Source organism: Polymorphospora sp. A560 (assembly GCF_045781765.1).
Lineage (GTDB): Bacteria > Actinomycetota > Actinomycetes > Mycobacteriales > Micromonosporaceae > Polymorphospora > Polymorphospora lycopeni.
Genome location: NZ_CP122282.1, coordinates 6585018 through 6642496 on the forward strand (window position 1 = coordinate 6585018; position 57479 = coordinate 6642496).

A 57479-nucleotide genomic window follows, 5' to 3' on the forward strand; every position below is an offset into this window, starting at 1 on the left:
GGCGTGACCCCGCTGGTGCTGGCCGGCCACACCCACAAACGTGCCGAGAGCATGCTGGGCCAGGTCCCCGACCAGCAGGCGACCCGCCTGCTGGTGCAGGGGTCGACCGGCGGCGCCGGGCTACGCGGCCTCGAAGGCGAGGAGCCGCTGCCACTGGCCATGTCGGTGCTCTACTTCGACGCCGAGAAGGCTCTCCAGGCGTACGACGACATCCAGGTCGGCGGCACCGGGCAGTCGCAGGTGGCACTGGAGCGGCACGTGATCAAACCCGAGGTGCCGGAGGAACCGCTCAACGGTTCGCCGTCACCGACGGCACCGACCCCGTCCCCGACCCGCTGAACGATTCGGCCGGCGCCCGCGTGGCGCCGGCCGAATCGGCGAATTCAGCCCTCGACGCCGAGCCGGGACAGGACGAGGTCGCGTACGGTCTTGGCGTCGGCCTGGCCCCGGGTGGCCTTCATGACCGCACCGACCAGGGCACCGGCGGCGGCGACCTTGCCGTCCCGGATCTTGTCGGCGATGGCCGGGTTGGCGGCGATCGCCTCGTCCACGGCGGCGGTCAGCGCGCCGGTGTCGGAGACGACCTCCAGGCCACGGGCGGTCATGATCTCCGACGGGGTGCCCTCCCCGGCGACGACGCCTTCGAGCACCCCACGGGCCAGCTTGTCGTTGAGCTTGCCCTCGTCGACCAGCCGCTGCAGCTCGGCCACGTGCTCCGGGGTGGCGCCCACGGCGGCCAGCTCGATGCCCTGCTCGTTGGCGCGCCGGGACAGCTCGCCCAGCCACCACTTGCGGGCACCGGCCGGCGTCGCACCGGCGGCGATGGTCTGCTCGATCAGCTCGACCGCGCCGGCGTTCAGTACCGACTGCATGTCGAGGTCGGACAGGCCCCACTGCTCCTGGAGCCGCTTGCGGTGCACCCGCGGCAGCTCGGGCAGGGCCGTCCGCAGCTCCTCCACCCAGGCGGCGTCCGGCGCGAGCGGCACCAGGTCGGGCTCGGGGAAGTAGCGGTAGTCGGTCGCCGTCTCCTTCGAGCGGCCCGGGGTGGTGTCGCCGGTGTCCTCGTGGAAGTGCCGGGTCTCCTGCACGATCTTTCCGCCGCCGTCCAGCACCGCCGCCTGGCGCAGCATCTCCGACCGGACGGCCCGCTCGACCGAGCGCAGCGAGTTGACGTTCTTGGTCTCGGTGCGGGTGCCCCACGGGCCGCCGGGAACGTTCAGCGACGTGTTGACGTCGCAGCGCAGCGAGCCCTCCTCCATGCGTACGTCGGAGACGCCCAGGGAACGGAGCACATCGCGCAGTTCGGTGACGTAGGCCCGGGCCACCTCAGGCGCCTTGGCGCCCGTGCCCGGGATCGGCTTGGTGACGATCTCGACCAGCGGGATACCGGCCCGGTTGTAGTCGACCAGCGATTCGGTCGCACCGTGGATCCGCCCGGTCGCGCCGCCGATGTGCAGCGTCTTGCCGGTGTCCTCCTCGAGGTGCACCCGCTCGATGCCGATCCGGACCATCTCACCGTCGACCTCGACGTCCAGCCAGCCGTCGACGCACAGCGGCTCGTCGTACTGGCTGATCTGGAAGTTCTTCGGCATGTCCGGGTAGAAGTAGTTCTTCCGGGCGAAGCGGCACCACGACGCGATCGAGCAGTTGAGCGCCAGCCCGATCCGGATCGTCGCCTCGATCGCCGCCCGGTTTGCGACCGGCAGCGAGCCGGGCAGCCCGAGACAGACCGGGCAGACCCGGGTGTTGGGCTCGCCACCGAAGTCGGTCGGGCAGCCACAGAACATCTTCGTGTTCGTGCCCAGCTCGACGTGCGTCTCCAGGCCGATCACCGGCTCGTAGCGCGCGACGACGTCGTCGTACGGCGGCAGGACGATCGTGCTCATCAACACTCCAGCTCACGACGGCATCCGGACAGAACGTGCACCAGCCTAGTGCAGCACCGCGCCGCCCTGTCGGGGTGTGGCCACCCGATCGCCGACCCGGGCCACACCGCTCGTCGATTGGGCGTCAGCGACCTCATCCAGCGTGGCCCAGTTGCGCGAAATGGTCGGCGGAGGTCAGGTAGCGCATCAGCGGTCCAACGCGGCCATGACCTCGAACTCGGCGATCTCGGCCCGACTGACTACCGAGCCGATGTCCATGACCTCGTCGATGGCGAGCTGGTTGCCGCCGACCCACCGGGGCCGGGTCACTCGGCTACGCGGTTCCCCACGACGGGCTCGGGTCACGACATCCAGGAACACCGCGTTGCCGTGGCGCCCGGCATCCCCTTCGGCAAGCGCCCGCAGGATGGCGGGCGAGTGGCTGCTGAGAACCAACTGGGTCAGTGCTGTTCCACGCTGGGGGGCCGTATCGATGGCCCGGGTGACCAGGTTTCGCAGGTACCTGACGAACTGGGCAAGGTGCTGCGGGTAGATGCCGTTCTCCGGCTCCTCGAAGCAGATCAGTCCCGCGCCGCGGGGATCGTAGAGCGCGGCGAGCAACGCGATCGCCCGCAGCGTGCCATCGGACACGACCTCGGCGGAGAACGGTGCCTCGTCGCGTTGTACGACCTCAACCTGCCGTCGGCGGCGGGCTTCGTCCTCGTTCAGCCGGACCCGCACGACCCCGGGAATGACGGCAGCGAGATCCGCGGACAGGTCGTTGAGCGCCCCTTCGGGGCGATCCTGCCGGTCTCGTCCGCGAACCGACGCAGCGTGTTGGCCAGGTGCGCGCCGCTCTCCGAAAGCGTGTCCGGATCGTCGTACGAGTCCGGCGCGCGTAGGGCGCTCGGATCGAGGTGCAACAACCGCCAGGACTACGGCTCCCGTTTCAGTGCGTACAGCAGCGGGAAGTCGGTCGCGGTCGTCAGGCTCGACAGGACGGTAGCGGTGGCAGCAGTGGCCGGCAATCGGCGCTTGCGGCCCTGGTTACCCTGCTGCCGGATGCTGAACACGGGCCGCCCCTGGTCGTCGGTCTCCGTCTCCAACGGGTCGGCGCCGTTGCGGTAGACCACCGACTGATCTCGATGCGGGCCGACGAACTGTTCTACCCACTGGTCGGCGGCCCGTCGTATCCGGCGGACCGACTCACGGGCCACGTACGGCCGCTTGGTTCCACCAGGTCCACCCGGGCGTAGCTCGATCGTCAGCTCGTAGCGCAACCGCGTGTGGTTGACCTCGGCGGTGTCGCCGAACGCGTCGGTGACCGAGCGGTCGAGCAGAACCTCCACGGCGAAGGACATCTGGTCGACGGCAGCGCCGTCGGTGCGTCGGTGAAACAGGTCGACCAGGTCGCCACGCATGTGCTGGGCGGCTTCCAGAACCGGTTCCCCGGCCAGTCGGCCGAGGAACCGGATCGCGTCGAACAGGTTGGACTTACCGGCCGCGTTGCGGCCGATGATGACGAGGAACGGTGGTACGTCGAGTTCGAAGTCGCGGAACGACTTGAACCCGTCGATCTCGATCCTGGTCAGCATCGCCCGCCATCGTCAGAGGGCGGGTGGGGTCAGGGTGCCGACGGCGGATTCGAGGGCGGCGGCGACCCGGTACATCCGGTCGTCGGCCATCGTCGGGGCCATCACCTGGAGCCCGACCGGCAGCCCCTCCGACAGTCCACAGGGGACGGAGATGGCCGGGCCGCCGTACAGGTTGCTGGGGATCGTGAACAGGTCGGCCAGGTACATCTGGTAGGGGTCGGCCGTACGCGATCCGAGCGGGAACGCCACGAACGGGGTGGTCGGCGAGATCAGCGCGTCGACCTGCTCGAACGCGGCGGTGAAGTCGCGGCTGATCAGGGTACGGACCTTCTGCGCCTGCCCGTAGTAGGCGTCGTAGTAGCCCGAGGAGAGGGCGTAGGTGCCGAGCATGATGCGCCGCTTCACCTCGGCGCCGAAGCCCACGTCGCGGGTCAGCGACATGACCTCCTCCAGCGACCGCACCCCGTCGTCGCCGGTCCGCAGGCCGAAGCGCACGCCGTCGAAGCGGGCCAGGTTGGACGAGCACTCGCTCGGCGCGATCAGGTAGTAGGCCGGCAGGGCGTACTCGAAGTGGGGGCAGGACACCTCGACCACCTCGGCGCCGAGCTTGGTCAGCGCGTCGACGGCGTCGCGGAACGCGGCGGTCACACCCGGCTCGCCGCCCGCCTCGGCGGCGAACTCGCGGACCAGGCCGAGCCGCATGCCGGTCAGGTCGCCGGCCGCCCCGGCCCGGGCGGCGGCGACGACGTCGGGCACCGGCTGCGGAACCGATGTCGAGTCGCGCGGGTCGTGGCCGCCGATGACCGAGTGCAGTAGCGCGGCGTCGAGCACCGTACGGGCGCACGGGCCCGGGGTGTCCAGAGAGGACGAGAAGGCGATGAGGCCGTAGCGGGAGGTGCCGCCGTACGTCGGCTTCGCCCCGACGGTGCCGGTGACCGCACCCGGCTGCCGGATCGAACCGCCGGTGTCGGTGCCGATCGCGAGCGGCGCCTCGTAGGCGGCCAGCGCGGCGGCGCTGCCACCACCCGATCCGCCCGGGATACGGCCGAGATCCCAGGGGTTGAACGTCGGCCCGTACGCGGAGTATTCGGTCGACGAGCCCATCGCGAACTCGTCCATGTTGGTCTTGCCGAGCATGACGGTGCCGGCGGCCCGCAACCGCTCGACGATCGTCGAGTCGTACGGCGGACGCCAGCCTTCGAGGATGCGCGACGCGGCCGTGGTCGGCACGCCGCGGGTGGTCAGCACGTCCTTGACGGCGATCGGCACCCCGGCCAGCGGGCCCAGTTCCTCGCCGGCGGCCCGGCGGGTGTCGACGGCGCGGGCCGCGTCGAGCGCGCCCTCGGCGTCGACGTGCAGGAAGGCGTGCACCCGCTCGTCGACGGCGGCGATCCGGTCGAGGTGGGCCTCGGTCACCTCGACGGCGGAGACCTCGCCGGACGCGATGCGCGCGGCGATCTCGGTCGCGGTCAGTCTGGTCAGGTCGGCCATGGTCACGCCTCCTCGTCGAGGATCCGCGGTACGCGGAACCGGTTGCCCTCGGCGTCCGGTGCACCGGACAGCGCCTCGGCGGGGGTGAGGCCCGGCACCACCACGTCGTCGCGCAGGACGTTGGTCAGCGGCACGGAGTGCGACGTCGGCGGGATGTCGGCGGCGGCGACCTCACCGACCCGGGCGACCGCCTGGAGGATGACGTCGAGTTGGCCGGCGAAGGTGTCGAGCTCGGTGTCGGTGACTGCGAGCCGCGACAGGCGCGCCAGATGCGCGACCTCTTCGCGGGAGATGGCGGCCATCTGCGCCCCCTTCGTGGGTAAACGTGACCGGCCGAGTCTATTTCTCGCCCCGGCAGCGCCTCCCCCCGCCCCGCCAACTCCCCCATGATCCCCGTGATCAGGGACTGTTATTGGCGTGTCGCCGGCGCGCCGCCCGCCAAACTCCCTGATCACGCGGATCTTGCGGCGGGCGGCGCCGGGCCGGCGCGGCCGGGCCGGGCGGGGCCCGGACCGGCCGGTGGGCAGCGGCGGCTCAGGTGGTCAGGTGGGGGCGTAGGGGGTGGTAGCGGGCCAGCCAGGCGGCCAGCTCGTCGGCGGGCATCGGGCGGGCGTAGAACCAGCCCTGGGCGACGTGGCAGCCCGCCTCGTGCAGCATCCGCCAGGTCCGCTCGTCCTCGACCCCTTCGGCCACGACCCGCAGCCCGAGCGCGCCGGCCAGTTCGATGATCGACCGGACGATCGCGGCGTCGTCGGCGTCGCCGGTCATGCCGAGTACGAACGACCGGTCGACCTTGACCTCGGACAGCGGCAGCCGGCGCAGGTGCTGCATGGACGAGTAGCCGGTGCCGAAATCGTCGAGCGCGATCGCGACGCCGATCCGGTCGAGCCGGGCGATGGTGGCCAGGACCCGGCGCGGGTCGGCCATCAGCGCCCCCTCGGTGATCTCCAGTTGGAGCCGGTCCGGCGGTACGCCGTAGCGGGTGAGCCGGTCGTCGATCTGGTCGGCGATCTCACCGGTGTGCAGGTCGCGGACGCTGACGTTGAGTGCCGCCCGCAGCGGCAGGCCGGCCGCCGCCCACTTGGCGACCTGTTCGACCACGTCGTCGACGACCCGCCGGGTGAGCAGCCGCATCACCGCGCTCTGCTCGGCGACCCGGATCAGTTCCTCGGGGTCGACCATCCCGCGCCGGGGGTGCCGCCAGCGCAGCAGTGCCTCGACGCCCACCACCTCGCCGGTCGCGATCTCGACCTGCGGCTGGTAGTACATGGTGATCTCGCCCGCGCCGCCGGCCTCGCGGCCGGCGGTGGCACCGGCCCGACCGGCGGTGGCGGCTTCCCGGCCGGCCGCCGGGCCGCCACCGGAGTGCTGCGGGCCGGTCGTCTCCAGGACCCGGCGCAGGTCGGCGAGAAGGCTGAGCCGCTCCGGCGAACTGTGGTCGGAGTCCGGTGCATAGACGGCGACGGCGTCGCCGCGGTGCTTCGCGTCGTACATGGCGACGTCGGCGTGCCGCATCAGGGTCTCGAAGTCCTCGCCGTGCTCGGGGTAGACGGCGACGCCGATCGAGCCGCCGACGTCGAGCGGGAGGCCGTCGATCGGTACCGGTTCGGCGAGCACCTCGACGATCCGGGCGGCGAGGTCGGTGGCCTCGGCCGGGTCGGCGAGGTGCCCGCTGAGGATGGCGAACTCGTCGCCGCCGAGCCGGGCCACCACGTCCTGCGGGCGTACGGCCGCCGTCAGCCGGCCGGCGACCTCGACGAGGAGGCGGTCGCCGACGGCGTGCCCGAGCGCGTCGTTGACGTGCTTGAAGCGGTCGAGGTCGAGTACGAGCAGGGCGAGGTGCCGTTCGGCGGCGTGCCGGGCGGCGCGCTCGGCGTGGGCGGGCAGCCGGTCGGCGACCTCGCCGAGCAGCGCCTTGCGGTTGGCCAGGCCGGTGAGCGGGTCGAGCCGGCCGACCTGTTCGTGCTCGGTCGACAGCCGGGCCATCCGGTAGACGGCGTAGAGCGGTACGACGACCAGCGGGATCAGTGCGGCGTTGGTCCGCGCGGCGCTGGCCAGGATCGGGCCGAGCAGCAGCAGCGAACCGGTCGAGAGCAGTTCGAAGGCGAGCCCGTGGCTGACCGAGCGCCACCAGTGGCCGCCGGTCAGCAGCCGGATGGCGACGGTGACGGTGCCGTACTTGACGGCGAACCAGGTCGCCGCCGCGGCGACGACCGTCACCACGTACGGCAGGCCGGGTGCCAGGCGAATGACCGTGTAGGCGGCGGTGAGGGCGAGGGCGTACTGGGCGATGTTGAACACGGTCCGCCACACGGTGTGCCGCATCCGCCAGGAGGCGACGACGACGGCCGCCGCCTGTACGGCGATCGCCGGTGCCTCGCCCCACAGCAGCATGATGGCGAAGGTGAAACAGATCGACGGGAACACCGCCGAACTCTGGCGGCGGCCGGGCGGGGTGAAGGGGCGGGCGTCGCAGACGACGGCGAGGCCGGCCATCAGCCAGAACCCGACCGGCAGGGCCGGGATCTCGCTGGGGAGCGCGACCAGTGACACGGCGGTGACGGCGCCGGCCAGGGTCACGATCGCGGTGACGAAGGTGAAGAACGGCAACGCCCGCTCGGGGGGAACGGAGTTCCGCTGCGCTGCGGCCTCCATCGGACCTCCCGCCGTCTCTCGCCGGGGCACGACCTGATGCCGCGCTGGTGATGCTCCATCAAACTCCCCGACCGGCCAGGGCTGCGACCTCGGGGGACAAAGGGAGTGTGTCGTGACTAATTTGGAATACGTAATCAGTTGCCGAAAATACTCACGTTCCGCGATTGACTGCAGAATACCCGCGATTTACTACCCAAAGCTCATGATTCACTACTTTGGGCAACGCTAGCGGCCGCCTCCGGCCCCTGCATCAGCAGAACGTCGAATCCTGCCTCATCCAAAATGGGTAGTTTCAGGGAAATTGCCTTGTCCGCCTTCGAGCCGGGATTGTCACCGACCACCACGAAGCTGGTCTTCTTCGACACCGAGCCACTAACCCGCCCACCACGCGCCCGCACCGCCTCCGCGGCCCCGTCCCGCGAGTAGTTCGACAACGTGCCGGTCACCACGACGGTGACCCCCTCCAGCGGACGCGGCCCCTCGGCGGCCCGCTCCTCGGTCATCCGTACGCCCGCGGCGGCCCACTTGCGCACCACCTCACGGTGCCAGTCGACGCCGAACCACTCCTTCACGCTGGCCGCGATCGTCGGGCCGACCCCCTCCACCGACGCCAACTCCTCCTCCGACGCCGCCTCGATCGCCGCGATCGAGCCGAAGTGCCGGGCCAGCGCCTGGGTGGCGGTCGGGCCGCAGTGCCGGATCGACAGGGCCACCAGCACCCGCCACAGCGGGCGGCCGCGGGCGGCGCCCAGGCTGGCCAGCAGCTTGCCGGCGTTGCCGCCCAGCGAGCCGTCGGCGTTGACGAAGAACGGCACGCCCGCCAGCTTTCCGGCGTCGAGATCGAACAGGTCGCCCTCGTCGACGATCGCCCCGGCCTCCAGCAACGCGCCGGCCGCCTTGTAGCCGAGCACCTCGATGTCGAGCGCGCCGCGCCCGGCCAGCGCGAAGACCCGCTCGCGCAACTGCGCCGGGCAGGTCCGCGCGTTCGGGCAGCGGATGTCGACGTCGCTCTCCCGGGCCGGTGCCAGCGCCGTACCGCACGCCGGGCAGCGGTCCGGCATCACGAACGGTCGGGCGTCGGGCGGGCGTACGTCGACGACCGGGCCGAGGATCTCGGGGATCACGTCACCGGCCTTGCGCACCACGACCGTGTCGCCGATCAGCACGCCCTTGCGGGCCACCTCGCGGGCGTTGTGCAGGGTCGCCAGGGCGACGGTGGAGCCGGCGACCCGGACCGGTTCGAGTACGGCGAACGGCGTCACCCGGCCGGTCCGCCCCACGTTCACGTCGATGTCGAGCAGCCTCGTGGTGACCTCCTCCGGCGGGTACTTGAAGGCGATCGCCCAGCGCGGTGCCCGGCTGGTCGAGCCGAGCCGGCCCTGGATCGGCACCGGGTCGACCTTGACGACCACCCCGTCGATCTCGTACCCGACGTCGTGCCGGTGCTCGGCGTAGTGGGCGACGAACTCGCGTACCCCGGCCAGGTCCGGCACCACCCGGACGTGCTCGCCGGTCGGCAGGCCGAAGCCCTTCAGCGTCGCGTACGCCCCGGACTGGGTGGCCGGATCGAACCCGCGCCGGGCCCCGATGCCGTGCACGACCAGCCGCAACGGCCGGCCGGCGGTGACCCGCGGGTCCTTCTGCCGCAGGCTGCCGGCGGCGGCGTTGCGCGGGTTGGCGAACGGCGGCCGGCCCTGCTCGACCAGGCCCGCGTTGAGGTCGGCGAACGCCTCGACCGGAAAGTAGATCTCGCCCCGCACCTCGATCAGCTCCGGTACGCCGGCACCGGACAGCCGCCGCGGCACGCCCCGGATCGCGCGGACGTTGCCGGTCACGTCCTCCCCCGTCCGGCCGTCGCCACGGGTCGCCGCCCGCACCAGCCGGCCGCCCTCGTACGTCAGGTTGATCGCGACCCCGTCGACCTTCAGCTCGCACAGCAACGGCACCGGTCCGCCGGCGTCCCGGCGCACCCGCTCGGCCCAGGCGGTCAGCTCGGCATCGTCGAAGACGTTGTCGAGCGACATCATCCGCTCGGCGTGCTCGACCGGGGTGAACAGCGTCGAGAAGGTGCCACCGACCCGCTGCGTCGGCGAGTCCGGGGTCCGCAGCGCCGGATAGCGCTCCTCCAGCTCCGCCAGTTCACGCAGCAGCCGGTCGAACTCGCCGTCGCTGATCGTCGGCGCGTCGAGCACGTAATAGCGGTACTGGTGGTCGGTGACCTCCACGCTCAGCGTGGCGTGCCGGTCGCGTACGTCCGGCGGCGGCTCGACCCCCGCCCCGGCCTCCTGCTCGGGCGTGGGCAGTTCGCCGGTCAGTTCCTCGGACACCGGCCACCTCCTCACTCACCAGCACGGTAAGACCGCCCGGACCGGTGCGGCACGCGGCTCGCCGGCCGGGCGGGGCGGGCTCGCCGGCCGGGCGGGGCGGAGGTGAGCGGTGGTGGGCGGGCCGGGCGGCGGCTACCGCCCGATCGAGAGCCGGAAGGCGGCGACCCCGGCCATCCAGAGCACACAGACCAGCGCCGCGGCCGCGATGGCCAGCAACACCACCCGTAACCCGCCACGTCGGCGGGGACTCCTGCTCACCCCGCCGACGCTAGCGACGTGGGACGCGTACCGGGCCGGTTCAGTCCCAGCCGGCGCCGAGGGTGGCCAACTGGTCGGCGTACTCGATCCGCTCGGCCCACCCGTCGGGCCAGGCGGCCATCCCGTACGCGGCACCGAGCACCGCCCCGGCAAGGCAGGCGATCGAGTCGGAGTCGCCGGCGGTGGTGGCGCCCCGGGCCAGCGCCGAGACCGGGTCGTCCGGGTGCCGCAGTACGCAGAGCAGCGCACTGGCCAGCGCCTCCTCGGCGATCCAGCCCTCCCCGGTGTCGCGGCAGACGTCGCCGCCGTCGTCGCGCCGCGAAAGCGCCGCGTCGAGCCGGTCCAGCACGGCCAGGCACTCGTCCCAGCCGGCGGCGACGAAGTCCTCCGGCGAGCCGGCGCCGCCCTGCCGCCACAGGTCGCCGAGCCAGTCACCCCGGTAGACCCGACGCTGCCCGGCGGCCCGGTCCCGCAGCAGTCGCGGCAAATCGGCCAGGTCGGCGCCGTCGCGCACGACCCGGACCGCGTACGCGGTCAGCTCGCTCGCCGCGAGCCCGGTCGGGTGGCCGTGGGTGAGGCCGGCCTGCAACTGCGCGACACCGGCGAGCGTGTCCAGGTCGTATCCGGGGACCAGGCCGACCGGGGTGACCCGCATGTTGGCGCCGCAGCCCTTCGAGTCGGCGACCGTCGCCTCCTGCCACCGGCGACCGGTGGACAACCCGGCACAGGCACGCAGGCAGGTGTTGCCCGGCGCCCGGTTGTTGTCCGGGCTGATCGCCCAGTCGAGGAACCGTCGACGCAGGAGCGGCTCCAGCACGGCGGGCGTCGCCGCGGGTGCCTCGCGCAGCGCCCACGCCACGGCCAGGCCCATCTGGGTGTCGTCGGTGACCAGCGCGGGATCCCCGGCCAGTTCGCGCGGGCCGTCGGGGCCGTACCGGTCGGTGATCGCCGCGACGGTCATGAACTCGGTCGGCTTGCCGAGCGCGTCACCGTACGCGAGACCGAACAGCGAACCGGAGGCGCGACGGGGGGCGGAGTCGGATCGGGACATGCCGACCATGATCGCCCATCCGGGCCAGCGTCCGGCCCGCCCGCCCTGGCCGGCCCCGCGTTGGCCGGCCCGCGTTGGCTGGCCCGCGTTGGCTGGCCCGCGCTGGCCCGCTCGCGCTTCCCGGCCCGCTCGCGCTTCCCCCGCCGGTGATCGTCTGCGGTTGCGGCAGTCGACACGCCGGGCCGGGCACTGCTGAACAGCAGACGATCACCCCACCCGGTCCGTGGGCCGGATACTTCAGTCCTCGTGCAGGCGACGGCCGGCGTCCCGGCAGGCGGTGAGGATCGCGCGGGCGTAAGCCGGCGTGGCCCCGGCCAGCCCGCAGGCGGGCGTCACCACGACCTGCTCGGCCAGCCGGCGGGCCGGGAACCCCAACTCGTCCCACACCCGGCGGACCCGCTGGGCGACCCCGGCCGACGTCGGCGGGCGGGCGCCGGGCGGCGCCACCGCCGACGCCGCACCGGCGAAAAGTCCGAGCCCGGCGTCGATGGCCTCCCCCAACGGGTCGAGCTGCCCGATCAGCGCCAGGTCCAGGGCCACGGCGGTCGCCCCGGCCGCCCGCACCAGGTCCAGCGGTACGTCGGGCGCGCAGCAGTGCACGACCACCGGCGTGTCCACCGCCTCGACCACCTCGCGCAGCAACGTCGTCGCGGTGCCCGTCTCCACCGCCCGGTAGGCGCTGAAGCCGCTCTCGGTCGGCACCCGTCCGGCCAGCACCGCGGGCAGCGAGGGTTCGTCGAGTTGCAGCAACACGGTGGCCCGGGGCAGCCGCCGCCGTACGTCCGCGACGTGGTTCCGCAACCCCTCGGCGAGCGAACCGGCCAGGTCGCGTACCGCCCCATGGTCACGCAGCATCCGGCCACCGATCGGCAGGTCGATGCCGGCCGCGAGGGTCAGCGGCCCGACCGCCTGGATCTTGACCGGCCCGGCCAGCCCGTCGCCCTGCTCGGTCAACTGGTCCAGGTCGCGTTCCAGCAGATCATGCGTACGACGCAGGTCACGGCCCGGATGTCCAGCGATGCGCCAGCGGCCGGCATACAACTCCACCGGCAGGTCGACGAGCAGCCCGGCACCCCGGCCGATCATGTCGGCGCCCGGTCCGCGCTCCGGCAGCTCGGGCAGGTGGGGCAGGGTGGGCAGCTCGCCGAAGATGATCCGTTGCGCCTCCGCGACATCGGTCCCGGGCATCGAGCCGATCCCGGACGCCGAACCCACCGGCCACGGCCACGTAGCGTCAGTCACGCCCGCTCACTCTACGCACCCACTCACCACCACCCGCCGGACCGGGCTCGCACCACGCCCGCCCCACGGCCGGGCGAACGCCCGGCGAAGGCCGGCCACAGCCGGGCTCCCAGCCGCGCGAAGGCCCGCCACAGCCCGCGCTCGCCACAGCCGCGCCGATCAAGGGGATGTAAAGGACAAACGAAGTGGGAAAACCGTCAACAAGACCTTGATCAGCGTGACGAGGCGAGACCAGGCGGGCGCAGCAGGCGCGGCGGGGCCAAACGTTATCGGGCGAAGCCGAGCGGGTGAGGCGAAGCCGAGCGGGTGAGGCGAAGCCGAGCGGGTGGAGCGAAGTGCAGTGGGGCCAAGCGCGGTGGGCGGGCCAGGCCGGGCGGCGGGGCCGGGCCGGGCCGGGCGGCGGGGCCGGGCCGGGCCGGGCGGCGGGGCCGGGCCGGGCCGGGCGGCGGGGCCGGGCCGGGCCGGGCGGCGGGGCCTTGTGCAGGTAAGAGCGGGCGGGGGCGGTCGGGTGCGTGATCGTCTGCTGTTCCGCCGTCACGACACGGCGAGTCGAACGGCTGGACAGCAGACGATCACCACGAGCCTGAAAGCAGGCGGCAAACCGGGGTTGCTGTCCCGGTCCACAGCAAACTCGCTGTGGATACGCGGACTTTGATGTGGACCGGAACGGCGATACCCCCGCCCCGCCAGCCCACCCGACCAGCCGCTCCGACCGTCCGACACCCGACCGCCCCGACATCCGGCCCGCACCCGACACCCGACCGCCGGCACCCGGCCTCGATCGTCTGCGGCACAGGCGTTCGACACGCCGTAACCGAGGTGTCTGAACCGCAGACGATCACGAACGGTCGCCGTCGACCCGGCCCCCGCCGGCCCGCCAGCCGTGGGCGGCCTGCGCCGTCAGCGGATGGTCGCCGATCCCAGGACGATGTCGCCGGCCGGGTCCGGGCGGTACGCGACGATCGCCTGACCGGCCGCCACCCCGCGTACCGGCCGGCGCAACTCCGCCCGCAGCACACCGTCGTCGACGGTGACCGTCGCCGGCACGACCGAGCCGTGGGCGCGCAGCTGCACCTCGCACTCGACGGGCGCCACGGGAGCCGGCCCGGCGGTCCATACCGGACGGTCGGCGGTCACGCTGGACACCTCCAGCGCCGCGGCCGGTCCGACCGTCACCGTGTTGGTCTTCGGGGTGATCGACAGCACGTAGCGCGGCTGGCCGTCCGGCGCCGGTACGCCGAGCGCCAGCCCGCGTCGCTGGCCCACCGTGTAGGCGTATGCCCCGGTGTGCGCGCCGACCACCGCGCCGCTGGCGCCGTCGACGATGTCGCCCGGCGTCTCGCCGAGCCGCTCGGCGAGGAACCGCCGGGTGTCGCCGTCGGCGATGAAGCAGATGTCGTGCGAGTCGGGCTTGTCGGCGACGGCGAGCCCGAGCCGGGTGGCCTCCTCGCGGACCTGCGCCTTGGTGGAGTCGCCGAGCGGGAAGATCGAACGGTCGAGCTGGTCGCGGCGCAGCACCGCGAGCACGTACGACTGGTCCTTGGCGGTGTCGACGCTGCGCCGCAGCAGCCCGTCGGGGCCGAGCCGGGCGTGGTGACCGGTCACGACGGCGTCGAAGCCCAGCGCCACCGCCCGGTCGAGCACCGCCTCGAACTTGATCTTCTCGTTGCAGCGCAGGCACGGGTTCGGGGTACGGCCGGCGGCGTACTCGGCCACGAAGTCGTCGACGACGTCCTCGTGGAACCGGTCGGCCATGTCCCAGACGTAGAACGGGATGCCGATGACGTCGGCGGCCCGGCGGGCGTCGCGGGAGTCCTCGAGCGTGCAGCAGCCGCGTGCGCCCGACCGGTAGGTCTGCGGGTTCCGGGCCAGCGCGAGGTGCACTCCGGTGACGTCATGTCCGGTCGCCACCGCCCGCGCGGCGGCGACCGCCGAGTCGACCCCGCCGGACATGGCTGCCAAGACCTTCACCGCACCGCTCCTTTCGCTCCGTCGAGGGTAGCCGCCCGCACCGCCCGCCCGGCACGCCGGCGCCGCGGCCCCGCACCACCCCCGGTCAGGTACGGCTGGACCGGACCGCCCCGGCCCGGCGGGCCCGTTCGACGGCGCCCGGCAGCACGTTCAGTAACGCGTCGACGTCGGCGCCGGTGGAGGTGTGGCCGAGGGTGAAGCGCAGCGAGGACCGGGCCCGGTCGTCGTCGGCGCCCATGGCCAGCAGCACGTGGGACGGCTGGGCCACGCCGGCCGAGCACGCCGACCCGGTCGAGCAGGCGATGCCGCCGGCGTCGAGCAGGAGCAGCAGCGCGTCGCCCTCGCAGCCCGGGAACGAGAAGTGTGCGTTGCCGGGCAGCCGGTCGGCCGGATCACCGTTGTAGACCGCGTCGGGTACGGCGGCCCGTACCCGCCGGACGAGTTCGTCGCGTAGCGCGCCGACCTGCTCGGCGTACCGGCGCTGGTCGCGTACGGCCATCTCGACGGCGACGGCGAACGCCACGATGCCGGCGGTGTCCAGGGTTCCGGAGCGTACGTCGCGTTCCTGCCCGCCGCCGTGCAGCAGCGGTGTGCAGGCCACCTCGCGGGCCAGCAGCAGCGCCCCCACCCCGGCCGGCCCGCCGAGCTTGTGGCCGGTGACGGTGAGGGCGGCGGCCCCGCTGGCGGCGAAGTCGACCGGCACCTGGCCGACGGCCTGGATCGCGTCGGTGTGGAACGGGACGTCCCGCTCGGCGGCGACCGCCGCGAGCTTCTCGACCGGTTGCAGGGTGCCGACCTCGTTGTTGGCCCACATCGCGGTGACCAGGGCGACCTGCCCGTCCTGGGCGGCGAGCACGGCGCGCAGCCCGTCGGGGTCGAGCCGGCCGGCGGCGTCGACCGGCAGCCAGGTCACGCCGGCGCCCTCGTGCCGTTCCAGCCATTCGACGGTGTCGAGCACGGCGTGGTGTTCGACCGCGCTGGCGACGACGTGCGTACGGCCCGGGTCGGCGGCCCGGCGGGCCCAGAAGATGCCCTTGACCGCGAGGTTGTCGCTCTCGGTGCCGCCGCCGGTGAAGATGACCTCGGACGGGCGGGCGCCGAGGGCCGCCGCGACGCGTTCGCGCGACTCCTCGATCCGGCGGCGGGCGGACCGGCCGGCGGCATGCAGCGACGACGCGTTGCCCACCTCGCGGGCGGTGGCGACGTATGCCTCGATCACCTCGTCGAGCATCGGCGTGGTGGCGGCGTGATCCAGATAGGCCATCGCTCTCCAGCCTATCCGTCGGGGCCGGGCACACCCGCGGCCAGCGTCGACAATGCGGCGGCCCGGTGACCTGGCGGTCACCGGGCCGCTCGTTTCACTTGCGCTTGCGGATCTCCTCGATGGCCTGTGGTACGACCTCCTCGAGCTTGCCGACGACGCCGAAGTCGGCCAGTTCCCAGATGGGGGCGTCGTCGGCCTTGTTGACCGCGACGATCGTCTTCGAGGTCTGCATGCCGGCCCGGTGCTGGATCGCGCCGGAGATGCCGAGCGCGATGTAGAGCTGCGGGGTGACGGTCTTGCCGGTCTGCCCGACCTGGAACTGGTGCGGGTAGTAGCCGGCGTCGACGGCCGCGCGGGAGGCGCCGACGGCGCCACCGAGCGCGTCGGCGAGATCCTCGACGAGCTTGAAGCCGTCGGCGCTGCCGACGCCGCGACCGCCGGAGACGACCACGGACGCCTCGGTCAGCTCGGGCCGGGCACCCTTCTGCTCGGCGACCCGCTCGACCACGCGGGTGAGCTTGTCGGCGGCACCGAGCTGCACCTCGACCTGCTCGACGGCCGGGGTGGCCGGGGCGGGCGCCGGGGCGAGCGAGTTGGGTCGCAGGGTAGCCAGCGGCAGGCCGCGGGTCACCTTGGACTTGACGATCGTCGAGCCGGCGAACGCGACCTGGGTGGCGGTGCCGTCGGCGGCGAGGTCGACGATGTCGGACAGGACGCCGTTGTCGAGCTTGACGGCGAGCCGGCCGGCGATCTCCTTGCCCTCCTGGCTGGCGGCGAGCAGGACGGCGGCGGGCTGGACCCGCTTGACGAGTTCGGCGACGACGGTGGCCTTGGGCGCCACCAGGTAGCCGTCGATCTCCTCGCTCTCGGCCGCGTAGATCTTCTCGGCGCCGTACTCGGCGAGCTTGTCGGACAACCGCTCCACGGCGCCCGGTCCGCCGAGTACGACGGCGGAGGGGCTGCCGAGCTGACGGGCGAGGGTGAGCAGTTCGAGCGTTACCTTCTTGACGCCGAATTCCCGGGTGGCTTCGACGACGACGAGTACCTCAGCCATGACCGCTACCTCTCACACGAACTTCTCGGAAGCGAGGAACTCGACCAGCTTGACGCCGCCCTCGCCCTCGTTGGTGATTCGGGTGCCGCCGGTGCGCGGCGGCCGCTTGGCGTGTTCGACGACCGCGCTGGTGGCTCCGTCGAAGCCGACGTCGCCGGCGGCGACCCCGAGGTCGGCCAGCGACAGGGTCTGCACCGGCTTCTTCTTGGCGGCCATGATGCCCTTGAAGGAGGGGTAGCCGGGCTCGTTGATGGTGTCCCAGACCGAGACGACCGCCGGGGTGCTGGCCGTGATGACCTCGTATCCCTCTTCGGTCTGCCGCTCGACGGTGAGGGTGCCGCCGTCGATGGTGAGCTTCCGCGCGCCGGTGAGGGCGGCGATGCCGAGCCGCTCGGCGAGCATGTGCGGGAGCACCTGGACCCGGCCGTCGGTGGACTCCGCGCCGCACAGGACCAGGTCGGCGTTGAGGGTGCCGAGTGCGGCGGCGAGCACCTTGGAGGTGGCGACGGCGCAGGACCCGTGCAGGGCGGGGTCGACGACGTGTACGGCCCGGTCGATGAAGACGCTGCCGCGGCTCATCGACAGCGCCTTACGGATGGTGTCGGTGGCCTTGTCGGGGCCCATGGTCAGGATGGTGATGTCGCCGCCGGACGCTTCCTTGATCTTCAGCGCCTCTTCGATGGCGTATTCGTCCATCTCGTTGATGACGTTGTTTGCCGACTCCCGGTCGACGGTGTTGTCGTCTGTGCGCAGGCTCCGTTCCGAGCCGGAGTCTGGCACCTGCTTGACGAGTACGACGATGTTCATCGTGTTTCGACGACCCTCCTGTAGGTGTTACAAACGCTCACCCGGTCCCGGGCGCAGCCTCTCGCCTACCTGAACGTTCGGTCAACAAGGGGCGGCTGTGGAGTTTCCCACGACCGATGTTACCCACAAGTAGCTTAGGTCGACCCGACACCCGACGTGACACAACTCACCACAGACGCCGAGGGCGTGTCGCGGAAGGATCAGCCGATCACGCCGAGTGCGGCCCGGATCCGGTCCAGCATCTCCGCCTCGGCGGGGCTGACCCCGGACACCGCGGCGGCGGCCTGCTCGGCCGTCTTGATGACCGCCGTACGGAAGTTCGCCAACTCGTCCGGCGCCCGGTCGGCCAGCAGCGCCACCGACTCCTCCAGCGCCGGCAACACGGCCGTCGCGAGTTCGGTGGGTGACTCGCCCCGCAGATCGGGCAGGCCGCCGGTGGTCAGCGCCTCACGCACCAGCCCGCCGGTCTCGACGATCACCCCGGACGCGGCGTAACTCTCCCTGACCAGGGCACGCAGCCCCGGGTCGGCGTTGGAAACCAGGAAGACCGCCCCGAACGCGGCGGTCTTCAAGGTCATCTTCTCGTCCGCGCTCAGTGCCTCACCCACGGTCAGGGAGTGTAGACGTACGGGGTGGTGGTGGTGACCGCCACGAACCCGAGCCGCTCCAGGATCGGCCGGCTGTCGTCGGAGGCGTCGACCTGCAACATCGTGTGGCCACGGACGCCCGCCAGCCGGGCCCGGTAGGTGACCAACGCCCGGTAGATCCCCCGCCGCCGCCAGCTCTCCAGCGTCGAACCGCCCCACAGCGTGGCGAACGGCGTACCGGTCACGTAGCGCACCCAGCCCGCGCTGACCACCTCACCGTCGGCCTCCGCGACCACGACCGTCACCGAGTGCGGGTCGGCGGCGATCTCCCGTTCCAGCCCGTCGGCCAGCCAGCCCCGCGAATCGTTCCAGACCTGCTCCTCCATCCGCGCGATCCGGTCCAGGTCGGCCCGGGCGGTCACCTCACGCAGCTCGACCCCCTCCGGCGGCACCGGCAGCATCGCCGCCAGCGGGGCGAGCGGGCCGATCACCACCGTCTCCTGCTCCTGCGGTTCGAAGCCCGCGGCCCGCAGCCGGTCGCCGAGGTCCGCTGGTTCGTCGTGGCCGTGCAGCTTCCACTCGACCTCCCGGCCGAGCGTCTTGAACAGGTCCCGCTGCCTGGCGATCAGGTCGTCGAGCCCGGCGTCGGTGAGCCCGCCCAGGTCGCGGTAGGTGACAAAGCCGCCCTCGCCGGCGTAGAGCATCCGGACCAGCGGGCCGTCGTGCTCGACCACCGTCCCCTCCGGCAGCGGATCGGGCACCCGGGCCCGGAGCTGGTTGTCGTACGTCCGGCGCAGCGCGTCAATGTCAAGATCGGTCACTTGACCAGCCTATGGGTCCAGTCCACCGGATAATCCGTTTCATGCTCCGACAGTGGTTCGACCCCGAGGAAACCAGACGGGTCGGCAACACGCCGGACTACCGGTTCTCGCTGGCCAACGAACGGACGTTCCTGGCCTGGATCCGCACCGGCCTCGCGCTGGTCGCCGGTGGGCTGGCCGCCGCCCAGTTCCTGCCGCCGCTGCCGCTGCCGTACCTGCGGGAGGTGATCGCCGTGGGACTGCTCGCGCTGGGCGCGGCCGTGGCGGTACGGGCGGTCGCGCACTGGACCCGTACCGAGCGGGCCATGCGGCTCGGCACCGACCTGCCGACCTCACGCTTCCCGCTCGTGCTCGCCGCCGTCATCGGTGCCGGCGCCACGCTGCTGATCGTGGCCGTCCTGATCCAGGCCGCCCGGGGCGAGCCGGCACCGTGAGCGAGCGAAGCGCGGGCACGCCGTGAGCGAGCGCAGCGAGCGAACCAGACAGCTCAGGGCCACTCACGACGGGCCGGAGCGAAGCGCAGGCCCGTCGTGAGTGATCCGGGGCTGCAGCCCGAGCGGACCACTCTCGCCTGGCGGCGTACCTCGATCGGGGCGCTCGCGGTCGCCGTACTCGCCGCCCGGGCCGTGCTCACCGCGCCGGGGGTCGGCCCGGTCCCGGGTGCGCTGCTCGCCACGGCGGCACTGCTCGGCTGGGTCGGGCTGCTCGTCCTGGGCCGGCGCCGGGCCGCCGCGCTGCGGGCCGGTCGGCCGCCCGTTGCCGGCCGTACCCTGCCGCTGGCCGCCCTGATCATCGTGGGCTATGCCGTACTCGGGACCGTACTTGTTCTGGTCTGCCTGGGCTGAGCCGTTCCGGCGGGGCATCATTGCGGGATGGCCCGCCTGTTCCTATTCCTTTTCGTGGCACACGTCGCACTCGCGGCGGCCGCGCTGATCAGTTGCCTGACGCCGGAGAAGACCGAGATCCGCGCCCTGCCCCGCGCCGTGTGGATCCTTCTCATCCTTTTCGTTCCGCTGCTCGGCCCGGCCGCGTACTTCTGGGCCGGCCGGCCGGCCCGCCCGGATGCCCGGCCGGTCGTCGAGCGGCCGCGCCCGCTCGCGCCCGAGGACGATCCGGAGTTCCTGCGGTCGCTGGAGGCCGAGCAGGCCCGGCAGGACCGCGAGATGTTCCAGCGCTGGGAGGAGGACCTGCGTCGCCGCGAGGGTGACCTGCGCCGGCAGGCCGGTGAACAGGAGAGCGACGTACGCCGGCCGGCCGGCGAGCAGCCGCGCGGGGACGCCACGCCGGAAAACTAGCGACGCCACGCCGGAACTGAACTCGGCGGGGCGGTGCCGTTTCCGACAAGCCGTAGAATCGGGCGTCCACCAAGCCCGCGACCGTCCCCGACCGGTGCGCGACCCGAGAAACGGCTTCCATGAACGACGGCACGCCACCGAACGTCGCCGGAACCGCAGTCGCCACCGGCCGCCGGCCCAGCCCCGCGGCGGGTCTCCGGGTGCCCGGTCCGGTTCTGGTCACGTACGCCCTCACCCAGCTCGTGCTGCTCTTCTGGTGGGCGGTCCATCATCCCGGGCTGTTCAGTCCCGACTCGCTGGTCTACATCACCCAGTCGACGACCGGCACCTGGAACACCCACCATCCGGTCACGTACACGGGCCTGGTCTGGCTGTCGTTGCAGGTCTTCGGCGGGCTCGGTGCGCTCACCTTCCTGCAGACCGTGGCCATGGCGGTCGGGCTGGCGTACGCCGTCGGCGGGCTGCGCCGGCTCGGCGTACCCGGCTGGTTGGCGGCCGGCGCCGCGGTCGTCGTGGTGGCCCTGCCGCCGGTCGGCGGATTCGTCATCGCCGTCTGGAAAGACGTTCCGTTCGTCATCTGCCACGTCTTCCTGCTCGGCACCCTGGCCCGGGCGGTGGCCCGGCGCCGGGACGGGTTACGGCCGGTACTGCCGGCCGGGCTGCTCGTCGCCGCCGCCGTGGAGATGACGCTGATCTGCCTCTTCCGGCAGAACGGCTTCATCGTCGTGGGTATCGTCGCGGTCGCCGGCGTGCTACTGCTGCGGCCCGCCGGGCGGCTGCTGCTCGCGGCGGTCGCCGCCGTGACGGCCGCACTGCTGACCAACTGGGCGCTGCTGCCGGCACTCGGGGTACGGGACAGCGAATCGATCGTCGCGTACGAGGCGATGTTCGCCGACATCTCGGTCGCGTACGCCGCCAACCCGGCCGCCTTCCCGACCGAGCACACCGAGGTGATGGCCCGGGTCGCTCCCCTGTCGCACTGGCGCGACTCCGCCGACTGCTACCACGCCGACACCCTCACCTACGCCCGGCCGTTCGACCGGCGGGCGGCCTCGGTCCACGGTGACGCCCTCGTCGACGTCTGGGTCGCCGCGCTGCGGCGGGCGCCCGGCACGATCGTGGACGCCCGGATCTGCCGTAGCTCGATCGGTTGGAACCCGCTGCCGGCCGGCACCATCAGCCGCAATCCCTCGGCGTGGGGTCTGCCGATCTTCATCGAGCGGGACCCCGCCTTCCAGCAGAGCCCGTTCAGCCACACCGTACGGACGCGGCCGCTGAGCGAACGGGCGCACCGGATCGGCATGGAACTCACCCGGCTGGCCAACGAACCGGGCGTGGAGTGGCTGCTGTGGCGGGGAGCCACGTGGACGTACGTGGCCTACGCGGTGATCGGGTTCGCCGCCTGGCGGCGGCGGGAGCCGGCGCTGCTCGCCCTCGCCGCGCTGTCGGCCGGCAACCAGATCTCGGTGATGATCGTCAACAACGTGCAGGCGGCACGCTACATGGCGGCGCCGTACGTGCTCGGCGTCCTGCTGCTGCCGTTGCTGGCGGTCCGCCGGAACACCCCGGCCACCGCCCCGGCCCAGCGCTCGGGTGTCGACGGCGCGGCGAGCCCGGTCGGATCGACCGGCACCGACAAGGCGACCGTCCCCGCCGCCGAGCAGGCGCTGGTCGGACCCGGCGGCGACGATGCCGGCCCCGCGCTGCCGCTGCAGCGCGGGGACCACGACGGACCGACGGCTCAGGCCAGAGTGGACGAACGCGGGTAGGCGTCGGCGGGGTCGGTGAGGACGTTCACCAGGTACGGCACTCCGGCGTCGAACGCGCGGTTGAGTGCCGGGCCGAGGTCGGCGGCCTTCGCCACCGTCTCCCCGGCGCCGCCCAGCGCCCGGACCACCTCGTCGTAGCGCAGCTCCGGCTGCAGGTCGGCGGCGACGTCGTAGCCGTACATGGCGCGCATCGGGTGCTTCTCCAGCCCCCAGATGCCGTTGTTGCCGACCACGATCACGACCGGCAGCTTCTGCCGTACCAGCGACTCGACGTCCATCAGCGAGAACCCGGCGGCACCGTCGCCCATCAGGACGCAGATCTGCCGGTCGGGGTACGTCACCCGGGCGCCCATCGCGTAGCCCATGCCGGTGCCGAGGCAGCCGTACGGCCCCGGGTCGAGCCAGGTGCCGGGCACCGACGGTTCGAGGTAGCGGCCGGCGTACGACACGAAGTCGCCACCGTCGCCGATGGTGACCGCGTCGGCGGCGAGGACGCGGCGCAGTTCGCCGTAGATCCGGGCGGGCCGGATCGGGTCGGTCTCGGCGGCCATCTCCTCGGCGTCGCGGGCCCGGGCGGCGTCCTCGGCGGCCCGCAGGTCGGCGACCCATCCACTGTGGTCCTCGCGGTCGCCCCGGTGGTCGGCCAGGGCGGACAGGATCAGCCGCAGGTCGCCGGCGGGCGAGACGGTCGCCTCGACGTGCGTGGCCCGCTGTCCCGGCGCGTCGACGATGTGCACCGCCTGGGCGCCGTCGAAGTCGCCGAAGCTGAGCCGGAAGTCCAGCGGGGTGCCGATGACCACAATCACGTCGGCGCCGCGCAGCGCCGTACGGCGGGCCTTGGCGAAGGCGAGCGGGTGCTGCGGCGGCAGTGCCCCCCGGCCCATGCCGTTGGTGAAGACCGGCACCTGCAACGCCTCGGCCGCCTCGCGCAGCGCGGCGACCGCGTCGGCGGCGTAGACGTCGGAGCCGGCGATGATGACCGGGCGGACGGCACCGGCGATCAGGGTCGCGGCCCGCGCCACCTCCTCGGGGTCGTACTCGACGACCGGGACGTCAGGGGCGGCCGGGGCGTCGGCCTCACCGGTGGAGAAGAACACCTCCAGCGGCAGGTCGAGGAAGACCGGGCCGCGGTGCGGGGTGAGGGCGGTGGTGAGCGCGTCGCGTACGGCGGCCGGGATCTCGTCGGTGGCGAAGACGGTCGCCGCCTTCTTGGTGACCGGGCTGACCAGCGGCAGGTGGTCGATCTCCTGGAGGCTGCCGGAGCCCCACCGGAAGGCCGGCGCCCGGCCGCCGATGACCAGCACCGGCGAGGCGTTGAAGTGGGCGCTCGTCAGGCCGGAGATCCCGTTGGTGACACCGGGGCCGGCGGTGAGTACGGCGAGGCCGGGGCGACGCTGGAGCTTGGCGACCGCCTCGGCGGCGAAGACCGCGGACTGCTCGTGGCGTACGTCGTAGATCGGGAATTCGGTCTTGTGCGCCGCGTCGTAGAGCGGGAAGACGTGGCCGCCGGAGAGGGTGAACATCTCGTTGACCCCGGCCGCCCGCAGGGCCGCGAGGGCCAGTTCCCCGCCGTGTCCCTCGATCTGCTCCGTCATGCGCCATCCACTCCCATCGTGTCGTCGATCCACGGTGCAGGTTACCGGCCAGTTTCACAGAACATGAACAGGACTCACCTAAGGCTGATGCCGATCCTGCCGAGCAGGTCGGTCACCACCTCGCCGAAGGACTCCCCCTCGCCGACCCGGAAGGCGATCACGCCGGCCAGCACCGGGGTACCCACCAGCACCGTGAGCACGAACAGGGTGCGCAGGGTCCGGCGGACCGGTCCCGGCCGCCGGCGGGCCGGCGCCGGCGGGTACGCCGGAGGCGGCGCGGGTGGCGACACCGGCCGGGGTACGGAGACCTGGCGCGGGGACGGCGACACCGGGCGGGGTACGGGGACCTGGCGCGGGGACGGCGACACCGGGCGGGGTACGGGGACCTGGCGCGGGGGCGGCGACACCGGCCGGAGCGGGACGCCCGCCGGGCGGGGCGGCTCGGCGGCGAACCGGGGCGGGTCGGGGTCGAGGCGGGTGGGCGCGGTCCTGGATGCCGGCCGCGGAGGCGACGGGAGCGGCCCGGCGGGGGCGGCACCGGCTCGATCCGGGTCGGGTCGATCCGGCCCGGCCCGGCCGATGGCGGGGCGACCGGCGGCTGACCGGGGACCCGGGGCAGTTGCCGGGTGGGTGCCACCGGCGGGCCGGCCGGACCGGTGGCTGGCCGGCCGGGCGGCGGTACGGCGTCGGGCACGATGACCCGCCCGACGGTGCGTGGCGGCTGGCCGGCGACCGGTGAGACCGGTACGGGCGGCCCGGAGACGGGCGCACCCGACACCGGTGCCCCGGAGACGGGCGCGCCGGACGTCGGCGCCGGATGTCCGGCCGGTGGCCCGAAGACGGGTGGCGCGGGAACCGGCGGCCCGGAGACCGGTGGCGCGGGAACCGGCGGCCCGGAGACCGGTGGCGCGGGAACCGGCGGCCCGGAGACCGGCACCGCCGGGCCGTGGATCGGTGGTGGAGACAGCGGGCCGGGGATCGGCGGCGGGGGTGGCTCGGCGCCTGACGGGCGGCTGGCCAGCAGGGCCGTGCCGGCCAGGACGCTTCCCTCGGCCACCACCAGTTCCGGCTGTTCGATCACGACCGGGGCGGTGCCCAGCACCCGGTGCAGCATCGTGGCCAGCAACGGGATACGGCTGGAACCGCCGACCAGGAAGACGCCGGCGACCTGACCGTCGGCCAGGTTGGCCCGGCCCATGACGCCCCGGGTCACCCGGATGGTCTGCTCCAGCAACGGCCGGGCCAGCCCCTCCAGTTCCTCCCGCGTCAGGTGCACCTCCAGGTCGAGCAGCGGGATCACCAGGTCGGCCGCCGGCCGCCTCGACAACCGCTCCTTGGCCACCCGTACGTCGTCCCACAGCTGCCGCTTGGCCCGCCGTTCCTCCACCGTGGACGGATTCGCGAGCCGCTCCCACTCCCGGCTGCCGCGGTCGGCGTAGGTGGTGCGCAGGTGGGCCAGCAGTGCGGCGTCGATGTCGAGCCCGCCGACGTCGTCGCACCCGTCGACGGCCAGCACCTCGAACCCGGTTGCCCGGCGGGCGACGACGCTGGCGTCGAACGTGCCGGCGCCGAAGTCGTGCACCACCACGACCGACCCGATCGGCACGTCCCGGCCGAGCACCTCGGCGAAGTAGGTGGCGGCGGCGACCGGCTCGGCCACCAGGCGGGCCTGCCCCAGCCCGGCGCGGCCGGCCGCGTCGGCAAGCTGGCCGCGCCGGGTGGCACCCCAGGTCGCCGGGCAGGTGAGGGTCAGTCGCGGGGTGACCTGACCGACGGTACGCCGCCATTCCTCGGCCACCCGCCCGAGCACCGCCGCCATGAGGTCGACCACCGGCACCTCGCGGTCGCCGAGCAGCACCGTGCCCTCGTCGATGCGGCGCTTCGGGTTGGGCTCGAACCGGGACGGGTCGAGCCGGGCGCTGTGCACGGCGTCGCGGCCGACCGAAATGCCCCCGCCCGGTTCGGCGTAGACCGCCGACGGCAGCAGGGGCGAGCCGTCGACCAGCAGCGGGCGGGCCCGGCCGTCCGGCCATCGGACCACCGCGACAGTGTGTGAGGTGCCGAAATCGACGCCGAGGGCGTGCCCGGATGGCGGCGCCGGGTTGGCTGGCATGACGCCGAGTGTACGGCCGGCGGGCCGCCGCGCTGTCGATCGAGGACACTGCCGTCGGACACCCGACGGGCCGGCCCGGCACCCCCGGGGCGACCGGGCCGGCGGTGGTCCGCCGGCCCGGCGCGGCTCATCTCCGGAGCCGGCCCGGCGGTCCTGGTCAGCGGCCGGTGAAGTCCGGCTTGCGCTTCGCCACGAAGGCGGCCATGCCCTCCCGCCGGTCGTCGGTGGCGAACAGCGCCGCGAAGAGCTGGCTCTCCCAGGCCAGACCGGAGGCCAGATCCATTTCCAGGCCGCCGTCGATGGCGAGCTTCGCGGCGCGTACCGCCTGGGTCGGTCCGTCGACGTACGGGGTGACCAGCGCGACCGCCTCCGCGTAGACCCGGTCGGCCGGGACCACCCGGTCGGCGAGCCCGATCCGCAGCGCCTCCTGGGCGTCGACCATCCGGCCGGAGAGGATGATGTCCTTGGCCCGGGCCGGGCCGACCAGGCGGGCCAGCCGCTGGGTGCCGCCGGCGCCGGGGATGACGCCGAGCTTGATCTCCGGCTGGCCGAGCTTCGCGTCGTCGGCGACGACCCGCCAGTCACAGGCCAGCGCCAGCTCGCAGCCGCCGCCGAGGGCGTAGCCGGTGATCGCGGCGACGACCGGCTTGGGGATGCGGGCGATGGCACCGAGCGCGCCGGACAGTTCGACGGCGCGGTCGGCCATGTCGGCGTACGACATCCCGGCCATCTCCTTGATGTCGGCGCCGGCCGCGAAGACCTTCTCGCCGCCGTACACGATCACCGCCTTGACGCCGGGATCGGCGGTGGTGGCCTGGGCCGCGGCCCGCAACTCCTCCTGTACGACGCTGTTCAGGGCGTTCATCGGCGGCCGCTCCAGCCGGATCGTGCCGATGCCGTCGTTGATCTCCACGCGTACGAATTCGCCCACGGTGCCGCCTTCCTCTCGGTTCCGGCCGTCCGGTCCGTATCAGGTCTACGTCATCCGGTTGGCCGCACGGCCGGATCACGGTCGTGCGGGCGCCACGGCCGCTCGTCCTGGGTAGGTTACGTGGAGACGGACTCGACATGGGCACTGTGATGATCACCTATTACCGCGACCGGGCCGTGCAGGTCACCTCGGAGGCCATCCGGGTGGGACCGCGCGCCTACCCGCTGGACTCGCTGACCCGGGTCTGGCACCAGCGGGGCACCCGCAACTGGCGGATGCTGGCCGGGCGGGGCGCCATCGGCGTCGCCATGGCCGGCCCGCTGGTCGCCGCCGCGTTCGGCATCGCCGTGGCGGTGCAGCTCCGTGCCTCGGTGACCGTGACGATCGCGGTCGTCGCCGCCTCGGTGCTGGTCGGGCTGGCCGTCGGCCCGCTCGCCGACCTGCTGCTCGGCCGCCTCGACCGGTCGTACGAGCGGGGCGTGCACGACCTGGAGATCTGGGCCGAGGTGCGGGGCGCGCCGGTGCTGCTGGTGCACACTCCCGACGCCGCCCGGTTCGGCCGGATCTACCGGGCGTTGCAGCGGGCGCTGGAGGCCCCGCCGGCTCCCCGGCCGAGTCCCGGCCGGGCCGGGCCACCGGTGCGGCGCGCGCCGGGTCCCGCGTCAGTGGTTCCGCCGGCGTCCGGCGCGGCACCGGCCCGGCGCCGTACCCCGGCGGGTGGGCGGATCCCGCGCCCGGCCGGTCCACGATCGACGTAACTGTCGTCGGGTGATCGACAGAAGGTCTGTCCGTCTTCCGGCCGACGCGCTTTGCTGGAAGGGTGACGCTCTTCTATCGGGACGATTCGGTGCAAGTGACCTCGACCTCGATCCACGTCGAGGGGCGCAGCTACCGGATGGCCGACCTGACGTACGTCTGGCACCAGCGCGGGCGCGGGTCGGCGCGGACCTGGACCCGGGTTGCCGTACGCGGCCTGCTGATCTTTCTGCTCTCGGCCCCGCCGCTGGTCGCGGTCGTCTGCCTGCTCTCGCTCGCCTACTCCGCGGTCGACCGGGCCAACTGGAGCCTGGCCCTGATCATCGTCGCCGTCTGCGCCGTCGGGGCGTTCGCGCTCGCACCGTTCCTGGAGGTGCCGCTCGGCTGGCTCGACCGTTCGTACTCGCGGGGTGGAGCCGTGAACGAGATCTGGGTGCAGTGTGCCGGCGAGGAGGTCCTGCTGCTGCGCACCTCCGACGCGCACCGGTTCGGGCAGATCTACCGGGCCGTGCAGCGTGCCGTCGAACACGGTGAGCCGCGATGACGGCGGGTCCGGCCGGGCACCGCGTCACCGATCCGGGGTGGCCGGGTCGGCGCGTCGCGCCGACCCGATCGGCCCCTAGCTAAGAGAGCGCTCTCTCACCTACTCTGACACCCTGACCTGCCTCACAGTGTGGGGATCAGCACCTGATTCAGCATAAGTGCGACCAAGTCGCGAGAGCGCTCTCTAGATGAGTTGAACCGCACCGGCCGGAGGGAGGCCGTCGACATGCAGGACCGGAGACCGACGATCGAGGACGTCGCCCGGGTGGCCGGCGTCTCCCGCGCCACCGCCTCCCGAGTGATCAACAATGGCCGGGGCACGTCCGCCGAGGCACGCTCGCGCGTCCACCAGGCCGTCGACCGGCTCGGCTACCGGCCCAACCCGGCGGCCCGCATGCTGGCCCTCGGCCGGACCGACGTCATCGACCTCGTCGCCGTCGGCTTCGAGACGGACTCGGCCCGGTTCGGCACCAACCCGTACCTCAGCCGGGTGGTCGCCGGCGCCCTGGCGGCGCTCGCCGGCACCGACACCCACCTGCGGGTACGCCTCCTCGCCGAGGGCGCCGCACACCGGTCGATCGACGAGATCGCGCGGACAACGACCCAGGGCGCGATCCTCGTCAACGTCCCGCCCCCGCTGGCCACCCGGTTCCACGACCGGTGCGAACGGGTCGTGTCCCTCGGCGCGACGGCGGACCGGGTGCCCGCGGTGGAGGCCCGGAACGCGCAGGGCGCCCATGCCGCGGTCACCCACCTGCACGACCTCGGCCGGCGCCGGATCGCCGCCGTCCACGGTCCGGCCGGCAACACCTGCGCGGCCAGCCGCCGGGTCGGGCACCTCGACGCGATCCGCGCCACCGGCCTGCCCGACATCACCGGCGACGGCCAGTTCCGCCGGGAGGCGGGCTACCGGGCGACCGCCCGCCTGATCGCGACCCGGCCGGACATCGACGCGGTCTTCGCGGCCAGCGACCTGATGGCGGCCGGCGCCATCCAGGCCCTCACCGCCGCCGGTCGCCGGGTGCCGGACGACGTCAGCGTGGTGGGCTTCGACGACAGCGTCATCGCGACGGCCGTCAACCCGCCGATGACGACCGTACGTCTGCCGGTCGAGGAGATGGCCGCCGCCGCGACCAGGACGTTGCTCGACGGCGGGGCCGCCGCCCGCTGGCGCCTGGTCTTCCCCGTCGACCTCGTCGTGCGGGCGAGCGCGGCCGGCGCCGCGCCGGCCGGCACCACGTGACCGGACCGACCGGGCGGGCGCGGGCGGGATCGACCGGGCCGGATCGACCGGGCCACGTGGGCGGCTCGACCGGGCCGGCGTGGGCGGCTCGACCGGGCCGGCGTGGGCGGCTCGACCGGGCCGGCGTGGGCGGCTCGACCGGGCCGGCGTGGGCGGCTCGACCGGGCCGGCGTGGGCGGCTCGACCGGGCCGGCGTGGGCGGCTCGACCGGGCCGGCGTGGGCGGCTCGACCGGGCCGGCGTGGGCGACGGTGGTCCCGCCGACGCACAATGTGGGGATGCCGCTGCCGCTCCCCCGCCCCTCCGCCGTGTTCGACCTGACCAGGGCCGCCGTCGGCCAGGCGGTGGACACCGCCGGGACGCTGGCCGCCGTACCGGCCCGCGCGTTCGCCGTGCTCGACAGCGTCGAGGCGCTGGTCAACCGGATCAACCGGGTCGTCGACCGGGTCGAGACGGTCCTCGACCGGGCCGAGAGCGCGGTCGGTGCCGCCGAGCGGGCGGTCGGGCAGGTCGGCGAGATCACCGATGCCGCGAAACGGGCCGTCGGCAACGTCGACGAGATCACCACCGCCGCGAAGGCGGCCGTCGGTCAGGTCGACACGATCACCGACGCCGCGTCGGCCACGATCACCGAGGTGACCCGGATCGCCACCGCCGCCGGCACGGTGCTCGCCGACGTCGAGAAGGTCGCCGGCTCGGCCGGCGTCGTGGTCGGCGCGGCCGAGGCGGTCGCCGCCAAGGCCGCCGGGGTGGTCGGTCGGGTGGAGGGCACGGCGGGCAAGGCCGACGAGCTGCTCACGACGTACGCGCCGACGCTGCAGAAGGCCGCGCCGATGGCCGTCCGCTTCGTCGAGCAACTGTCCCCGGAGGAGGTCGACGCGGCGATCCGGCTGGTCGACGAGCTGCCCCGGTTGACCGAACACCTCACTTCCGACGTGCTGCCGATCCTGGGCACCCTCGACCGGGTCGGCCCGGACATCCACGACCTGCTGGAGGTGACCCGCGACCTGAAGCTCGCCGTCGCCGGCATCCCCGGCCTGCGGATGCTGCGCCGGCGCGGCGAGGAGCGGCTGGCCGACGACAACGACTGACCGCGGGTCCCGCCCGGCCGGTCCGGCCGGGCGGGGCCGCCGTCACGCCGTGACGGTGCCCGGCCGGCGCAGGTCGTCGATCTCGACCACCTCGCGGCCGAGCGGCCAGAACGCCGCGGGCACCAGCTTGAAGTTCGCGATCCCGAACGGAATGCCGACGATCGACACGCACAGCCCGATCCCGGCGACGATGTGCATGAGCGCCAGCCACCAGCCGGCGAGCACCACCCACAGGATGTTGGCGATGCCCGACCCGACGCCGGCCCCCGGCTTGGGCACCAGGGTGCGGCCGAAGGGCCACAGCGAGTAGTAGGCCAGCCGCAGCGACGCCACCCCGAACGGGATGGTCACCACGAGCACGAAACAGATGAGCGCCGCGATGCCGTAGCCGATCGCGAGCACGATACCGCTGCCGAAGACGAGCCAGAGCAGGTTCAGGATGAAGCGGATCATGTACCAATGGTGCCCGATCGGGGCAACGGTGCCGGTTCGGCCCGGCACCCCCACCGGGCCGGTCAGCCGAAGAGGGCGTCGATGTCCGCGCGGTGCGGCAGCGAGACCGAGGCGCCGACCCGGCGTACGCACGCCGCCCCGGCCGCGCACGCCCAGCGGGTCGCCTCGACCAGGTCCCGTCCCTCGGCCCAGGCGACGGCGAGCGCCCCGGTGAAGGCGTCACCGGCGGCGGTCGAGTCCACCGCCCGCACCGGATACGCCGGGACGTGCGCGGCGGTGCCGTCGCGGTCGACGTACCAGGCGCCGGCGTCGCCGAGGGTCAGCACCGCGCGCGGCACGACCGACAGCAACGCCGCCGGCTCCTCGCGGCCCCGGCCGGTGAGCGCCTGCGCCTCGACCTCGTTGACCACCAGCAGGTCCACCGCGTCGAGCAACTCGGTGGGCAGGGCCCGTGCCGGCGCGGCGTTGAGCACCACCCGGGTGCCCGCCGCACGGGCGGCCAGCGCCGCCTCGGTCACCGTCTCGACCGGGATCTCCAGTTGGGCGATCATGATGTCGGCGTCCCGTACGGCGTCCAACTCCGGCCCGGTCAGCGCGGTGAACGCACCGTTGGCGCCCGGGGTGACCACGATGGTGTTCTCGCCGGCGGCGTTCACCACCACCAGCGCGACACCGGACGCGCCGTAGACGACCCGCAACTGCGACACGTCGACACCGGCGCCGGCGATGCGGGCCTTCAGCGTGACGCCGAAGGAGTCGGAGCCGATCGCGCCGAGCATCACGCACGAGCCGCCGGCCCGGCTGACCGCGACCGCCTGGTTGGCCCCCTTGCCGCCGGACACCATCACGAAGTCGGTGCCGAGCACCGTCTCGCCCGGTCGGGGCAGCGACGGCGCCACCGCCACCAGGTCCATGTTGGCGCTGCCGACGACGGCGATCCGGACACGCTGCACGACCCACCTCCCGATCCGGCCGCCAGTCTATGGACCGGTGCGCCCGGCGGTGGCCGGGGCGCGGGCGGGCGTCCGGTCTGGCAGGCTTGCCAGGCATGGGACGGATGCCGATCGGGGTCATGTACCGCTGCGAGAACGCGCCGGAGAACCTGCCGGCCTACGCGCGGCTGGTCGAACGCGCCGGATACGACGAGTTGTGGGTCGTCGAGGACTGCTTCTTCACCGGTGCGGTGTCGGCGGCGGCGGTCGCCCTCGCGTGCACCGAACGGCTTCGGGTCGGGATCGGCATCCTGCCGGCGGCGTTCCGCAACCCCGCCCTGGCCGCGATGGAACTGGCCAACCTCTGCCGGCTGTTCCCCGGCCGGGTGCTGCCCGGTTTCGGCCACGGCGTCGGCGGGTGGCTCGAACAGGTCGGGGCCGCCCACCCGTCGCCGCTTGCGGTGCTCGGCGAGACCGTCCAGGCCGTACGCGCGCTACTCGCCGGCGAGACGGTCACAGTGGACGGTCGGTACGCCCGGCTGACCGACGTGGCGCTGGAGTTCCCGCCGGCCCAGGTGCCGCCGCTGTCCCTCGGCGTACGCGCCGAACGGTCGATGCGGCTGTCCGGGCGGGTCGCCGACGGCACGATCCTGGCCGAGGGGGCGAGCCCGGCCTACATCGGCTGGGCCCGGGAGATGATCGACAAGGGCCGGCGGGAGGCGGGCCGCAGCGACGACCATCGGCTGACCGTCTACGTCGACTTCGAGTTCGACCCCGACCGGCGGACCGCCCGACGCGAGATCGCGATCCGGCTGGCCGGCGGGCGCCTGCAGCCCGGCGACGCCGAACTCGCCGACGAGCTGGCCGCCCTGACCGCCGCGACGTCCGATGTGGACGGGCTGGCGGCGGCGCTGCCGGAGGCGTGGGTGGACCGGTTCGCGATGGCCGGTACGGCCGAACAGTGCCTCGCGGCGTACGACCGGATCGGGGCGGCCGGGGCCGACGCGATCGTGCTCCGCCCGCCGACCGATCCGCAGCTCGCCGTCGCCCAGATCACCCTCGCCGCCGACGAACTGCTCCCCACCCTGCGCACCCGGTCCTGAGGGTCGTACCCCTGCCCCCGGGCGTGGGCCCGGGACAGACGGACGGGGCGGGACGGCCATGGCCGTCCCGCCCCGCCGCGGAACCGTCAGCTGGTCGGGAAGTTGTCCGGGGTACGGATGCGGTCGCGGATCCAGACACCGGCCGGCTTGAGCACCGCGGTGCCGGTGTACGAGCTGCTGTTGCAGGTGCCGGTGTTGAATACGGCGCCGCTGCGGAAGTCGTCGGAGAAGTTCCAGTTGACCCAACTGATCTTCTTCGTCGCCATCAGGTCGAGGTACTGCTGGGCACGGGTGAAGTCGTTCGCCCCGTCGCCGGAGGCGGTCTGGGTGCCGAACTCGGTGACGAAGATCGGCAGCCGGTCGGCGGCCCGGGACAGCGCGTTGAGGTACGTCGTGCCGTGCGACGCGGCGTAGAAGTGGAACGTGTACATGATGTTCGTCGCGTTGACCGGGTTGTTGATGATCTCGGTTTCCGACGAGCTCTCGGAGAGGCCGAGCGAGGACCAGGCACGGGTGCCGACCAGCACGACGCCGTCCGGGTCCTGGGCCCGGATGACCGGGATGATCTGCTCGGCGTAGCTCTTGATCGACGACCAGCTCACGCCGTTCGGCTCGTTGGCGATCTCGTACAGGATGTTGGTCTTGTCCTTGTGGCGCTGCGCGATCTCGGTGAAGAAGGTGCGGGCGCGGGCCAGGTTGTGGTTGGGGTCGCCCGGGGTGAGCATGTGCCAGTCGACGATGGCGTACATGCCGCGCGCGGTGGCCCGCTCGATGTAGTCGTGCACCCGGTCGGTGAACAGCCGCGGGTTGGTCTCGTAGCCACCCTCCTGGATGTACATGGAGATGCGCAGCACGTCGGCGTTCCAGTCGGTGGCGAGCGCGTCGAGCGAGGCGTTGTTGACGCACTGGGCGTACCACTGGATGCCGTGGGTGCTCATGCCGCGCAACTGGATCGGGCGGTTGTACCGGTTGCAGAGCTGCACGCCGCAGACCCGGAGCTGGCCGTTGATGGCGGCGGGGGTGCCCCCGGTCCCGGGACCGGACGCGGTGGTGACGTTGAGCGCGCCGGTCTGCGCGGAGGTGTTGCCGGCGGCGTCGCGGGCGCGCACCGAGAAGGCGTACGAGGTCGACGGGTTCAGGCCGCTGATCGTGGCGCTGGTGCCGGTGACGGTGGTGGCGATGGTGCCGCCGCGGTAGACGTCGTAGCCGGTCACGCCGACGTTGTCGGTCGACGCGTTCCAGGCCAGCGACACGCTCGACGAGGTGGTGCCGGTGGACCGCAGGTTGCCGGGCACGGTCGGGGCCTGGGTGTCGCCGCTCCCGCCGCCGGTGCAGGAGCCGCCGTTGACCGTGCAGTTGGCCGGGGTCCCGGTGCCGTTGACGATGAAGCCGAAGGTGGCGGTGGCACCGGCGGTCAGGGTGCCGTTCCAGGACCGGTTGGTGAAGCTGTGCCGGTTGCCGCTGCTGGTGAGCAGGGCGTCCCAGTAGCTGCCGAGGGTCGAGCCGGACGGCAGGTCGAAGTCGACCCGCCAGCTCGTGATCGTGCTGCTGGTGTCGTTACGGACGGTGAAGCGGGCCTCGTAGCCACTGCCCCAGTCCTGGACCTTGGCGAAGCTGGCGGTCGCGGCATGTGCGCCGGGGGCGGCCACCAGGACGCCGGCGAGGGCGAGCGCGGCGGCGGAGACCCCGGCCGCAATCAAGCGCAGTCTGGACATTTCACTGCCTCTACTGTCGTGGGGGTGCTGCCGACACGCGTCGAAACAGAACTGTAAAGATGACTTACAGTCAGGTCAACCCATCGACAGTAATCCACACGGCGGTGGCAGCGGGATTCAGGCCGCCCGGGCGGTGAACCGGTCGCCGTGCCGGTCGACGGTCAGCGACACGCCGAACGTCTTGGACAACAGCTCACCGGTCAGCGTCCGGCCGATCAGCCCCTGCGCCACGATTTCGCCGTCACGCACGAGCAGGGCGTGGGTGAAGCCCGGCGGGATCTCCTCGACGTGGTGGGTGACCAGCACGATCGCCGGGGCGTCGGGGTCCATCGCCAGCTCACCCAGCCGGGCGACCAGGTCCTCCCGGCCGCCCAGGTCGAGTCCGGCCGCCGGCTCGTCGAGCAGCAGCAGTTCCGGGTCGGTCATCAGCGCCCGGGCCACCTGCACCCGCTTGCGCTCCCCCTCCGACAGGGTGCCGTAGTCCCGCTCGGCCAGCCCGGCGACCCCGAGCTGGGCGAGCAGCCCGCGGGCGCGGGCCTCGTCGGCCGGGTCGTAGCTCTCCCGGAACCGGCCCACCACCGACCACGCCGCGGTCACGACCACGTCGACGACCCGCTCCCGCGCCGGGATCCGCTCGGCGAGCGCCGCCGTCGACAGGCCGATCCGGGTACGCAGCTCGTTGACGTCGGTGCGGCCGATCCGTTCGCCGAGGATCCGGGCCGTGCCGGTGGTCGGGTGCAGCCGACCGGCGGCGAGGTTGAGCATGGTGGTCTTGCCGGCCCCGTTGGGCCCGAGCACCACCCACCGCTCGTCGAGTTCGACCTGCCACGTCACGTCGCGCAGCAGGTGGTTGCCGGATCGTTGCACGCCGACCCCGTCGAGGTCGATCACCAGGTCCTCGTCCGCCACGATGCCCATCCAACCACGCACCACCTCGACGTTCCCCGCCCCCCGCCCCCGCGATCTTGCACTCGTCGCCCGACATAAGCCGTGAAAGGGGGAGATAAGTGCAAGATCGCGGGGCGTGGGTGGGGCGCGTGGCGCGCCGGGTCAGACCCGGGTGATGCGGATCGCGTCGGCGATGACCAGACCGGTGCCGTTCGTCCAGCGGCTCACCGCGACCTTGTTGGCGTCACCGGCGGTCAGGGTGTAGGTGCCGAGCACCCGCCACTGGCCGCCGGTCAGCCGTTGGTTGACGTTGACCGTCTGGTTCCCGCCGGAGGTGACGATGACGTACGGGGTCGAGTTGTTGTATCCCGCGTCGGCCGGCCACCAGGCGTCGACCCGGTACGTCGCCGTCGCCGGGATGTTGAACTTGTACCAGGCCGAGTCGCTGGCCAGGACCGGGTCGGCGAACCGGTAGTTGGCGCCGTGCCGCTGGCTGGAGTACGCCGACGAGCCCCAGTTGCCGCTGGCGGTGAACCGGCCCGCGGTGTCGTTGTCGACGGTGGACGTCCAGCTCGGCGGCGGGGTGGTGCCGCCACCGTTGACCAGCTCCATGAAGCGGGTCCAGTTCCAGTTCGGCCCCGGGTCGGTGTGCGTGGCACCCGGAACCTGGTTGTGGCCGAGGATGTACGAACGGGTCTTCGGGATGTTGTACCGGTTGGCCAGGTGCCGGGTGAGCGCGGCCGACGAGCGGTACATCGCGTCGGTGAACCACGAGGCGTTGTTGACGAAGCCCTCGTGCTCGATGCCGATCGACTGGGTGTTGTAGGTCCAGTTGCCGGCGTGCCAGGCGACGTCCTTGTCCCGTACGGACTGGGTGACCGCGCCGTCCGACGAGCGGATCGTGTAGTGGGCGCTGACCCCGGCACCGGGGTTCTGGAACCAGCTCACGGTGCCGGCGTACGAGCCCTGCGCCACGTGGATGATCACGTAGCGGATGTCGTACGTCGACTCCCGGCTGGACACGGTGTAGTTGTTGCTGTGCGCGGGCGCCCAGGCGGCCGGGCCGTAGTCGGCGCTCAGCGTGCCGACGCCGGGGTCGGCGGCACCGACCGGGGCGACCGAGGCGAGCGCGCCGCGCTGCGGGGCGACCGGGCGGCCGGGGATCCGGAGCGCGCCGCCGGCGGCGAAGCCGGTGCCGAGCAGGTCGTAGACGGCGTCGGCGTAGAGGCGGGTGGTCGCCGGGGTGGAGCCGCCGCCGTAGCGGGCCACCACGCCGTACCAGCGGTCGACGTCGTCGCGCTGGGCGGCGGTCAGCCCGGCCGCGTCGGCGTACGACCGGAGCACGGCGGCGGCCCCGGTGATGTTGGCGGCGGTGTCGGTGCGCAGTTCGGTGGCGGGCAGCCTGGTGAGGGCAGCCGCCTCGTCGAGGGTCCGGACGTTCGGGTTGCTGGTCAGGTGCATGACGCCGTAGCCGTTCGAGGCGCTCGGCTCACCGTTGTGCCCGTCGAGACGGGTCTCGGCGTAGCCGAGCGCCGCGAGCAGGTCGCGCGGCACGTCGTAGCGGTCGGCCGCGGCCTCGAAGGCGGCGGCGAGCGGATCGGCGGCGCCCGACCGGTCGGCCGGCGCGGCCTGGGCCGGTTGGGCGGACAGGCCGACGGCCAGGGCGAGGGCGCCGCCGCCGATCAGGCGGGCGGCTCGACGCAGGGGGTTTCGTACGGTCACCGTCACTCCTCCCGAAGTGATGGACGCCCCCGGTCGCCGGGGACGTCGGGTGACCGAACGGTATAGCCAGATATCCATCTATGTCGAGAGCTTGCAGTACTGTTTACTTTATTGAAGAATTCCTTCACATGACGGGATGTGGCGTGGGCACCGGCTCAGCCCACCGTCGACCCGAAGACCTCGTCCCGGACCGCGTCCAGCGCGGTGCGCAACGCGCCCTGGAGCACCGGCTCCTCGGTCAGCTCGGTCACCTGCACCCGGGGCGACACCAGCGTGATCGCGGCCACCTCGTGCTGCACCCGCTCGGCGAGCGCGCTCCCGCCGGCCTGACCGACCTCGCCGGTCAGCACGACCAGCGGCGGGTCGAGCACCACACAGGTGCCGGCCACGCCGAGGGCCAGCCGGCGGGCCAGCTCGTCGAGGAACGGGCCACCCTCGGTCCCGGCCGCGATCGCCGCGCGCACGGCCTCGGCGGCGGTGGCCGCCCGGAAGCCGTGCTCGCGGGCCACCGCCCGGATCGCGTCGGCGCCGGCGACCTGCTGGAAGGCGGGCTTGGCCCGGCGCGACACGTCGCGCGGGATGGGCGCGCCGGGCACCGGGAGATAGCCGATCTCGCCGGCCGCGCCGGTGCTGCCGTGGTGCATCCGCCCGTTGATCATGATGGCGAGACCGATACCGACGCCGGCCCAGACCAGCACGAAGTTGTCGACACCACGGGCCGCCCCGGTGTGCGCCTCGGCGACCGCCGCCAGGTTGACGTCGTTCTCGAACACGACCGGGATGCGCAGGTCCTCGCGCAGCGCGGCGAGCAGCCCGCGGTGCCAGCGCGGCAGGTTGAACGCGAACGTGATGTCGCCGGTGGCGGGGTCGACCAGACCGGGGGTGCCGAGCACCACCCGGCGCACGCTGGCGAGCTGGGCGTGCGCCTCGCCGGCCGCCTGGACGACCGCGTTGTGCACCACGCCGACCGGGTCGTCGGTGTCGCGGGTGGACTGCTCGACCCGGCCGATCACCCCGCCGGTGATGTCGGCGCAGGCGGCGACCACCCGGTCCGGGCCGACGTCGACGCCGACGACGTACGCGCTGCCCGGGGTGACCGCGTAGAGCTGGGCGTTGGGGCCGCGGCCGCCGGCCTGCTCCCCGACCCGGGTGACCAGGCCGCGTTCCTCCAGGCGTTCGACGAGCTGGGAGGCGGTGACCTTGGACAGGCCGGTCAGCTCGCCGAGTTGGGCGCGGGTGAGCGGGCCCCGGTCGAGCAGCAGTTCCAGGGCGGCGCGGTCGTTGAGCGCACGGAGGAGGCGGGGTGTGCCGGGCAGACGGGTGGAAGCCATGGAGACGTCCTCTATATTTAGTAAAGTTTCTTATCGATAACTGGGCCTTACCGGTAGCCGTAGCGTAATCGCAGATCATGACAACGGCCGGCACCCACCGGCGACAGGATGACCCCTGCCGGCACGTGACGCGCACCGGCGGGGACAAGAGGGAGACCAGGTGACGATCGACCCAGGACTTCGGCGGCTCGTGCTGCGCACCCTGCTCGCGGCCTTCCCGGGGACCGCACCCCCGCGATGGGCGGTCGAACTGGTCGCCGACGGGCTCGCCGGACACACCCTCTTCGGCCGCAACGTCGTCGACCCCGCCCAGGTCGCCGCGACCACCGCCGCGCTGCGCCAGGCCCGCCCCGACGTCGTCGTCGCCATCGACGAGGAGGGCGGCGACGTCACCCGGCTCGCGCACGCCACCGGCAGCCCGTACCCGGGCAACGCCGCCCTCGGCGCGGTCGGCGACGTCGGCCTCACCCGGCGCGTCTACCAGGCCATCGGCGCCGAACTCGCGGCCGCCGGCGTCACCCTCAACCTCGCGCCGACCGTCGACGTCAACTCACACGACGACAACCCGATCATCGGCACCCGCTCGTTCGGCGCCGACCCGGTCCGGGTCGCCGCCCACGCCGCCGCCGCGGTCACCGGGCTCCAGGCCGCCGGGGTGGCCGCCTGCGCGAAGCACTTCCCCGGCCACGGCGCCACGGTCGCCGACTCGCACCACGAACTGCCGACCGTCGACGTACCGCTGTCCGTGCTGCGGGCCCGCGACCTGCCGCCCTTCGCGGCGGTCATCGCCGCCGACGCCAAGGCTGTCATGACCGCACACATCCGGGTGCCGGCCCTGACCGGTCCCGCGCCGGCCACCTTCACCAGCGCCGTCCTGGTCGACCTGCTCCGCCACGAATACGGCTTCACCGGCGCGGTCGTCACCGACGCCCTGGAGATGAAGGGGGCCGCGCTCGCCGCCGGTGGCGTCGCCCCGGCGGCCGTACGCGCCCTGGCGGCCGGCGCCGACCTGCTCTGCATCGGCGCCGACATCGACGAGCCGGCCCTGGTCGAAGAGGTGGTGGCGCACGTCGTCGCGGCCCTCGGCGACGGCCTGCTCGACCTCGCCCGGGTCGAGCAGGCCGCCGGCCGCGCCGCCGAACTCGCCGCCTGGACCCGGGCCGCCGCGCCGGACGAGACCGTGGCGACCGACCTCGGGTACGCCGCCGCCCGGCGCGCGGTCCGCGTCGAGGGCACCCTCACCGACCTCGGTACGCCCCTCGTGGTGCAGCTCGTGTCGTCGTCGACGATCGCCGAGGGGCGGGTGCCGTGGGGCCTCGGCCCGCACGTCGGCGGCGCCGAGCAACTGCGCGTGGTGGCCACCGAGACCGACGTACCCGACCTGGTGGAACGGGCCGGCGGCCGGCCGATCGTGCTGGTCGGGCGGCACGTGCACCGGCTGGCCGAGGCGCCGGCGCTGGTCGAGGCGCTGGCCGCCGCCCACCCGGTGGTCCTGGTCGAGATGGGCTGGCCGTCGCCCTGGCGGCCGGCGGGCGTACGCGCCTTCGTGACGACGTACGGCGCCAGCCACGCCAACGGCCGCGCGGCGGCGGAAACCCTCGGCCTGGCCGGCTGACCGGTCACGCTCCGGCGGCGCCGCACCCGACCCCGGGTGCGGCGCCGTTCCGGGTGAGGGGCGTCTCGCTTGAACGCGTTCAAAAGCAGTCGTACGCTCAGGGCGACCAAAACTTGAACACGTTCGAGAAAGGGGTCGACGGTGGACCTGAAGGTCTGGATGTACCTGAGCTACCTCGTGATCAGCATCGGGTTGGTCGTCTGGGTGGCCGGCGTGCTGTCGCGCAACGGGCTCGTCTTCCTCGTCGAGGTCTTCGACGACAGCAAGCTGGCAAAGGCGATCAACAGCCTGCTCGTGGTCGGCTTCTACCTGCTCAACCTCGGCTTCGCCATGTTCAACCTGCGCTACGGCGGCCGGATCACCTCGATGGCCCACGCGATGGAGGAACTGTCGCTGAAGATCGGCCTGATGCTCCTGGTGCTGGGCATCCTGCACTTCTTCAACGTCTTCGCCCTCAACCGCTACCGGCGCGGGCGGCTGCGGCAACAGGCCCCCCGGCCGCCGGTGCCGCCCGCCGGCCGGCTCGCCATGGCCGGCCCGTACGCCGGTGGCCCGGTCGGGTTCCCGCCGGGCCGGCCGCCCGTACCGCCGCAGCATCCCCGCGCCGCCCGCCCCGGCGCGTCGCCCGAGGCCGCTCCCCCGGCCGGGCCGCCCATGCCGCCGCACCAGCCGCCGGCGCAGCCGTGACCGGTGCCCGGCCCGGCGATCCCACCGCACACGGGGGCGGTGGGATCGCCGGGTTCACCGTCCTCTACGACGGGCAGTGCCCGGTCTGCCGTACGGCGCGCGCCTGGCTCGCGGCGCGCGACCAGCTCGTACCGCTGTCGTTCGTGCCGGCCGGGTCGCCCCAGGCCCGGCTGCTGTTCCCCGACCTCGACCACGCCGCGACGCTGCGGGACATCACCGTGATCGCCGACACCGGCGAGGTGTACGTCGGCGACGGCGCCTGGCTGGCCTGCCTGTGGGCGCTCGCCGACTACCGGGCACTGGCCGACCGGCTCGCCCGGCCGGACCTGCTGCCGGTGGCGAGGCGGGTCGTGAAGACCGCGTCGGCGCTGCGGGAACGCTACCGGGAGCCGTACTACGGTGGTGACGATGAGCGAAGCGAGTGTGCCGACGACCGCTGCGGCTGAGCCGGCGACCGCCAAGGGCGAGCAGACCCGCCGGCTCATCCTCGACACCGCGATGCGACTCTTCCGCGAGCGCGGCTACACCCAGACGACGATGCGCGCGATCGCGAAGGAGGCGGGCGTCGCGGTCGGCAACGCCTACTACTACTTCGGTTCGAAGGAACACCTGATCCAGGAGTTCTACGCCGGCACGCAGGTCGAACACCGGGCCGCGGCGACACCCGTGCTGCGCCACGAGTCGGACTTCGCGGCCCGGCTGCGCGGGGTGCTGCACGCCGGCATCGACGCGAACGCGCCCTACCACGCGTTCGCGGCGACGTTCTTCAAGACGGCCGCCGAGCCGACCTCGCCGCTGAGCCCGTTCTCGACCGAGTCGTCGGGGGCACGGGAGGCGTCGATCGCGCTGTTCCGCGAGGTGGTCGAGGGGTCGACGGCGAAGGTGGACCCGGAACTGCGCGCCGACCTGCCGGAGTTGCTGTGGCTGGCGTACATGGGGGTGGTCCTCTACTGGGTGCACGACCGGTCGCCGGAGCAGGCCAAGACCCGGCGGTTGATCGACGGGGCCACCCCGTTGATCGACCGGCTGGTCGGCCTGTCCCGGCTGCGGGTGCTGCGCCCCGTGACCCGCGAGGTCATGCAGCTGATCCGCAGCCTGCGCCAGTAGTCACGGGACGAGGACGACCTTGCCCCGGGTCAGGCCGGCCTCGGCGGCGCGGTGCACGGCGGCCAGGTCGGCCAGCGGGCGGGACGCGGCGACGTCGACCCGGACCACGCCGGCGTCGACCAGCTTCACCAACTCGGCGAGCTGGGCCGGGTCGTTGCGCGCGACGAACCGGCTCGCCGTCACCGGTACGCCCGCGGGCACCTCGACCCCGACGGTGATGCTGACCAGCACGCCGCCCGGCCGGACCAGCGGCAGCAGGGCCGCCACCCGTTCCGGACCGGCCGCGACCAGGTTGAGCACGGCGTCGACCGGCCCGGGGAGCGCGTCGTCGAGTGGCGTGGTGGTGTAGTCGACGACCCGGTCGGCGCCGAGTCGGCGTACGGCGTCGGCGCTGCGCGGGCCGGCGGTGGCGACGACCCGTGCTCCGGCGTACCGGGCGAGTTGGACGGCGAACCCGCCGACACCGCCGCCCGCGCCGTTGACGAGCACCCACTGCCCGGGCGCGACGCGGGCGTGCTCGAACACCGCCTGCCACGCGGTGAGACCGGCGACCGGGATGGCCGCGGCGTCGGCGAGCGGGACGGCGGCGGGCGCCCGGACGAGACGGTCGGCCGTGGCCGTCACGTACTCGGCCGCGGCTCCGCCGCTGTCGACCCGGCCGACGACCCGGTCACCCACGGCGAAGGTGGACCCGCCGTCGCCGACCGCGACGACCGTGCCGGCGACGTCCCAGCCGAGCGTGTACGGCAGGTCCAGCGGGAAGACGGAGCTGAGCAGGCCGGACCGCAGTCCGATCTCGGACGGGTTGAACGAGGTCCCCGCGACGCGGATCAGCACCTCGTCGTGGCCCGGCACCGGGCGGGGGACGATGTCCTGGCGGATGACCGACACGTCGCCGTACCCGTGGATTCGCATGGCTCGCATGTCTCCGAACCTATGAACGACGGCGGTACCGGACCATGCGTACGGCTCCTCGGTCCATACCCGATCGTCTCGCGTCGGATACTGGCCGGGATGGACGTGCTCAGCGACGTGCTCGCGGTGCTGCGGACCGGCCGGCCACGGGCCGCGCTGGTGACCTGGCCCGCACCGTGGGCGCAACGGTTCGCCGCCGTACCCGGTTCGGCCGGCTTCCAGATGGTCCTGGCGGGACCGTGCTGGCTGATCCGGCCGGACACCGACCCGGTGTCGCTGGCCGTCGGTGACGTGGTGTTCCGTCCGCACGGGCCGGGGCACGTGCTGGCCGACAGCCCGTCGGCCCCGGTCACCGGACCGGACTGCGATCCGGACTCCGTCGGGCGCTACACCGCCGTCGACCCGCCCGCCGGAAGCGGCGTGCCGGCCACCGTCACGCTCTGCGGCGCCTACGAGCTCGAACCGGCCCGTACCCATCCCCTGCTGCACGACCTGCCCGAACTCGTCCACCTTCCGGCGCACCTCGACCGGTATCCCGTGCTGCGGGCGACCGTGGAACTGCTCACCACCGAGCTGCGGCAGCCCCGGCCCGGCACCGACGCCATCGTTCCCGCCCTGCTCGACACCCTGCTGCTCCACATCCTGCGGGCGTGGTTGGAGGAGCGGTCGACATCCGGCCCCGCCACCGGCTGGCCGGTGGCCCTCGCCGACCGGGCGGTCGGCGCCGCGCTGCGGGCGATGCACCGGGACCCGGCCCGCGCCTGGACGGTCGCGGCCCTGGCCGCCGAGGCGGGGCTGTCCCGGGCGGCGTTCGCCCGCCGTTTCACGGCACTCGTCGGTCAGCCGCCGCTGGGCTACCTGACGTGGTGGCGGATGACCCTCGCGGCCCGCCGGCTCCGCGGGTCCGACGCGCCGCTGAGTTCGATCGCGGCCCGGGTCGGCTACGCCTCGGAGTTCGCGTTCGCCCATGCGTTCAAGCGCCGGTTCGGCGTCGCCCCCGGCAGATATCGACACTCTGAGTAATCAAAGTAGGACCAAGCGCCGACCAGTTCCCCTCCCGATGTAAGCCGCAAATGCGAGCCAAGTTGGCCGAACGGCCAATTCGGACGCGCCACCCTTGGCGCCCTAGAGAACGCTACGTAGCGTTACCGGCAGCCGCGCCGATGCGGCATTTCGCCACGCCCGCCACCTGCGCAAAGGCACACAAATGCTGCGGTTCTTCCTGATCTCATCCGTCATCTTCAGCGCGCTACTACTACTCTCGGTAGTCGCCGCGTTTGGGTACGGATTCGCTCGGCCGGACCGTGCCGCGCACCGGCGCCGCCCACCGGCCTACCCCCGGTACGGCCCGGTCCGCGCCGACCAGGTGGCCATCATGATCGCCTGCCGTAACGGTGCGTCAACAATAGCGTCGGCCGTCGCGGCCGCCCGGGCCACCGGCGTCCCCGTCTACGTCGTCTCCGACGCATCGACCGACGACACCGCCCGGATCGCCGGCGAGGCCGGCGCCCACGTCCTCACCCTCCCCGTCAACGTCGGCAAGCCCGCCGCACTGCACGCCGGGTACGTGCGGTTCGGGCTCGGCACCAGGTTCCGCGCGGTCGCGATCCTCGACGACGACGTGCTCGTCGACGCCGGCTTCGTCAGCGCGGCCCTGGCCCACCTGGAGGACCAGACCGCCATCGTCGTCGGCCACAACGTGACCTGGTGGCCGAAGGAGCGCCGGTGGAACCCGTGGCTGGCCAAGCGGGCCTACAGCTACTGGAGCTACCAGGTGCTCACCCGCCGGATCCAGAGCCACTTCAACGTCATGAACTGCATCTCCGGCAGCAACTCGCTCTACCGCACCGAACTGCTCGACGCCGTCCTGCCGCAGCGGCCGCCGTACATCGTGGACGACACGTACTGGGTGCTGGAGACGCACCGGCGGCGCCTCGGGCGGGTCGTCTACGCTCCGCGCGCCGTGGCCCACCTGCAGGATCCGACCAGCATGCGGGACTGGTACCGGCAGAACCTGCGCTGGATGTGGGGCACCTTCCAGGGCGTCATCGGCCACCGGGTCGGCCGCCGGGCCACCCGCTTCGACTACGCGTACGTGCTGCTGATGCTGCACTGGGCGCTGTACGTCGTCGGCGCGCCGCTGACCGTGTGGGTGCTGGCCACCGCCGGCCTCGGCGTCGGCACCGGACTACTTTTCCTTCTGGCCGGCCAGTCGGTCTGGGTGCTACTGGCCGCCTGGCGGCTGCGCCGGCCCCGGCTGGTCCTCTTCCTGCCCCTGATCACCCTGACCGACCTGCTCTACCGGGTCGTCATGGTGCACGCGCTGGTGAAGGCCATCCGCCAGCCGACCGTCGACCGCTGCGTGTGGGCGTCGCCCGCCCGTATCGGCACCCCGCAACCCACCCGAGTATGAGGAGTACGGCATGTCAGCCAACCAGGAACTGCCCCTGACCGGCGCTTCGGCGGCCGCCGTCGGCGTGCTCGGCGCGATCACGCTGGCGGTCGGCGCGCTGCTGGTGACCGTGGCCCAGTGGGGCGCGAAGGCCCGCCGCCGGATCGGCTGAGCAGGTCCGCCCCGGCGCCCGGCGCCCGGCCCCGGGGCCGGCCCCGGCCATGATCCCCGTGATCAGGGGAAATGCGGCCCGCCGCGCCGACGACACGCGGGGCGTACTCCCTGATCACGGGGATCATGAGGGGCGGGTCGGGTGGAAGCGGCGCAGGCGGAGGCTGTTGGTCACCACGAAGACCGACGACAACGCCATCGCGGCACCGGCGATCATGGGGCTGAGCACCCCGGCGGCGGCCAGCGGGATCGCCGCCACGTTGTAGGCGAACGCCCAGAACAGATTGCTCTTGATCACCCGCAGCGTGTGCCGGGACATCCGGATCGCGTCGACCGCCGCCGTCAGGTCGCCCCGGACGAGGGTCAGGTCGCTGGCCTCGATCGCCACGTCGGTGCCGCTGCCCATCGCCAGTCCGAGGTCGGCCTGGGCGAGGGCGGCCGCGTCGTTGACCCCGTCGCCGACCATCGCCACCGCCGCACCCCGCTCCTGGAGCCGGCGTACGACGTCGACCTTGCCGGCCGGCATGACCCCGGCGAACACCTCGTCGATCCCGACCTCGTCGGCGACGGCCCGGGCCGCGGCGGCGTTGTCGCCGGTGAGCAGCACCGGGGTCAGGCCGAGCCCGCGCAGCGCGGTGACCGCCTGGCGGCTGGTCGGCCGGACCGTGTCGGCGACCACCAGCAGGCCACGGACCCGCTGGTCCCAGCCGACGATGACCACCGTGCGGCCGGCCGACTCGGCCTCGGCCGCCGCGGCGGCGAGCGCTCCGGGCAGCTCGCCGGCGAAGGCGGCCCGGCCGGCGACGACCTCGTGCCCGTCGACGGTGCCGCGTACGCCGAGTCCCTCGACGGCGGCGAACCCGGTGACCGGCGGCAGCGGCCCGGGTACGGCGGCCGCCACGGCCCGGCCGATCGGGTGTTCGGAGGCGGCCTCGACCGCGGCGGCGAGCCGCCGGACGCGCTCCGGGTCCTCGCCGTCGGCGGCGACGGTGTCGACCAGGGTCATCCGCCCGGCGGTGACGGTGCCGGTCTTGTCGAGCACGACGGTGTCGACGCGGCGGGTCGACTCCAGCGCCTCCGGTCCCTTGATCAGGATGCCGAGCTGGGCGGCCCGGCCGGTGCCGACCAGCAGCGCGGTCGGGGTGGCCAGGCCGAGGGCGCACGGGCAGGCGATGATCAGCACGGCGACCGCGGCGGTGAACGCCGTGACGGTTCCGGCGCCGGTACCCAGCCAGTAGCCGAGCGTCCCGGCGGCCAGCGCGATGACCACGGGTACGAAGACTCCGCTGATCCGGTCGGCGAGCCGCTGCACCCGCGCCTTTCCGCTCTGCGCCTGCTCGACCAGCCGGGCCATCTGGGCGAGCTGGGTGTCGCCGCCGACCCGGTTGGCGGTGACCAGCAGCCGGCCGCCGGCGTTCACGGTGCCGCCGACCACCTGGTCGCCGGGGCCGACCTCGACCGGCACCGACTCGCCGGTGACCATGCTCAGGTCGACGGCGGAGGTGCCGTCGTCGACCACGCCGTCGGTGGCGATCTTCTCGCCGGGCCGTACGACGAAGGTGTCGCCGACCGCGAGTTCGGCGATCGGGACGCGGGTCTCGACGCCGCCGCGCAGCAGCGCGACGTCCTTGGCGCCGAGGTCGAGCAGGGCGCGCAGCGCGGCGCCGGCCCGACGCTTGGCGCGCGCCTCGAAATAGCGGCCGGCGAGGATGAACATGGTCACCCCGGCGGCCGTCTCCAGGTAGATGGTGCCGTCACCGGCACCGCGCGGCACGGTCCACTCGAAGCCGTGGGTCATGCCGGGATGGCCGGCGGTGCCGAGGAACAGCGCCCAGAGCGACCAGCCGAAGGCGGCGAGGGTGCCGAGCGAGACGAGGGTGTCCATGGTCGCCGCGCCGTGCCGCAGGTTGGTCCAGGCGGCCCGGTGGAACGGCAGGCCGGCCCAGAGCACGACCGGGGCGGCGAGGGTGAGCGAGAGCCACTGCCAGTTGGTGAACTGCAGCGGCGGGACCATGGCCAGGGCGATCACCGGTACGGCGAGCACGACCGAGACCAGCAGCCGGTCGCGCAGCAGGCGCGGCTCGGCATCCTGGGCGGTCTCGGCGCCGTCGTCGTCGGCCGGGGCGGCGGGCGGGGCCGGCAGCGCGGCGGTGTAGCCGGTCTGCTCGACGACCGCGATGAGGTCGGCGGGGGTGACCGTCGGCGCGGCGGTGACGGTGGCCTTCTCGGTGGCGTAGTTGACGGTCGCGGTGACGCCGTCGATCCGGTTGAGCTTCCTCTCGATCCTGGACGCACAGGACGCGCAGGTCATCCCGCCGATGGTGAGCTCGATCAGGTTGGTGGCCACCCCGCTCCTCCCGCCGGCCCGGTTCTCCGCTCCACCGAGCCTACCCCTACCCCCCAGCGGTATAGGACAGGCCGTTTGGGTCACCGGGGGCGGGGTACCCCACCGGCTGCCGTGGGCACGGTTCAGCAGACGCGAACGGGGAGTGGTCCTGATGTCCTACGCCAGCTCGATACTCGGAAGCCACCCGGGGGAGTTCGGCGGGCTCGACCGGGCCCTGCTCAACACGGCCGTCGACGCCTCCGTCGCCTGCGCCCAGGCGTGCACCGCCTGCGCCGACGCCTGCCTCAGCGAGGAACAGGTCGCCGCGCTGACCGTCTGCATCCGGATCAACCTCGACTGCGCCGACCTGTGCGAGACGACCAGCCGGGTGCTGTCCCGGCACACCGGCTACGACCGCAACGTGACCCGCGCCATGCTGGTCGCCTGCGTCGCGGCGTGCCGGAGCTGCGCCGAGGAGTGCGACCGGCACGCGGCCATGCACGAACACTGCCGGGTCTGCGCCGAGGCCTGCCGCCGCTGCGAGCGGGCCTGCCAGGAACTGCTGGACGGGCTCACCTGACCCCACGGACACCTGACCCCACGGACACCGATGCCGCCGCCCGATCCGGGCGGCGGCATCCGTTCGGCGCCGGCGTCAGCCCTTGCCGCTCGTACGCACCAGAGTCCGGATCTGGCGCAGCAGCACCGACAGCGCCGCCAGGTCGGCCCGCGACTCGTCGAACTCACCCATCGCCTTGTAGGCACGGGTGATCGAGGTGGCGTTACCCGCCTCCCACTGGGCCACCCGCTCCGACGCGTCGTCGGCCGCCGACGTCGAGTTGAGCACCTCGACGGTCAGCGCGGCGAGGGCGGCGTAGAGGTCGTAGCGCAACGCCATCCGGGCCAGCGTCTGCCACCGGTCCTCCCGCGGCAGCAGCGAGATCTTCGACAGCAGCGCGTCGACCCGGAACCGCTCGGACAGCGCGAAGTAGACCCCGGCGACCTCGTCGACGTCCCGCCCGGTCTCGGCAGCCGTCTCGACCACGTCGAGCAGACCGAAGCTGTACATGATCCGGGTCGCCCGCTCGGCCACCTCGCGGGGCAGCCCACGGCCCATGTTGACCGCGACGTGCCCCTGGAGTGCCTCCCGCTCGGCGCCGGCGAACAGCTCGTCCAACCGGGTGAGCAACCGGGACACCCCGGCCCGCAACCGATCGATCTCGGCCGGCACGTCGAGCGGCGAGCGGCGATTGGTCACCAGCCACCGCACCGCCCGGTCGAGCAGCCGCCGGGCCTCCAGGTGGACCGAGGTCTGCGCCTCGGTGGGCACCTGGTTGTCCAGCCGCTCGACCGCCGCCCACAACTCGTCGAGGGCGAAGACCTCACGGACCACCACGTACGCCCGGATCACGTCGGCCGCCGACGCGCCGGTCTCCTCGACCGCCCGGAAGACGAACGAGATACCGCCCCGGTTGATCACCTCGTTGACCAGCGCGGTGGAGACGATCTCCCGGCGCAGCCGGTGACCGGGCATCCGGTGGGCGAACCGGTCCCGCAGCGGCGTCGGGAAGTAGTCGGTCAGCACCCGCGCCGTCCACGGCTCGTCGACGAGGGCGTCGCCGAGGATCTCCCGCTCCAGCACGATCTTGACGTAGGCCATCAGCACGGCGAACTCGGGCAGGGTCAGGCCGGTATCGGCCCGGGCGGCGAGTTCCTCGTCGGAGGGCAGCGCCTCCAGCGCCCGGTCGAGGTGGCCGGCGCGTTCCAGCTCGGTCAGCATCCGCCGGTGCACCGGCAGCAGCGACTGCGCGCCGGCCCGGGCGCTGCCCAGCGCCCTGGCCTGCTCGTAGTTGTCGCGCAGCACCAGCTCGGCGACCTCGTCGGTCATCTCCGCCAGCAGCTCGTCGCGCTCCGGGCGGGTCAGCTCGCCGTCGGTGATCGCACCGCCGAGCAGGATCTTGATGTTGACCTCGTGGTCGGAGCAGTCGACCCCGGCCGAGTTGTCGATGAAGTCGGTGTAGATGCGCCCGCCGGTGCCACCCGGCCCGGCGGTGTTCCCGCCCCGGCCACCGGCCATCGCGTACTCGATCCGGCCGAGCTGGGTGAAGCCCAGGTTGCCGCCCTCGCCGACCACCCGGGCCCGCAGCTGGCGCCCGTTGACCCGGATCGCGTCGTTGGACTTGTCGCCCACCTCGGCGTTGGACTCGGTCGCCGCCTTCACGTACGTGCCGATGCCGCCGTTCCACACCAGGTCCACCGGTGCCTGGAGGATCGCCTTCATCAGATCCTGCGGCGACATCGAGGTGACCTGCGCGTCGAGGTCGAGCGCCGCGCGGACCTGCGGCGAGATCGGCACCGACTTGGCCGTACGGGGGAAGACGCCGCCGCCCTCGGAGATCAACTGTGTGTCGTAGTCGGTCCACGAGGAGCGCGGCAGGTCGAACAGCCGGCGGCGCTCGGCGTACGAGCGGGCCGCGTCCGGGTCGGGGTCGAGGAAGATGTGCCGGTGGTCGAACGCGGCCACCAGCCGGATGTGCTCCGACAGCAGCATGCCGTTGCCGAACACGTCACCCGACATGTCACCGACGCCGACCACCGTGAAGTCCTCGGTCTGGGTGTCCAGCCCCATGTCCCGGAAGTGCCGCTTGACCGACTCCCAGGCACCGCGCGCGGTGATGCCCATCCTCTTGTGGTCGTAGCCGGCGGAACCGCCGGACGCGAACGCGTCACCGAGCCAGAACCGGTGCGCCTTCGAGATCTCGTTGGCGATGTCGGAGAACGTCGCCGTGCCCTTGTCGGCCGCCACCACCAGGTAGGGGTCGTCGCCGTCGTGGCGTACGACCTCGGCCGGCGGGACGATCTCGCCGCTGACGATGTTGTCGGTCACGTCGAGCAGCGCCGAGATGAACAGCTTGTAGCAGGCGACCGCCTCGTCCCGGTCGCCCGGCAACTGCTTGAGCACGAAGCCGCCCTTCGCGCCGACCGGCACGATCACGGCGTTCTTCACCATCTGCGCCTTGACCAGGCCCAGCACCTCCGTACGGAAGTCCTCGCGCCGGTCGGACCAGCGCAGCCCGCCCCGGGCCACCGGCCCGAACCGCAGGTGTACGCCCTCCAGCCGGGGCGAGTAGACGAAGATCTCGTACTTCGGCCGGGGCGCCGGCAGGTCCGGGATCGCCTGCGGGTCGAGCTTGAACGCCACGTACGACTTCGGGCGCCCGTCGTCGCCACGCTGGTAGAAGCTGGTCCGCAGGGTGGCCTGGATCAGCGTCAGGTAGGAACGCAGGATGCGGTCCTGGTCGAGGCTGGCCACGTCGTCGAGCTGCTGCCCGACCGCGGTCAGCAGCTCCTTGCTCTCCAGGTTGCGTTCCTCGGCCGACAGCCCACGCCTTGGGTCGAACCGGATCTCGAAGAGCCGCACCAGCAGCGCCGCGATCGCCGGGTAGGCGATGAACGTCGCCTCCATGTATTCCTGCGAGAAGATCGTGCCGGCCTGGCGCAGGTATTTCGCGTAGGCCCGCAGCACCACCACCTGCCGCCAGGTCAGCCCGGCCCGCAGCACCAGCTCGTTGAACCCGTCGACCTCGGCCTCGCCGCGCCAGGTCGCCGAGAACGCGTTCTCCACGTGCGGGCGTACGCCGGTCAGCTCCCGCGCGTCCGGCGGCAACTCCAGCCCGAAGTCGTAAAGGAAGATCCGCCCGTCGGAGCGGGTGATCTCGTACGGCCGCTCGTCGACGACGCTGACCCCGAGCGAGTGCAGCACCGGCAGTACGGCGGACAGCACCATCGGCTCGCCGTACCGGTAGACCTTGAACCGCACCGTCCGGTCGCCCGGCTCGATCGGTTCACCGGCCGGTTTGTGCTTGCGGAACATGTGCATCTCGAGCTGGCCCGGTTCCTCGAGCAGTTCGAGTTTCGCCAGGTCCTTCAACGCCTCGTACGGCGTCTGGTCGTCGCGGTAGCCGTCGGGGAAGGCGTCGGCGTAGCGGGCGTGCAGCACCTTGGCCTGCTCGTCGCCGAGCTTGCGCTCCAGCACCAGCCGGAAGTCGTCGCCCCACAGCCGGGTCGCGTCGGCGAGGTGCTCGGCGAGCGCGTCGGCGTCGAACTGGCCCGGCGGGTCGGCCGGGTCGGTACGCACGATGAAGTGCACCCGGGCGAGCACCGACTCGGTGACCCGGGTGGTGTAGTCGACCCCGATCCCGTTCAGCTCGGCGAGCAGGATCTCCTGCATCCGCAGCCGGTTCTGGGTGGTGAACCGGTCGCGGGGCAGGTAGATCAGGCACGAGATGAACCGGCCGTAGCCGTCCCGGCGCAGGAAGAGACGCAACTGCCGGCGGCCCGCCATCCGCAGCACGCCGATCACCGCGTGGTAGAGGTCGTCGGTCTTGATCTGGAACAGCTCGTCGCGCGGATAGGTCTCCAGGATCTGCATCAGATCCTTGCCGGAGTGGCTGCGCGGGCTCAGCCCGGACCGCTCCATCACCTCGGCGACCTTGCGGCTGACCACCGGCAGGTCACGGACGCTGGCCCGGTAGGCGGCGCTGGAGAACAGCCCCAGGAACCGCTTCTCGCCGACCACCTCGCCGTGCTCGTCGAACGTCTTGAAGCCGATGTAGTCCAGGTAGGCCGACCGGTGCACGGTCGCCCGCGAGTTGGCCTTGGTGATGATCAGCAGACGCTTCTCCAGCACCTTGTCGGCCGCCTCCGGCGTCATCGACGCCAGCGCCCGGGGCGCGTGCTGGCCGGCCCCGGCGGGCTGCCCCACCGGGTCCTGGCGCAGGATGCCCAGCCCGGTGCCGGGCACCGCCTCCAGCGTCCGGTTCTCCCCGTCCGGGCGGCCGGTGGCCCCGGCCAGCCGGTATTCGCGGTAGCCGAGGAACGTGAAGTGCTCGTGCGCCATCCAGCGCAGCAGCTCCACCGAGTCGGTGATGTCCTTCTCCGGCACCGGCAGCCGGGTCTCCGGGACCCGTACCGTGTCCAGCTCGTCGGCCAGCGCGAGAGCGCGCTCGCGCATCGACTGCCAGTCCTCGACCGCCTCGCGCACGTCGGTGAGCACCCGGGTCAGGTCGGCACGCAGCCGCTCCCGGTCCTCGGCGTCGCGGACCGGGTCGATCTCCAGCCGCATCCAGCTCTCGACCTGGTCGCCGTCGATCGCGTCGTCCGGCTCCACCTCGGCGGCGACCTCGGTCAGCCGGCCGCCGGCCTCCCGGCGTACGACCACGAGCGGGTGCACCAGCAGGTGCAGGTCCAACTGGCGGGTGTTGAGCAGCGCGGTCACCGAACTCACCAGGAACGGCATGTCGTCGGTGACGATCTGGATCACGGTGTGCTGCTGGTCACCGACCGGCTGGCTGATCTGGAGCTTCAGCTCGCCCGGCAGCCGCTGCTCGGCGAGCTGGCGGTGGGCCAGGGCGGCCTCGACCATCTCCTCCGGCGTACACCCGACCAGTTCCTCGTCGGCGGCGAACCGCCAGAAGCGGTCGGTCAGGGCTGCCGCGTCCTGGTCCCGCCCGGCGAGCGCCACCGCCTGGGCGACCAGCCGCTCGGCGCTGGGAACCTGCTCGTCAAGGTCGACATCCTCGATGTCGTCCGCGGTCGGATTGATCGCTAGACCCTCTTCGTAGAGAGTGTCCAAGCTCACTCCGATGTCCGCCTCGACCATTGAAGTGTGGAACTCGTCGATCCGGCTGTCATCCTGCCGGAGGGCGGGTTCCGGTCTGGTCACCGGCCGCCGGTCCATCCGTGCACTCCCCTCGGCCCACTACGCTGTGGGTCACTCCGCCCCAGCCTAGGCCCTGCCGTCCGGATCGCCGTCCGGTGGATCGGTGTGCCCAGCGTCTGGAACCCGACGTGGCACCGGCGAGTAGTACCCATCGGCCCGCCGTCATCACCTCGGTCGCCGCACCACCGGTGTCCGCGCCGGTCAGTGCCCGGATACCCGGACACCACGAATCGGCCGGCCGTACTACGGTCGATGGTCGACACCGGTCGGGAGGGGGAGCTGACATGCGGGGGTCGAGCAACAGGGTCGGGGCCGGGCGGCGGATCGTGGCGGCGCTGGCGGGCCTGACGATGGCCGCCGGCCTGCTCACCGGATGCGGCGCCGACGACGGGCCGGACCAGGCCGTCGACGCGCTGCTCGGCGGCTGGTCGACCGGCGAGCTCGCCGCCGTCGCGTTCGTCGACCCGGCCGGTCGCAAGCTGCCGGCGGCCGACGTCGCCGGGCAGATCAAGCACCTCAGCGGCGACCTCGCCGCCAGCCCGCCGGCCCTGAAGCGCAGCGGCCGGGCCGAGGTCACCAACGACGTGGCGGTCGCCACCGTCACCGTCGACTGGACGCTGCCCGGCGGCACCCACTGGACCTACCCGACCCAGGTACGGCTCACCCGTGGCGCCGACGACGCCTGGCAGGTGATCTGGGAGCCGAAGGTGGTGCAGGAGCAGCTCACCGACGGCGACCAGCTGAGCCTCGCCCGGCTGCCCGCCCCGCGCGGCGGTATCCTCGACGGCGCCGGCCAGCCGGTCTTCGCCGCCCGGCCGGTGGTCACCGTCGGGGTGCAGCCCAGCGAGGTCGACGACGCACCGGCCCTGGTCAAGGCACTGGACACCGCCTTCAAGGCGATCCGGCCGGCGATCCCGGCGATCGACCTCAGCGGGCTGCCGGACCGGCTCGCCCAGGCCAAACCCGACGCGTTCGTCGAGGTCGTCACCCTGCGCCGGGAGGCGTACGACCAGATCCGGGACCGGATCCGCGACCTGCCCGGCACCAAGTTCCAGGAGTCGACCCGCGACCTCGCGCCGACCCGGGACTTCGCCCGCGCCCTGCTCGGCACCGTCGACGCGGTGACCAAGGAGGACATGGAGCGCGACCCCGACGCCTACGTCCTCGGCGACCTGGTCGGCCACGGCGGCCTGCAGGGGCGCTACGAGCAGCGGCTGCGCGGCACCGGCGGGGTCGCCGTCACCATCGTGCGCAAGGGGCCGGACGGCACCGTCGCCCAGACCGGCACCGAGGTCTTCCGCGGCGAGCCGAAGCCCGGCGAGCCGGTCCGCACCACGATCGACGTACGCGCCCAGAACGCCGCCGACGCCGCCCTCGCCGGCGAGACCCGCCGGGCCGCCCTGGTCGCCGTACGGGTCACCGACGGCGCGATCCTGGCCGCCGCGAACGGTCCGGGCGGTGGCCAGGAGAACCTGGCGTTCACCGCCCAGGTGCCGCCCGGCTCCGGCTTCAAGATGGTCAGCGCACTCGGCCTGCTCGACGCCGGCGCGGTCACCCTCGACCAGGTGGTCGCCTGCCCGCGCAACACCACCGTGGACGGCCGTACCTTCAAGAACTCCGACAACTTCGAACTCGGCCCGGTGCCGTTCCGGGTCGACTTCGCCCGATCCTGCAACACCGCGTTCGCCGACCTGGCCCCGAAGCTCGGCCCGGACGGGCTGGCCGCCGCCGGCCGTACCCTCGGCCTGGAGGGCGCCTGGGACCTCGGGATCGACGCGTTCAGCGGCAAGGTGTCGACCGGCGGCCCGGCGGCCGAGCGGGCGGCGGCCGCGTTCGGGCAGGGCACCACGCTGGTCAGCCCGCTGGCGATGGCGTCGGCGACCGCGGCGGTCGCCCGTGGCCAGTGGCAGCAGCCGACCCTGCTGCTCGACCCGGCGCCGGCCACGCCCGCGCCGCCCGGGCCGCAGCTCAAGCCGACCTCGGTCGAGCCGCTGCGCACGATGATGCGCGAGGTGGTCACCACCGGCACGGCCACCGCGCTGCGGGACGTACCCGGCGGTCCGGTGCACGGCAAGACCGGCACCGCCGAGTACGACGACAACCCGGCCAACACCCACGCCTGGTTCATCGGCTGGCAGGGCGACGTGGCGTTCGCGGTGTTCGTGGAGAAGGGCGGTTCGAGCACAACCAGCGCGGTTCCGCTGACCGAACGCTTCCTCCGCGAACTCGCCCGCTCCTGACCACCCCGGACGCGACCCGGCACGGCAGTAGCGCCCGGCAACGCAGGCCCGCCTGCCACACCGTTGATCTGGGCGCCGGCGACCTTACGGAGCCTGGATAAGGTCGCTGGCGCCCAGATCGACAAGCCCACACTGTGGCGCGCCCGGACCTTCATGATCGTCTGTGGAAGACGGTGTCCGACCGGTGGATCGGCTGCTGCGACGACAAACGATCGACGCGGACGGCGTCAGGTGGGGTCGGCGTCCGCGCCCTGATCGCTGGCGGGCTGCCGCTGCCCAGGTGCCAGGCCGGGACGACCGGTCAAAATGTCGGCGGCCGAGATACGCCTGGGACGGCCGGAATCGGCCGGAGCCGGGGGTCCGTTCGGGGGTCCGGCCGGCTCTGCCGGCGCCACCTGCCTCGGTGCCGCCCGGGTCAGCACGGACCAGCCCGACGCCACCTGCTCCGGCGCCACCTCAGCCGGCCGGGACTGCTCCGACGGCACCGCCTCCGCCGGCACCGTCCCGTCCGACGCCGGATCGGTCAACGCGGGATCGGTCAACGCCGGCCCGGCCGGCCCAGCCACCTCCGGTGTCGCCCCGGCGGCGGTCGCCGCCGCCGCCGCCTCGGTCACGGGTGGTTCGGCTGCCGGCAGGCCCGGCTCGGGCGCACCCGCCGCCGCGTCGGCCGGGTCCGCGGTGCGGACGGTGAATCGCGGTTCGGGGGTACGGCCGGCCCGCCAGGCGGTGTCGCGGGCGGCGGCACCGGCGGCGGCCACCTGCTCGGCCAGCCCGATCACCGAGTCCGCCCGGTGGGCAGGGCCGGCCACCGGGTCGGGACGGTCCGGAGGCGGGATCACCACGGCCGGGGCATCCGTCGGCGGGTGCTCGACCGGCGCCACACCCGGGACACCCACCGGGGTCGCCGCACCCGGGGCACCCACCGGGGTCGGCGCACCCGGGGCCACCCCGGCCGGCCCGTCCGCACCGTCCCGGACCGGGGCGGCCGGCTCCGGCGCCGGCTCCGGCCGGCGCACCGCGGACAGTCCGGCGACGAGGGTGGAGACGATCTCGGCGGCGTACGAGCCGTCCGGGTCGTAGTCGGGGTCGAAGACGGTGATCTCGATGCCGAGGCAGTGTGGCGTGTCGACCAGGCCGGCGATCAGCAGCTCCAGCTCGGCGAAGGCGATGCCGCCCGGGTCGGGGGCGTCGACCGCCGGCATCACCGCCGGGTCGAGGACGTCGACGTCGACGTGCACCCAGTAGCCGGCGCAGTCGGCGAGCTGGTCGTGGGCCCACTGCGCGGTCCGGGCCGCGCCCTCGGTGCGCAGCAGCGGCACCGGCCGGGTGACGATCCCGGCGGCCTGGAGGTCGAGCCGGTATTCGTCCTGGGTGCGGATGCCCAGCACGACGACGTCGATGTCCCGGAAGTAGGGTCGCCGCCCCTCGATGGCGGCCAGGTCGGCCTGGCCCCGGCCGGTCACCAGGGCGAGGTCCTCGCCGGCGGCGGCGCCGACGTACGAGGCGTTGCCCGGGTGCCGGAAGTCGGAGTGCCCGTCGACGAAGACCAGCCCGATCCGCCCGCCGACCGCCTCGCCGAGGCGGTGCATGGCCAGTGCCGAGCCGAGCAGGATCGAGCAGTCACCGCCGAGGACGACCGGGAACTCGTCGGCGTCGATGATCGCGCCGATCCGTTCGGCGAGCGCGGTCGAGTAGCGGGCGATGGCCGGTGCGTGGCAGACCCCGTCGCCGGGGCGCCAGTCGGCGGGGTCGTACCGGGGTGGGGTGAGGCAGCCGGCGTCGCGGGCGCCGAGCCGTTCGACCAGGCCGTGATCGCGCAGCGCGCCGGGGGCCTTGG

The 57479-nt window shown here is 73.1% G+C and carries 47 protein-coding genes and 1 pseudogene (2 of these 48 cut by a window edge); 19 read left to right on the forward strand and 29 right to left on the reverse strand.

The annotated features are described in order from the left end of the window. Positions 1–339, forward strand: the 3' end of a protein-coding gene (locus tag QCD66_RS29775) for a metallophosphoesterase (protein ID WP_375733873.1). The gene continues 1272 nt to the left of window position 1, outside the view; only the last 339 of its 1611 coding nucleotides appear in the window; the start codon falls outside the window, past its left edge; its stop codon occupies positions 337–339. A gap of 44 nt (positions 340–383) precedes the next feature. Here the strand turns inward: QCD66_RS29775 and gatB are convergent, their stop codons facing one another. From gatB to QCD66_RS29855, 16 genes are all read right to left on the reverse strand, one after another. Then, positions 384–1886, reverse strand: a complete 1503-nt coding sequence (gene gatB / locus QCD66_RS29780) for an Asp-tRNA(Asn)/Glu-tRNA(Gln) amidotransferase subunit GatB (protein ID WP_364208332.1) — start codon at positions 1884–1886, stop codon at positions 384–386. A 186-nt stretch (positions 1887–2072) separates the two neighbouring features. Then, complete coding sequence (locus tag QCD66_RS29785; protein WP_375733872.1) at positions 2073–2606, reverse strand: AAA family ATPase; 534 nt, start codon at positions 2604–2606, stop codon at positions 2073–2075. 194 nt (positions 2607–2800) lie between these two features. After that, positions 2801–3460, reverse strand: coding sequence for an AAA family ATPase (locus QCD66_RS29790; RefSeq protein WP_407566873.1), 660 nt, complete (start codon positions 3458–3460; stop codon positions 2801–2803). A 12-nt stretch (positions 3461–3472) separates the two neighbouring features. After that, positions 3473–4951 carry an Asp-tRNA(Asn)/Glu-tRNA(Gln) amidotransferase subunit GatA gene (gatA, locus tag QCD66_RS29795; RefSeq protein WP_364208838.1) on the reverse strand — a complete coding sequence of 493 codons (1479 nt, stop codon included), beginning with the start codon at positions 4949–4951 and terminating at the stop codon, positions 3473–3475. Positions 4952–4953: 2 nt separating this feature from the next. Next, positions 4954–5253 (reverse strand): Asp-tRNA(Asn)/Glu-tRNA(Gln) amidotransferase subunit GatC, encoded by a 300-nt coding sequence (gene gatC, locus QCD66_RS29800; protein ID WP_357532744.1) that lies wholly within the window; start codon positions 5251–5253, stop codon positions 4954–4956. Positions 5254–5485: 232 nt separating this feature from the next. Next, entirely contained in the window at positions 5486–7606 is a 2121-nt protein-coding gene (locus QCD66_RS29805) for a putative bifunctional diguanylate cyclase/phosphodiesterase (RefSeq protein WP_375733870.1), read from the reverse strand. Between the two features lie 200 nt (positions 7607–7806). Continuing rightward, complete coding sequence (gene ligA, locus QCD66_RS29810; protein ID WP_375733869.1) at positions 7807–9933, reverse strand: NAD-dependent DNA ligase LigA; 2127 nt, start codon at positions 9931–9933, stop codon at positions 7807–7809. Between the two features lie 132 nt (positions 9934–10065). Further along, positions 10066–10191, reverse strand: coding sequence for a hypothetical protein (locus tag QCD66_RS29815; RefSeq protein ID WP_357532749.1), 126 nt, complete (start codon positions 10189–10191; stop codon positions 10066–10068). A 40-nt stretch (positions 10192–10231) separates the two neighbouring features. Further along, on the reverse strand, positions 10232–11251 hold the full coding sequence (locus QCD66_RS29820; RefSeq protein ID WP_375733868.1) for an ADP-ribosylglycohydrolase family protein: 1020 nt from the start codon (positions 11249–11251) through the stop codon (positions 10232–10234). A 228-nt stretch (positions 11252–11479) separates the two neighbouring features. Next, positions 11480–12484, reverse strand: a complete 1005-nt coding sequence (locus QCD66_RS29825; protein ID WP_375733867.1) for a methionine synthase — start codon at positions 12482–12484, stop codon at positions 11480–11482. Between the two features lie 900 nt (positions 12485–13384). Continuing rightward, a complete protein-coding gene (gene mnmA / locus QCD66_RS29830; RefSeq protein ID WP_364208346.1) occupies positions 13385–14455 on the reverse strand; it encodes a tRNA 2-thiouridine(34) synthase MnmA in 1071 nt (356 codons plus the stop codon). 85 nt (positions 14456–14540) lie between these two features. Then, positions 14541–15719, reverse strand: a complete 1179-nt coding sequence (locus QCD66_RS29835; protein WP_375736603.1) for a cysteine desulfurase family protein — start codon at positions 15717–15719, stop codon at positions 14541–14543. 94 nt (positions 15720–15813) lie between these two features. Next, on the reverse strand, positions 15814–16773 hold the full coding sequence (locus QCD66_RS29840) for an electron transfer flavoprotein subunit alpha/FixB family protein (protein WP_375736602.1): 960 nt from the start codon (positions 16771–16773) through the stop codon (positions 15814–15816). 12 nt (positions 16774–16785) lie between these two features. Then, complete coding sequence (locus tag QCD66_RS29845) at positions 16786–17580, reverse strand: electron transfer flavoprotein subunit beta/FixA family protein (RefSeq protein ID WP_364208355.1); 795 nt, start codon at positions 17578–17580, stop codon at positions 16786–16788. 200 nt (positions 17581–17780) lie between these two features. After that, positions 17781–18188 carry a hypothetical protein gene (locus QCD66_RS29850; protein WP_375736601.1) on the reverse strand — a complete coding sequence of 136 codons (408 nt, stop codon included), beginning with the start codon at positions 18186–18188 and terminating at the stop codon, positions 17781–17783. 2 nt (positions 18189–18190) lie between these two features. Then, positions 18191–18988: a GNAT family N-acetyltransferase gene (locus tag QCD66_RS29855; RefSeq protein WP_364208361.1), complete on the reverse strand. Its 798-nt coding sequence runs from the start codon at positions 18986–18988 to the stop codon at positions 18191–18193. 41 nt (positions 18989–19029) lie between these two features. Here QCD66_RS29855 and QCD66_RS29860 point away from each other — a divergent pair, with 41 nt between their 5' ends. From QCD66_RS29860 to QCD66_RS29875, 4 genes are all read left to right on the forward strand, one after another. Further along, complete coding sequence (locus QCD66_RS29860) at positions 19030–19422, forward strand: DUF202 domain-containing protein (protein ID WP_357532766.1); 393 nt, start codon at positions 19030–19032, stop codon at positions 19420–19422. 96 nt (positions 19423–19518) lie between these two features. Continuing rightward, complete coding sequence (locus QCD66_RS29865) at positions 19519–19833, forward strand: DUF202 domain-containing protein (protein WP_364208364.1); 315 nt, start codon at positions 19519–19521, stop codon at positions 19831–19833. 27 nt (positions 19834–19860) lie between these two features. Next, complete coding sequence (locus QCD66_RS29870; RefSeq protein ID WP_364208367.1) at positions 19861–20283, forward strand: PLD nuclease N-terminal domain-containing protein; 423 nt, start codon at positions 19861–19863, stop codon at positions 20281–20283. A 119-nt stretch (positions 20284–20402) separates the two neighbouring features. Continuing rightward, positions 20403–22052: a hypothetical protein gene (locus QCD66_RS29875; RefSeq protein ID WP_407566874.1), complete on the forward strand. Its 1650-nt coding sequence runs from the start codon at positions 20403–20405 to the stop codon at positions 22050–22052. Here QCD66_RS29875 and QCD66_RS29880 read toward each other — a convergent pair. The 3 genes from QCD66_RS29880 to QCD66_RS29890 all read right to left on the reverse strand — a co-directional run bounded on the left by QCD66_RS29880 (position 22025) and on the right by QCD66_RS29890 (position 26691). After that, a complete protein-coding gene (locus QCD66_RS29880) occupies positions 22025–23647 on the reverse strand; it encodes an acetolactate synthase (protein WP_375736599.1) in 1623 nt (540 codons plus the stop codon). The genes QCD66_RS29875 and QCD66_RS29880 overlap by 28 nt on opposite strands. Positions 23648–23804: 157 nt before the next feature. Further along, a complete protein-coding gene (locus tag QCD66_RS29885) occupies positions 23805–25760 on the reverse strand; it encodes an Hsp70 family protein (protein WP_407566875.1) in 1956 nt (651 codons plus the stop codon). Between the two features lie 157 nt (positions 25761–25917). Then, the gene (locus QCD66_RS29890) at positions 25918–26691 is read right to left on the reverse strand and encodes an enoyl-CoA hydratase-related protein (RefSeq protein ID WP_375736597.1); all 774 of its coding nucleotides are present in this window, start codon (positions 26689–26691) and stop codon (positions 25918–25920) included. Positions 26692–26840: 149 nt separating this feature from the next. On the opposite strand from QCD66_RS29890, the gene QCD66_RS29895 reads away from it, so the two are divergent. The 4 genes from QCD66_RS29895 to QCD66_RS29910 all read left to right on the forward strand — a co-directional run bounded on the left by QCD66_RS29895 (position 26841) and on the right by QCD66_RS29910 (position 30323). Continuing rightward, positions 26841–27449: a DUF6232 family protein gene (locus QCD66_RS29895; protein WP_375736604.1), complete on the forward strand. Its 609-nt coding sequence runs from the start codon at positions 26841–26843 to the stop codon at positions 27447–27449. Positions 27450–27511: 62 nt separating this feature from the next. Then, positions 27512–27991: a DUF6232 family protein gene (locus QCD66_RS29900; protein ID WP_364208382.1), complete on the forward strand. Its 480-nt coding sequence runs from the start codon at positions 27512–27514 to the stop codon at positions 27989–27991. 225 nt (positions 27992–28216) lie between these two features. After that, the gene (locus QCD66_RS29905; RefSeq protein WP_375736596.1) at positions 28217–29233 is read left to right on the forward strand and encodes a LacI family DNA-binding transcriptional regulator; all 1017 of its coding nucleotides are present in this window, start codon (positions 28217–28219) and stop codon (positions 29231–29233) included. Positions 29234–29510: 277 nt separating this feature from the next. Next, a complete protein-coding gene (locus QCD66_RS29910; RefSeq protein WP_407566876.1) occupies positions 29511–30323 on the forward strand; it encodes a hypothetical protein in 813 nt (270 codons plus the stop codon). A 42-nt stretch (positions 30324–30365) separates the two neighbouring features. On the opposite strand, the gene QCD66_RS29915 is transcribed toward QCD66_RS29910, so the two are convergent. After that, a complete protein-coding gene (locus QCD66_RS29915) occupies positions 30366–30776 on the reverse strand; it encodes a YccF domain-containing protein (RefSeq protein ID WP_357532785.1) in 411 nt (136 codons plus the stop codon). Between the two features lie 62 nt (positions 30777–30838). Continuing rightward, on the reverse strand, positions 30839–31729 hold the full coding sequence (locus tag QCD66_RS29920; protein ID WP_375734626.1) for a ribokinase: 891 nt from the start codon (positions 31727–31729) through the stop codon (positions 30839–30841). Positions 31730–31824: 95 nt separating this feature from the next. Here QCD66_RS29920 and QCD66_RS29925 point away from each other — a divergent pair, with 95 nt between their 5' ends. After that, positions 31825–32811, forward strand: coding sequence for an LLM class flavin-dependent oxidoreductase (locus tag QCD66_RS29925; protein ID WP_375734627.1), 987 nt, complete (start codon positions 31825–31827; stop codon positions 32809–32811). A gap of 86 nt (positions 32812–32897) precedes the next feature. Here QCD66_RS29925 and QCD66_RS29930 read toward each other — a convergent pair whose 3' ends face one another. From QCD66_RS29930 to QCD66_RS29945, 4 genes are all read right to left on the reverse strand, one after another. Then, a complete protein-coding gene (locus tag QCD66_RS29930; RefSeq protein ID WP_375734628.1) occupies positions 32898–34526 on the reverse strand; it encodes a cellulase family glycosylhydrolase in 1629 nt (542 codons plus the stop codon). Positions 34527–34643: 117 nt separating this feature from the next. Then, positions 34644–35444: an ABC transporter ATP-binding protein gene (locus QCD66_RS29935; RefSeq protein WP_364208400.1), complete on the reverse strand. Its 801-nt coding sequence runs from the start codon at positions 35442–35444 to the stop codon at positions 34644–34646. A 132-nt stretch (positions 35445–35576) separates the two neighbouring features. After that, a complete protein-coding gene (locus QCD66_RS29940; protein ID WP_364208403.1) occupies positions 35577–37136 on the reverse strand; it encodes an N-acetylmuramoyl-L-alanine amidase in 1560 nt (519 codons plus the stop codon). A 155-nt stretch (positions 37137–37291) separates the two neighbouring features. Next, positions 37292–38467, reverse strand: a complete 1176-nt coding sequence (locus tag QCD66_RS29945) for an ROK family transcriptional regulator (protein ID WP_357532795.1) — start codon at positions 38465–38467, stop codon at positions 37292–37294. A 160-nt stretch (positions 38468–38627) separates the two neighbouring features. Between QCD66_RS29945 and QCD66_RS29950 the strand changes: the two genes are divergently transcribed. The 4 genes from QCD66_RS29950 (at position 38628) to QCD66_RS29965 (ending at position 41876) form a co-directional block, all read left to right on the forward strand. Further along, a complete protein-coding gene (locus QCD66_RS29950; protein WP_375734629.1) occupies positions 38628–40082 on the forward strand; it encodes a glycoside hydrolase family 3 N-terminal domain-containing protein in 1455 nt (484 codons plus the stop codon). A 141-nt stretch (positions 40083–40223) separates the two neighbouring features. Further along, a complete protein-coding gene (locus QCD66_RS29955) occupies positions 40224–40769 on the forward strand; it encodes a hypothetical protein (protein ID WP_375734630.1) in 546 nt (181 codons plus the stop codon). Then, the gene (locus QCD66_RS29960) at positions 40766–41215 is read left to right on the forward strand and encodes a DUF393 domain-containing protein (RefSeq protein WP_364208412.1); all 450 of its coding nucleotides are present in this window, start codon (positions 40766–40768) and stop codon (positions 41213–41215) included. Before QCD66_RS29955 ends, QCD66_RS29960 begins: the two co-directional genes overlap by 4 nt. Continuing rightward, positions 41178–41876 (forward strand): TetR family transcriptional regulator, encoded by a 699-nt coding sequence (locus QCD66_RS29965; RefSeq protein ID WP_375734632.1) that lies wholly within the window; start codon positions 41178–41180, stop codon positions 41874–41876. Before QCD66_RS29960 ends, QCD66_RS29965 begins: the two co-directional genes overlap by 38 nt. On the opposite strand, the gene QCD66_RS29970 is transcribed toward QCD66_RS29965, so the two are convergent. Continuing rightward, positions 41877–42800, reverse strand: coding sequence for an NADP-dependent oxidoreductase (locus QCD66_RS29970; protein ID WP_375734633.1), 924 nt, complete (start codon positions 42798–42800; stop codon positions 41877–41879). A 90-nt stretch (positions 42801–42890) separates the two neighbouring features. Between QCD66_RS29970 and QCD66_RS29975 the strand changes: the two genes are divergently transcribed. The 3 genes from QCD66_RS29975 to QCD66_RS29985 all read left to right on the forward strand — a co-directional run bounded on the left by QCD66_RS29975 (position 42891) and on the right by QCD66_RS29985 (position 45355). Next, positions 42891–43814 carry an AraC family transcriptional regulator gene (locus QCD66_RS29975; RefSeq protein ID WP_375734634.1) on the forward strand — a complete coding sequence of 308 codons (924 nt, stop codon included), beginning with the start codon at positions 42891–42893 and terminating at the stop codon, positions 43812–43814. 184 nt (positions 43815–43998) lie between these two features. Continuing rightward, on the forward strand, positions 43999–45204 hold the full coding sequence (locus QCD66_RS29980; RefSeq protein ID WP_375734635.1) for a glycosyltransferase: 1206 nt from the start codon (positions 43999–44001) through the stop codon (positions 45202–45204). 10 nt (positions 45205–45214) lie between these two features. After that, positions 45215–45355, forward strand: a complete 141-nt coding sequence (locus QCD66_RS29985) for a hypothetical protein (protein ID WP_364208426.1) — start codon at positions 45215–45217, stop codon at positions 45353–45355. Between the two features lie 123 nt (positions 45356–45478). Here QCD66_RS29985 and QCD66_RS29990 read toward each other — a convergent pair whose 3' ends face one another. Next, positions 45479–47665 carry a heavy metal translocating P-type ATPase gene (locus QCD66_RS29990; protein WP_375734653.1) on the reverse strand — a complete coding sequence of 729 codons (2187 nt, stop codon included), beginning with the start codon at positions 47663–47665 and terminating at the stop codon, positions 45479–45481. 187 nt (positions 47666–47852) lie between these two features. Here QCD66_RS29990 and QCD66_RS29995 point away from each other — a divergent pair, with 187 nt between their 5' ends. Next, complete coding sequence (locus QCD66_RS29995; protein ID WP_364208432.1) at positions 47853–48260, forward strand: four-helix bundle copper-binding protein; 408 nt, start codon at positions 47853–47855, stop codon at positions 48258–48260. Between the two features lie 75 nt (positions 48261–48335). Here QCD66_RS29995 and QCD66_RS30000 read toward each other — a convergent pair whose 3' ends face one another. Continuing rightward, on the reverse strand, positions 48336–53420 hold the full coding sequence (locus tag QCD66_RS30000; RefSeq protein ID WP_375734636.1) for an NAD-glutamate dehydrogenase: 5085 nt from the start codon (positions 53418–53420) through the stop codon (positions 48336–48338). Positions 53421–53686: 266 nt separating this feature from the next. On the opposite strand from QCD66_RS30000, the gene QCD66_RS30005 reads away from it, so the two are divergent. Continuing rightward, positions 53687–55642, forward strand: a complete 1956-nt coding sequence (locus tag QCD66_RS30005) for a penicillin-binding transpeptidase domain-containing protein (protein ID WP_375734637.1) — start codon at positions 53687–53689, stop codon at positions 55640–55642. A gap of 800 nt (positions 55643–56442) precedes the next feature. Here QCD66_RS30005 and QCD66_RS30010 read toward each other — a convergent pair. Further along, a pseudogene (locus QCD66_RS30010) lies at positions 56443–57479 on the reverse strand (arginase family protein) (its annotated part continues 82 nt past the right edge of the window); the annotation flags it as partial.

Excerpts from the sequence above, each read along its gene's own strand:
- QCD66_RS29895 (WP_375736604.1), top strand. The coding sequence starts at position 26,841 with ATGATCACCTATTACCGCGACCGGGCCGTGCAGGTCACCTCGGAGGCC.
- QCD66_RS29975 (WP_375734634.1), top strand. The coding sequence starts at position 42,891 with ATGGACGTGCTCAGCGACGTGCTCGCGGTGCTGCGGACCGGCCGGCCA.
- QCD66_RS29860 (WP_357532766.1), top strand. The coding sequence starts at position 19,030 with ATGCTCCGACAGTGGTTCGACCCCGAGGAAACCAGACGGGTCGGCAAC.
- gatA (WP_364208838.1), bottom strand. The coding sequence starts at position 4,951 with ATGGCCGACCTGACCAGACTGACCGCGACCGAGATCGCCGCGCGCATC.
- QCD66_RS29885 (WP_407566875.1), bottom strand. The coding sequence starts at position 25,760 with ATGCCAGCCAACCCGGCGCCGCCATCCGGGCACGCCCTCGGCGTCGAT.
- QCD66_RS29905 (WP_375736596.1), top strand. The coding sequence starts at position 28,217 with ATGCAGGACCGGAGACCGACGATCGAGGACGTCGCCCGGGTGGCCGGC.
- QCD66_RS29930 (WP_375734628.1), bottom strand. The coding sequence starts at position 34,526 with ATGTCCAGACTGCGCTTGATTGCGGCCGGGGTCTCCGCCGCCGCGCTC.
- QCD66_RS29790 (WP_407566873.1), bottom strand. The coding sequence starts at position 3,460 with ATGCTGACCAGGATCGAGATCGACGGGTTCAAGTCGTTCCGCGACTTC.
- QCD66_RS29910 (WP_407566876.1), top strand. The coding sequence starts at position 29,511 with ATGCCGCTGCCGCTCCCCCGCCCCTCCGCCGTGTTCGACCTGACCAGG.
- QCD66_RS29820 (WP_375733868.1), bottom strand. The coding sequence starts at position 11,251 with ATGGTCGGCATGTCCCGATCCGACTCCGCCCCCCGTCGCGCCTCCGGT.
- QCD66_RS29970 (WP_375734633.1), bottom strand. The coding sequence starts at position 42,800 with ATGCGAGCCATGCGAATCCACGGGTACGGCGACGTGTCGGTCATCCGC.
- QCD66_RS29870 (WP_364208367.1), top strand. The coding sequence starts at position 19,861 with ATGGCCCGCCTGTTCCTATTCCTTTTCGTGGCACACGTCGCACTCGCG.
- QCD66_RS29980 (WP_375734635.1), top strand. The coding sequence starts at position 43,999 with ATGCTGCGGTTCTTCCTGATCTCATCCGTCATCTTCAGCGCGCTACTA.
- QCD66_RS29935 (WP_364208400.1), bottom strand. The coding sequence starts at position 35,444 with ATGGGCATCGTGGCGGACGAGGACCTGGTGATCGACCTCGACGGGGTC.
- QCD66_RS30000 (WP_375734636.1), bottom strand. The coding sequence starts at position 53,420 with ATGGACCGGCGGCCGGTGACCAGACCGGAACCCGCCCTCCGGCAGGAT.
- QCD66_RS29805 (WP_375733870.1), bottom strand. The coding sequence starts at position 7,606 with ATGGAGGCCGCAGCGCAGCGGAACTCCGTTCCCCCCGAGCGGGCGTTG.
- QCD66_RS29840 (WP_375736602.1), bottom strand. The coding sequence starts at position 16,773 with ATGGCTGAGGTACTCGTCGTCGTCGAAGCCACCCGGGAATTCGGCGTC.
- QCD66_RS29945 (WP_357532795.1), bottom strand. The coding sequence starts at position 38,467 with ATGGCTTCCACCCGTCTGCCCGGCACACCCCGCCTCCTCCGTGCGCTC.
- QCD66_RS30005 (WP_375734637.1), top strand. The coding sequence starts at position 53,687 with ATGCGGGGGTCGAGCAACAGGGTCGGGGCCGGGCGGCGGATCGTGGCG.
- QCD66_RS29835 (WP_375736603.1), bottom strand. The coding sequence starts at position 15,719 with ATGGCCTATCTGGATCACGCCGCCACCACGCCGATGCTCGACGAGGTG.
- QCD66_RS29880 (WP_375736599.1), bottom strand. The coding sequence starts at position 23,647 with ATGACGGAGCAGATCGAGGGACACGGCGGGGAACTGGCCCTCGCGGCC.
- gatC (WP_357532744.1), bottom strand. The coding sequence starts at position 5,253 with ATGGCCGCCATCTCCCGCGAAGAGGTCGCGCATCTGGCGCGCCTGTCG.
- QCD66_RS29875 (WP_407566874.1), top strand. The coding sequence starts at position 20,403 with ATGAACGACGGCACGCCACCGAACGTCGCCGGAACCGCAGTCGCCACC.
- QCD66_RS29845 (WP_364208355.1), bottom strand. The coding sequence starts at position 17,580 with ATGAACATCGTCGTACTCGTCAAGCAGGTGCCAGACTCCGGCTCGGAA.
- QCD66_RS29985 (WP_364208426.1), top strand. The coding sequence starts at position 45,215 with ATGTCAGCCAACCAGGAACTGCCCCTGACCGGCGCTTCGGCGGCCGCC.
- QCD66_RS29990 (WP_375734653.1), bottom strand. The coding sequence starts at position 47,665 with ATGACCTGCGCGTCCTGTGCGTCCAGGATCGAGAGGAAGCTCAACCGG.
- QCD66_RS29925 (WP_375734627.1), top strand. The coding sequence starts at position 31,825 with ATGGGACGGATGCCGATCGGGGTCATGTACCGCTGCGAGAACGCGCCG.
- QCD66_RS29965 (WP_375734632.1), top strand. The coding sequence starts at position 41,178 with ATGAGCGAAGCGAGTGTGCCGACGACCGCTGCGGCTGAGCCGGCGACC.
- QCD66_RS29915 (WP_357532785.1), bottom strand. The coding sequence starts at position 30,776 with ATGATCCGCTTCATCCTGAACCTGCTCTGGCTCGTCTTCGGCAGCGGT.
- gatB (WP_364208332.1), bottom strand. The coding sequence starts at position 1,886 with ATGAGCACGATCGTCCTGCCGCCGTACGACGACGTCGTCGCGCGCTAC.
- QCD66_RS29995 (WP_364208432.1), top strand. The coding sequence starts at position 47,853 with ATGTCCTACGCCAGCTCGATACTCGGAAGCCACCCGGGGGAGTTCGGC.